This window comes from Psychrobacter sp. ANT_H59, from assembly GCF_008369225.1.
GTDB lineage: Bacteria > Pseudomonadota > Gammaproteobacteria > Pseudomonadales > Moraxellaceae > Psychrobacter > Psychrobacter cryohalolentis.
The window spans coordinates 403,698-461,368 of sequence record NZ_VOBE01000003.1; the positions used below are offsets into that span (position 1 = coordinate 403,698).

Annotated in this window: 42 protein-coding genes (2 of these 42 cut by a window edge); 13 read left to right on the top strand and 29 right to left on the bottom strand. The window is 43.0% G+C overall.

From position 1 onward, the window contains the following. Positions 1-1,863: the 5' portion of a valine--tRNA ligase gene (locus tag FQ083_RS07365; RefSeq protein WP_149409385.1), read on the bottom strand. It extends 1,107 nt beyond the left edge of the window; 1,863 of the gene's 2,970 nt are visible here — the first part of the coding sequence; it begins with the start codon at positions 1,861-1,863; its stop codon lies off the left edge, out of view. 341 nt (positions 1,864-2,204) lie between these two features. Between FQ083_RS07365 and FQ083_RS07370 the strand changes: the two genes are divergently transcribed. After that, a complete protein-coding gene (locus tag FQ083_RS07370) occupies positions 2,205-3,284 on the top strand; it encodes a formate/nitrite transporter family protein (RefSeq protein ID WP_149409386.1) in 1,080 nt (359 codons plus the stop codon). A 289-nt stretch (positions 3,285-3,573) separates the two neighbouring features. Here FQ083_RS07370 and FQ083_RS07375 read toward each other — a convergent pair whose 3' ends face one another. The 6 genes from FQ083_RS07375 to FQ083_RS07400 form a co-directional block, all read right to left on the bottom strand. Beyond that, the gene (locus tag FQ083_RS07375; protein WP_020444287.1) at positions 3,574-4,497 is read right to left on the bottom strand and encodes a bile acid:sodium symporter family protein; all 924 of its coding nucleotides are present in this window, start codon (positions 4,495-4,497) and stop codon (positions 3,574-3,576) included. 404 nt (positions 4,498-4,901) lie between these two features. Beyond that, on the bottom strand, positions 4,902-5,438 hold the full coding sequence (locus tag FQ083_RS07380) for a YbjQ family protein (protein WP_149409387.1): 537 nt from the start codon (positions 5,436-5,438) through the stop codon (positions 4,902-4,904). Between the two features lie 51 nt (positions 5,439-5,489). Further along, entirely contained in the window at positions 5,490-5,966 is a 477-nt protein-coding gene (locus FQ083_RS07385; protein WP_149409388.1) for a YbjQ family protein, read from the bottom strand. Between the two features lie 140 nt (positions 5,967-6,106). Then, positions 6,107-6,664, bottom strand: coding sequence for a UPF0149 family protein (locus tag FQ083_RS07390; RefSeq protein ID WP_020444290.1), 558 nt, complete (start codon positions 6,662-6,664; stop codon positions 6,107-6,109). A 337-nt stretch (positions 6,665-7,001) separates the two neighbouring features. Further along, the gene (locus FQ083_RS07395) at positions 7,002-7,238 is read right to left on the bottom strand and encodes a PA3496 family putative envelope integrity protein (protein ID WP_011281113.1); all 237 of its coding nucleotides are present in this window, start codon (positions 7,236-7,238) and stop codon (positions 7,002-7,004) included. 193 nt (positions 7,239-7,431) lie between these two features. Then, positions 7,432-8,934 (bottom strand): hypothetical protein, encoded by a 1,503-nt coding sequence (locus FQ083_RS07400; RefSeq protein WP_149409389.1) that lies wholly within the window; start codon positions 8,932-8,934, stop codon positions 7,432-7,434. Between the two features lie 451 nt (positions 8,935-9,385). On the opposite strand from FQ083_RS07400, the gene serB reads away from it, so the two are divergent. The 6 genes from serB to hemJ all read left to right on the top strand — a co-directional run bounded on the left by serB (position 9,386) and on the right by hemJ (position 15,094). Next, positions 9,386-10,588: a phosphoserine phosphatase SerB gene (gene serB, locus FQ083_RS07405; RefSeq protein ID WP_149409390.1), complete on the top strand. Its 1,203-nt coding sequence runs from the start codon at positions 9,386-9,388 to the stop codon at positions 10,586-10,588. 185 nt (positions 10,589-10,773) lie between these two features. Continuing rightward, on the top strand, positions 10,774-11,784 hold the full coding sequence (locus tag FQ083_RS07410) for a DUF368 domain-containing protein (RefSeq protein WP_020444293.1): 1,011 nt from the start codon (positions 10,774-10,776) through the stop codon (positions 11,782-11,784). Between the two features lie 371 nt (positions 11,785-12,155). Further along, positions 12,156-12,545, top strand: coding sequence for an AciT family ciprofloxacin tolerance protein (aciT, locus tag FQ083_RS07415; protein ID WP_020444294.1), 390 nt, complete (start codon positions 12,156-12,158; stop codon positions 12,543-12,545). A gap of 170 nt (positions 12,546-12,715) precedes the next feature. After that, positions 12,716-13,222, top strand: a complete 507-nt coding sequence (locus FQ083_RS07420; RefSeq protein WP_011514462.1) for a hypothetical protein — start codon at positions 12,716-12,718, stop codon at positions 13,220-13,222. Between the two features lie 209 nt (positions 13,223-13,431). Next, positions 13,432-14,562, top strand: a complete 1,131-nt coding sequence (bioB, locus tag FQ083_RS07425; RefSeq protein WP_149409391.1) for a biotin synthase BioB — start codon at positions 13,432-13,434, stop codon at positions 14,560-14,562. Between the two features lie 97 nt (positions 14,563-14,659). After that, positions 14,660-15,094, top strand: coding sequence for a protoporphyrinogen oxidase HemJ (hemJ, locus tag FQ083_RS07430; RefSeq protein WP_011514464.1), 435 nt, complete (start codon positions 14,660-14,662; stop codon positions 15,092-15,094). Positions 15,095-15,198: 104 nt separating this feature from the next. Here the strand turns inward: hemJ and FQ083_RS07435 are convergent, their stop codons facing one another. The 6 genes from FQ083_RS07435 to FQ083_RS12660 all read right to left on the bottom strand — a co-directional run bounded on the left by FQ083_RS07435 (position 15,199) and on the right by FQ083_RS12660 (position 22,027). Next, on the bottom strand, positions 15,199-16,023 hold the full coding sequence (locus FQ083_RS07435) for a hypothetical protein (protein ID WP_149409392.1): 825 nt from the start codon (positions 16,021-16,023) through the stop codon (positions 15,199-15,201). Positions 16,024-16,259: 236 nt separating this feature from the next. Then, positions 16,260-16,751 carry a hypothetical protein gene (locus FQ083_RS07440; protein ID WP_149409393.1) on the bottom strand — a complete coding sequence of 164 codons (492 nt, stop codon included), beginning with the start codon at positions 16,749-16,751 and terminating at the stop codon, positions 16,260-16,262. A gap of 75 nt (positions 16,752-16,826) precedes the next feature. After that, a complete protein-coding gene (gene rph, locus FQ083_RS07445) occupies positions 16,827-17,543 on the bottom strand; it encodes a ribonuclease PH (RefSeq protein WP_011514467.1) in 717 nt (238 codons plus the stop codon). Positions 17,544-17,779: 236 nt separating this feature from the next. After that, positions 17,780-19,564 (bottom strand): AMP-binding protein, encoded by a 1,785-nt coding sequence (locus FQ083_RS07450; protein WP_149409394.1) that lies wholly within the window; start codon positions 19,562-19,564, stop codon positions 17,780-17,782. A gap of 557 nt (positions 19,565-20,121) precedes the next feature. Then, positions 20,122-21,849 carry an AMP-binding protein gene (locus FQ083_RS07455; protein WP_133104795.1) on the bottom strand — a complete coding sequence of 576 codons (1,728 nt, stop codon included), beginning with the start codon at positions 21,847-21,849 and terminating at the stop codon, positions 20,122-20,124. 28 nt (positions 21,850-21,877) lie between these two features. Continuing rightward, positions 21,878-22,027, bottom strand: a complete 150-nt coding sequence (locus tag FQ083_RS12660) for a hypothetical protein (RefSeq protein WP_188004084.1) — start codon at positions 22,025-22,027, stop codon at positions 21,878-21,880. A 527-nt stretch (positions 22,028-22,554) separates the two neighbouring features. Between FQ083_RS12660 and parC the strand changes: the two genes are divergently transcribed. The 4 genes from parC to FQ083_RS07470 all read left to right on the top strand — a co-directional run bounded on the left by parC (position 22,555) and on the right by FQ083_RS07470 (position 28,196). Further along, positions 22,555-24,852 carry a DNA topoisomerase IV subunit A gene (gene parC / locus FQ083_RS07460; RefSeq protein WP_149409395.1) on the top strand — a complete coding sequence of 766 codons (2,298 nt, stop codon included), beginning with the start codon at positions 22,555-22,557 and terminating at the stop codon, positions 24,850-24,852. A 106-nt stretch (positions 24,853-24,958) separates the two neighbouring features. Continuing rightward, complete coding sequence (locus tag FQ083_RS12830; RefSeq protein ID WP_262880967.1) at positions 24,959-26,167, top strand: KAP family NTPase; 1,209 nt, start codon at positions 24,959-24,961, stop codon at positions 26,165-26,167. 87 nt (positions 26,168-26,254) lie between these two features. Further along, positions 26,255-27,166, top strand: a complete 912-nt coding sequence (locus FQ083_RS12835; RefSeq protein WP_262880968.1) for a hypothetical protein — start codon at positions 26,255-26,257, stop codon at positions 27,164-27,166. Positions 27,167-27,377: 211 nt separating this feature from the next. After that, on the top strand, positions 27,378-28,196 hold the full coding sequence (locus tag FQ083_RS07470) for a Cof-type HAD-IIB family hydrolase (RefSeq protein ID WP_149409396.1): 819 nt from the start codon (positions 27,378-27,380) through the stop codon (positions 28,194-28,196). A 93-nt stretch (positions 28,197-28,289) separates the two neighbouring features. Here FQ083_RS07470 and FQ083_RS07475 read toward each other — a convergent pair whose 3' ends face one another. Both FQ083_RS07475 and FQ083_RS07480 read right to left on the bottom strand, forming a co-directional pair. Then, entirely contained in the window at positions 28,290-28,553 is a 264-nt protein-coding gene (locus FQ083_RS07475; RefSeq protein ID WP_149409397.1) for a hypothetical protein, read from the bottom strand. Between the two features lie 54 nt (positions 28,554-28,607). Further along, complete coding sequence (locus FQ083_RS07480) at positions 28,608-29,399, bottom strand: 3-oxoacyl-ACP reductase (RefSeq protein WP_149409398.1); 792 nt, start codon at positions 29,397-29,399, stop codon at positions 28,608-28,610. A 265-nt stretch (positions 29,400-29,664) separates the two neighbouring features. Between FQ083_RS07480 and FQ083_RS07485 the strand changes: the two genes are divergently transcribed. Beyond that, a complete protein-coding gene (locus FQ083_RS07485; RefSeq protein WP_149409399.1) occupies positions 29,665-30,789 on the top strand; it encodes a PotD/PotF family extracellular solute-binding protein in 1,125 nt (374 codons plus the stop codon). Positions 30,790-30,880: 91 nt separating this feature from the next. Here the strand turns inward: FQ083_RS07485 and FQ083_RS07490 are convergent, their stop codons facing one another. The 11 genes from FQ083_RS07490 to pilM all read right to left on the bottom strand — a co-directional run bounded on the left by FQ083_RS07490 (position 30,881) and on the right by pilM (position 47,757). After that, on the bottom strand, positions 30,881-32,092 hold the full coding sequence (locus FQ083_RS07490; RefSeq protein WP_149409400.1) for an FUSC family protein: 1,212 nt from the start codon (positions 32,090-32,092) through the stop codon (positions 30,881-30,883). Between the two features lie 161 nt (positions 32,093-32,253). Continuing rightward, positions 32,254-33,675, bottom strand: a complete 1,422-nt coding sequence (locus FQ083_RS07495) for a glutamate synthase subunit beta (protein WP_011514477.1) — start codon at positions 33,673-33,675, stop codon at positions 32,254-32,256. 197 nt (positions 33,676-33,872) lie between these two features. Then, positions 33,873-38,336 (bottom strand): glutamate synthase large subunit, encoded by a 4,464-nt coding sequence (gltB, locus tag FQ083_RS07500; RefSeq protein ID WP_149409401.1) that lies wholly within the window; start codon positions 38,334-38,336, stop codon positions 33,873-33,875. A gap of 801 nt (positions 38,337-39,137) precedes the next feature. Then, positions 39,138-40,274, bottom strand: a complete 1,137-nt coding sequence (locus FQ083_RS07505) for a hypothetical protein (protein WP_149409402.1) — start codon at positions 40,272-40,274, stop codon at positions 39,138-39,140. A gap of 173 nt (positions 40,275-40,447) precedes the next feature. Further along, positions 40,448-41,557 (bottom strand): 3-dehydroquinate synthase, encoded by a 1,110-nt coding sequence (gene aroB / locus FQ083_RS07510; RefSeq protein WP_149409403.1) that lies wholly within the window; start codon positions 41,555-41,557, stop codon positions 40,448-40,450. 81 nt (positions 41,558-41,638) lie between these two features. Further along, complete coding sequence (gene aroK, locus FQ083_RS07515) at positions 41,639-42,199, bottom strand: shikimate kinase AroK (protein ID WP_011514481.1); 561 nt, start codon at positions 42,197-42,199, stop codon at positions 41,639-41,641. Positions 42,200-42,363: 164 nt separating this feature from the next. Beyond that, the gene (gene pilQ / locus FQ083_RS07520) at positions 42,364-44,742 is read right to left on the bottom strand and encodes a type IV pilus secretin PilQ (protein WP_133104808.1); all 2,379 of its coding nucleotides are present in this window, start codon (positions 44,740-44,742) and stop codon (positions 42,364-42,366) included. 27 nt (positions 44,743-44,769) lie between these two features. After that, on the bottom strand, positions 44,770-45,309 hold the full coding sequence (locus FQ083_RS07525) for a pilus assembly protein PilP (RefSeq protein WP_133104809.1): 540 nt from the start codon (positions 45,307-45,309) through the stop codon (positions 44,770-44,772). Then, positions 45,309-46,040 carry a type 4a pilus biogenesis protein PilO gene (locus FQ083_RS07530; protein WP_133104810.1) on the bottom strand — a complete coding sequence of 244 codons (732 nt, stop codon included), beginning with the start codon at positions 46,038-46,040 and terminating at the stop codon, positions 45,309-45,311. Before FQ083_RS07530 ends, FQ083_RS07525 begins: the two co-directional genes overlap by 1 nt. Next, complete coding sequence (locus FQ083_RS07535; protein WP_149409404.1) at positions 46,037-46,702, bottom strand: PilN domain-containing protein; 666 nt, start codon at positions 46,700-46,702, stop codon at positions 46,037-46,039. Before FQ083_RS07535 ends, FQ083_RS07530 begins: the two co-directional genes overlap by 4 nt. Then, a complete protein-coding gene (gene pilM, locus FQ083_RS07540; RefSeq protein WP_133104812.1) occupies positions 46,702-47,757 on the bottom strand; it encodes a type IV pilus assembly protein PilM in 1,056 nt (351 codons plus the stop codon). Before pilM ends, FQ083_RS07535 begins: the two co-directional genes overlap by 1 nt. A gap of 195 nt (positions 47,758-47,952) precedes the next feature. Between pilM and FQ083_RS07545 the strand changes: the two genes are divergently transcribed. Beyond that, positions 47,953-50,646 carry a penicillin-binding protein 1A gene (locus FQ083_RS07545; RefSeq protein WP_149409405.1) on the top strand — a complete coding sequence of 898 codons (2,694 nt, stop codon included), beginning with the start codon at positions 47,953-47,955 and terminating at the stop codon, positions 50,644-50,646. Between the two features lie 178 nt (positions 50,647-50,824). Here the strand turns inward: FQ083_RS07545 and FQ083_RS07550 are convergent, their stop codons facing one another. The 3 genes from FQ083_RS07550 to rpoB all read right to left on the bottom strand — a co-directional run. Continuing rightward, entirely contained in the window at positions 50,825-51,349 is a 525-nt protein-coding gene (locus tag FQ083_RS07550; protein WP_149409406.1) for a DUF6586 family protein, read from the bottom strand. A gap of 227 nt (positions 51,350-51,576) precedes the next feature. Next, on the bottom strand, positions 51,577-55,797 hold the full coding sequence (gene rpoC / locus FQ083_RS07555; protein WP_041753252.1) for a DNA-directed RNA polymerase subunit beta': 4,221 nt from the start codon (positions 55,795-55,797) through the stop codon (positions 51,577-51,579). Between the two features lie 151 nt (positions 55,798-55,948). Continuing rightward, a protein-coding gene (gene rpoB / locus FQ083_RS07560; RefSeq protein WP_011514490.1) for a DNA-directed RNA polymerase subunit beta crosses the window boundary here: on the bottom strand, positions 55,949-57,671 show its 3' portion. The gene runs 2,396 nt beyond the window's last position; only the last 1,723 of its 4,119 coding nucleotides appear in the window; the start codon falls outside the window, past its right edge; the stop codon is at positions 55,949-55,951.

Genomic DNA, 57,671 nt, shown 5'->3' on the forward strand with positions numbered 1-57,671 from the left:
CGCGTCTTTTGGATTCATCATATTGCTGGTGCGTTTTTCTACCAGCGCTTCTAGATCAATACCGTCGATTAGGTCAATCGGATCTAAGACGTTACCTTTCGATTTTGACATTTTTTGACCATTGCCATCACGTACCAGACCATGCACATAGACGGTCTTAAAAGGTACTTGCGGCGTGCCATCTTCGTTTTTCACAAAGTGCATGGTCATCATGATCATGCGGGCAACCCAAAAGAAGATAATGTCAAAACCTGTCACCAACACGCTGGTCGGGTGGAAGGTGTCCATCACGCGTGGATCGGCGTTAACGTCTGCCCAATCAAGCGTACTAAACGTCCATAGACCTGAGCTAAACCACGTATCGAGCACGTCATTATCTTGGCGCAATACGATATCGTCACTGAGACTGTACTTGCTACGCACTTCCGCTTCGTCACGGGCGACATAGATTTCACCCGTCGCATCGTCATACCATGCAGGGATACGATGACCCCACCACAACTGACGGCTGATGCACCAGTCTTGCAGATCAGTCATCCACGACATATACATGTTTTTGTACTGCGCAGGGACGAACTCGATGCTGCCGTCTTCTACCGCGTCAATCGCAGGCTTGGCCAATTCTTTGACTGCGACATACCACTGATCGGTCAACCATGGCTCAACGATCGTACCGCCACGCTCAGCACGCGGGGCTTTGAGTGCGTAGTCTTCGATATCTTCTAGCCAGCCCTGCTCGCCTGCTTGCTCGACAAGGAACTTACGCGCAGCAAAACGCTCAAGTCCTGCGTACTCGCTTGGCGTGGTCTCTAATTCTGGCTCACGTGTCTGCAAGTCAGGATAGACTTCCATCGATGCTAAGATATTGGCGCGCTCATCAAGGATGTTAATCAATGGCAAGCTATGACGACGACCCAATTCATAATCGTTAAAATCATGTGCTGGGGTGATTTTTACACAGCCCGTACCAAAGTCTTTTTCGACATAATCATCAGCGACGATAGGCACGACGCGACCAGTGATGGGCAGAGTAATGGTTTTACCGACCAAATGCGCATAACGCTCATCGCTAGGATTGACCGCAACAGCCGTATCACCAAGGAGCGTTTCAGGACGTGTGGTAGCTACCACAAGATAGTTTTTACCATCTTGAGTCAGCAGCTCTGTATCCGTGAAATGATAGCGGAAATGCCACAAGCTGCCTTTCTCGTCGTGGTTTTCTACTTCTAGGTCAGACAGCGCGGTTTGGAATTTAGGATCCCAGTTTACTAGACGCTTACCACGATAGATAAGGCCATCGTCAAATAGACGTACGAACACTTCTTTTACCGCGTTAGATAGACCATCATCCATGGTAAAGCGCTCACGTGACCAATCAACCGAGCTGCCCAAACGGCGAATTTGGCTAGTGATATTGCCGCCCGACTCTTCTTTCCATTCCCACACTTTATCGATGAAGTCTTCACGCGTCATATCACGGCGCTTGATACCTTGCGCTTCCAAGCGACGCTCAACGACCATTTGAGTCGCGATACCAGCATGATCCGTACCTGGCTGCCACAGTGTGTTGTCGCCATCCATACGGTGATAACGGGTGAGCGCATCCATGATTGCATTGTTAAAACCATGTCCCATGTGCAGCGAGCCAGTGACATTCGGCGGTGGTAGTGCGATAGAGAACGACTCGTCTTTGTCAAAAGTCGGCTTAAAATAGCCGCTTTCTTCCCAGCCTTTGTACATACCGGCTTCGACTTCCGCAGGATTATAGGCGCTTTCTAATTGGCTTAGCGCCGCTTGGATCGACTGGGTCAGGTTGGTTTTCGCATTGCTATCAATGCTGGTATCGGTATTAGGATTGCTCATAATAGGGTGATCTTATTGTTGATAATGAATGTGGTCAAAATGAGATAGCGCAAAACGCTATAAAAACAGGAAAAATAGTTGATAGTGTGATTTTAACGCAGATAGGCAGATTTTGTTAGATGCTAAGGTAATTTATCAGCCTTACAGCGCGTCATTACGCCCCTAACACCAGCAAATAGCAGAAAATACCAATAAACAACTCCAATCGGCTGAACTTCCCACAAAATAAATCCTAGTCGTGTTATAAAATACAGGTGATGCGAGAACTTATATAGTTATCGTATAGCATAATAAATGGCGTTTTATCCTAAAATGATAGCCTGATAAATAGCGAGCCAACTGTGTCCCAAGATACTGAGCACAACAATAACAGCCACTCTAAAGCTGACAAGATAGATGATCAGCGCTTGATTGATGAGAGCGCTAATCATCTATCTAGTACTAAAAATAAAGATATTAGCGATGCGGATACGCCAGACGATACTAATGCAAAAGAAAACTTGGAATACGAAGACTTCTCTGAGGATATTAGCAAAGAAGACCAAGAAACCATCAAAAAAGTTGCTAATGATGACAATTTAAGTCAAGCAAAAAGCTATGCCAGTATCTTAGTTGAGCAAGTGATGGATGCCAGAGAAACTTTTGAGCGCTCACTTGGCTCACTATTTACCAGTGCTTTTACCGCTGGCCTTGAGATTGGCATCAGCTTCTTTATGATTTTAGCGGCTTTTGCGCTATTGAGTGGCGTGCTACCGAGCCATTATGCGGTTGTACTCGCCTCCCTACTTTACCCGATTGGTTTTATCATCGTCGTCATCGGTCAGTCGCTATTATTTACCGAACAAACCTCACTCTTAAGCCTACCTGTGCTCAATAAAATCGAACCTCTCAATAAGCTGCTACGCCTGTGGGGCATTGTCATCGCTGGCAACGTCGTTGGTGGCTGTTTATTTGCGGCATTAATGATAGGTTTAGGTTTAAATATGCAGCTATTTAGCGTCAGCGACATTGATATTTACGCCGAGCATATCTTAGGGTTTAGATGGTGGGTAATATTTGGCAGTGCCATCTTGGCAGGTTGGATGATGGGCGTCACCGCGTGGCTTGTGACCTCAGCGCGCGATACCCTTAGCCGCATCGTCTTGGTGACGCTTATTACTGGCAGTATCGGCTTTTTGGGTTTGCATCATAGTATCGTGGGTAATATCGAAGTATTCTCAGCCTTGCTCTATGGCAATACTGTCAGCTTGGGCCGTTATTTGCTGTTTTTAGCCGTGGTGTTGGTCGGCAATACCGTCGGCGGCGTGGTGTTTGTCGCGATACTTAAAAACCGTACCTTCCTATTCGAATTAGCCAAAGTAAAGGAAGAAACAGCTAAGGATAAGTTAGAAGCACAAAACAATATCCGTGGACCTTACTAGAGATAATTAGTACGGTATTTTTAAATCGGGCGCGTAAATTCCACAACCGCTTTTAACTATAATAATTCCATTGAAAAACAGTACAAGGCTGCTGGGATAAGTTTTACGCCGCCTCTGGCGTGCAAAGCACACAGCAAGCAAGGAAAATTTACCACAGTAGCCCTTTATAACCTTTGTACTTATTTTATTTAGCACTGACTATATCGAAAGCGGTTATGCAGCTTTATAACTAAAAAATTATAATCGAGCAATTGTGAGTGCTTAATTATGATAAACCACACATTTCCGCTTACAGCATACGCGCTGCCAACACACTACTTTCTATCTCAGACTTTCTCAGCTTATTGTGCCGAGCGCTAAATATACGCACCAAAATGCCTGCCGTTAGGAACATTACCAAGGTATAAATAGCTGGCATCATCGACATATCGTAGTTAGATAATAGCGTTAATGCCATAAATATCGACAAGGTACTGTTTTGTAGACCGACTTCTAGCGTCACCGAAGTCCTTTGCGCTAAGTTAAGACCGAACCATTTGCTACTATAATAACCGAGCGCCATGGTTGAGACGTTTAATAATACCGATACAGGGCCGGTAGCGATAAAGGCATCGACAATGATATCGCGTTGTACATAACACAAAAACAGCACTAAAAACGTTAAAAATATCACCCCAAATCGAGACACATAGACTTGTGAGCGATCGGCGACTTTTGGTGCGTAGCGTTTAATCAGCATCCCAATGCTAATAGGTACAATCGTCAGTACCACTAAGGTAAGCACGGTTTTTACTACCGGCAATTCAAACTCACTACCGCTGCCCATAAAATAAATCAATGAAAAACTCAGTACAATGGGAATGGTAAATACCGTAATAACGCTGGCAATCGCTGTCATCGTCACCGACAGCGCCACATCGCCTTTAGCCAAATAGGTAAATAAGTTTGAGGTAGTGCCGCCCGGACACAGAACGAGGAGCATAACTCCGACGGCGTATTCTGGGCGTAATGGCATGATATTAGCTAGGGCAAAGCCAATAATTGGCAACAGTATCAGCTGATTGGTCAAGCCAATACCAACGGCTTTTGGGTATTTTAATACCCGTTTAAAATCATTGGTAATAAGGGTCAAACCCATACCCATCATGATTAAAAACAAGCAAATAGGAATAACAACGCTATTTACTAAGGTGACTAGAGCCAGACTTTCCATAACTACATCCCTGTAGATAAGACCTATTGCTAGGTCAATTTATAATGATTCAATGATGCCTGATTAGCAATCCTTGCTAATACGCTTGTCACTACCTGCTAATGCTTATAGATAACGGACATCACCCGTTTTAAACCATTCTTTTATAGCATATCTCATAGCATGCTATTGCTAACTATCAACAATAATTAAGAATTGATAAGGGGAGTATATAGGGCAAAAGCTAGGTTTAGCTGTTTTATTCAACAACTCGCCAGTCAAATGCAGAATATAGAGATTGAGTAGGAATAAAAGGGATTGTAATGAGATTAAATGAGAGTGTTTAACGTGAGCTTTTGGATAATTTGGATTTTAATAATTGGCGTTAAATACTTTTAGTTAAATAGCTATGACGGTATAAGAAGTTATATTTTGGAAGTATTGATTGAGATTTTGGCAGGAGTATTGCTGAAAGCGTTATTGGGCGCTTTAGTAGAATTTTCAGTACTAAGCACTGCCGTACCGTAAGCGATCGCTTCGACCATACTACCCAATTGATTGATATTACTGACTTCAAGACGCAAACCATAAATATGATTGTAGCCTTTTGCCTGTGCTTGAGTGCGCATACGTACTAGAGCTTCACGGCGGGCACGATCAAGCAAGGTCTCATAGGTGGTGAGATTTTTGCCAAAGAAACTCAGCACTTTGGCAATGACCATTTTAAAATAATCCTGCGCAATAACGACGCTACCAAGCACCAACTCACCCTCAGACTGCGACACTAGTTTTGGTACATAAAAACGCTCATTTGAGACAATAATATGACTCAACTCAGCTTCGGCAATCGTCAATCTTGCCAAATGCTGACGCTCATGACGCGCACCAAAAAACCAGCCAACTATAAATAATACCAGCAGCGGCGCATAGTTCATCAACATTTGGCTGAACGATTGATTCATGGAACGTCTCTTATCATCAAAAAGGCTACCTGTCAGTACTTGAGCGTAGTCTTATTCACCAAAAGGATTAAAGCGCGGTAAATCATCAGGTGACTTTACTGTTGAAGGCTGAGCAACTGACGCCACAGGCTCTTCATATTGAGAATGATGAGTTGATGACTGATTCGGCGGTTGATTCGTTGATTGATAGACAGGCTGTTGTGGCATCCGTACGGCTTTGACCGCTGTACCGTAAACAAATAGCTCAGAGGCACCTTGTGCAATACTAGAGGTCGAGAAACGCAGTCCAACCACTGCATCAGCGCCCAACGCCTCAGCTTTGACGATCATACGATCAATCGCCTCTTGACGCGATTCTTCTAACAGCTCCGTATAGGCAGTGAGCTCACCGCCTACGATGTTTTTTAGACCCGCAAATAAATCTTTACCAACATGCTTTGAGCGCACGGTACTGCCGTATACCACATCCAAGCGCTCAGTAATCTGATAGTTGGGCAAGTGCTCAAGATTGGAGAGTTGGACAGTCATAGTACAGCCTTATTGGTAACTTACAGAATTAGTGACTTACAGAATGATAAAAAACATATCGCCCGTTCAAGATAAAAGCGCGATACTTTAAAACGCATTAAAAAGCACATTGCTCAAATAATTTATATTGAGCAAACTCTTTAGTCGTTAGTATGGAACAACAAAAACAGCTCAGTTAAGTTGCCTTCGATGCTGTTTACCATTTGTACCATTTTATCTTGATCTTTACGCATCTCAGCAAGCTCAGGATCTTCATCATCGATACCACTCAGCACAATCATCGGCAAGGTCAAAACAGCCACATCTTCTGCAGTCTCTTCGTTTTCCATCCAATCACTGGCTTCATCACCATACATTGCATCCACAAAGCCAATCGACCAAGCAACGATATCTGAATCATCAGAAAAATCGACCGCCACTTCTTCATTACCCGCATCTTCACCAAATGGTAGCTCAATAGGCGTCTCGTTTTTTAGCTCAGCGATGATCGACTCGCGCCAGCGCTGAATACCATCAATCACGTTTGCTGGAATCTCGCTCACATTATCTTCAAACAGTGCTTCTAACCAATTAGGCAGTGGACGCCCAATAACCGTCGCAGTCAAAAAACCATGAGTAGCAACACTATCAAGTACAAATGCGCTTTCTTCGTTGTCTAAATAATCGAGTAGTTCATCGAAACTAAGTTGGTTGGTCATGGTGTCGTTGTCCTTAAAAGATGGATTGCGCCATGCGCAATAAATAAGAGTTATATAAAATAACGAGAGGTATAAAGATGACGATTATCTTGAATAAGTCAATCTACCCAAAGATTTTTTAAATCAATTATTGCTAAAGTACAGCTGTGAGAAATAGCTGGTTAAATAGGTGCCGTTTACTATTGATACTATTAAAATCAGAACCCAACCAGCTTAACACAGCACACTTAGGATAATTAGTTAACGATGGTTAGCTAATAGCCATAAGAGTGCAAATCAACACTTAAAAATTATTCGCAAAATATTTGCGTGATAACCTCATTATAGCGATGACGAATTAAAGTTCGTCATCATCCCAATCATCGCCATCTTCATCAAAATTATCGATATCGTCTAGATCATCTTTTAGCTCTTTAGCCAAACGTTTTTCTTCTAGTAGATTATCAATTAGACGACGCTTCTCAAGGCTACTTAAGCGTGTACGTACACTCGTCTCTGCTTCTTCAACCATCTTTGCATCATCATCATCAACGAAATCATCATCAAAATCGTCATCAATATCAGCATCACTCATGACCAACTCCTATCTTTTTTGGCAAAATTACTGAAAAGTTATCAATATATATATGCCTTATAAAGTCTCTATTAAGCCTTGTCAATGCTTTTTATTACTATGACGCATTTACAAGTCAACAACAAGACACTATTGGTCATTATCGCGCAGGCAATTGTAGACAATTTCTGCAAGTTAAATAGAATATCTAATCCTACTCTTCTGAGTCATCGATCATCAATACCGCATTACGCACATCGGCCAAACGCTGAATCATCGCATCATTGCCACCATCGAATATTGCACACTCACGCTCATAAACTGTCGTTGGACGCATGACGCTTTGTACTTGTACATGATGACTGATTTGTTTAAGACCACCATTTGGCAATAAAATCAGCATCTGCTCTTTTTTGCCGACGCTATCTAGCAGATGCGTCATGGCATCGACTTGGGCATTGTCACTCACACCAGCTTTGGCTGGCAGCGCAAATCGTGACAGCTCAATATGCTTATCATGAATAATTTTATTCAGCATCAAGTATAGCTTGGCTAGCATCACGCCTGCCAATGCAACTTTTGCATGGCTATTCTCTGCTTTAAGCATCACATAAGCACCACTTTCATCAAATTGTGGTTCATTGAGTGCGCTTACACCCAACAACAATGGCTGTTTCAGTAACTCAGTCACCGCTTGGTTTAGTAGCTGCGTACAGAGTGCCAAATACGGCAGACGTTGAGACGGTGCCAAGCGCTCAAGCATATTAAACTCATCATGAAAGACAATCTGGACGCTGACACTATCAAATGCTCTGGTGGCAGACAATCGAGAGACATGATTGTTAGCATGCTGGCTACTGTCTTCTGCTTTATAAGCAGTATGATCATTGACATCACTGTCTGTCATATTACTGGCAGCATACGCAGTTGTACCGTTAGTATTATCAACGAGCGTCGAATCTTGATTCTGCTGGGTTCTGACATACTGATTGACAGCACTATGAATATCTAATTTACGCGTATTAGGTTGCTGGTTATACGCTGTACTGGCAGCTGCTTGAGCAGCATTGACTAAACGATCACTTTGGCTAGTACCTGTCTCACTACTATCACCATCAGCAGCAGACATTGATTGACGACGTTCTCGCTCACGAGCATAACCACGCTGATCGAGCTGCGTATACTGCTCACGATGCAAGTCTTGAACATCGCGGCTGATGGCGTTGATTTGCTCTCTGGTTGGACGAGCGATATAGCTGTAAATCAGCCACAGCAATAAATGCAGCACCATCGAACCAATCACAAATGGCCATTGCATGGCGATGATTTCACCCTTGCTAATATCCTTTAGAGTCAATGCCACACTACCGATGACCGCATCGCCTTTGGTTGCAATTTGGCTAATGGTATCACCCTGCTGCATCGGCGCATTGCCGACAGGCACCAAGATATCGCCATTATTGTCTTTAATCAGGATACGGGTTACGTCTTGTTCGCTGGTATAGCGATTGGCAATAACGCTTAAGCTGACGCGGTCTTTATTTTCTAAGGACAGGCGCGCTTCGTCAATGAGCTGAGCAACCATTTGCTCGCCTTTTTGCGCACGACTGTTGCTCAGCTGTTGATCGGTACTGATGACCAATAATAGGGTTTGCAAACAAAAACTAACCAGAAGAATGATGGCAAACAACCCTTGCCGCGGCGCTAAATAGGTCATGATATGGGAAACTTTTTTGGATAAATGGAGTTAAAAAACGAGGCTATTGCTCATTCGCTCATTTTTGCAAGAGTATGCAGCTATATTTGTTCAATTCAATACCGCATTGTTTAAATAATCTTTTTTTAAGAGACTGATTATTTAACGCTGCCATCTTACAGTAGTTATGTTGTGCAATTATGTGTGGCGCAAGCATTTAAGCAGTATTTACGACTCGCTTACCCACTCATTGACATCTACTATATCACCATAGTAAGGGTTATGGCGTTAGCGAGTATCATAATTTTTTTGTAATGAGTCATTTCAATTTTACTGAGATTTTTTTGCAACAGTCGCCGTTTTATTTGCCGTTTTATTCGCCACTGATACTTTGCGTCTCATCTATAGTCGCTGCTTACTAAAGCTGTTATTATTCCTAATCTTATATCAGCATACAAGGGACAATTGAGCGATGCCAAACAATACCTCTTACTCGTTACCAAAAGACAGCAAAGCATGGCAACAGGCGGTTGATTCCGTGGCCTCGTTATTACCAGAGGGTACCAATTTACAGGATTTTGATGCACTACAATCCTTGCCTATTTTTGCTTTGATTGTGGTATTGCCGACGCATGTATCTTCACTTGATATCCACCAGTATGTACAATCATGGGTTGATGAGCAGCCAAATTGGCATCTGGTCACGGTTGCAGAAGATGCTGATGCCAATTTTGTAGATGTTGAAATTGCTGATGTAGATACGGCGCAACCTTTTGCCAAACGCTCATTTATCGATGTGCAAGTGTTCCGTTATCTATTGGTGCCAGTGACTGATACCCTGATGCATCCTGCCAAAAAAACTGCCGCCGCACATATCATTGATGACCAATTGACCACGCGTTTGCGTCGCGACTTGACTGAAGCTTATAACAACGCTCAAAACGCCGTCGTAAGCGATCATTTGGATGTCGTCGATTGTCATATCTTATCGGTCGGTCATATGCTGCGCACTCATAAGCTTGCCTGCTTTGATATGGACTCTACGTTGATTGAACAAGAAGTCATCGTTGAGCTGGCAAAAACGGCAGGTATTGGCGAGCAAGTAGAAGCCATCACTGAAGCCGCCATGCGGGGCGAGATGGATTTTGATGAATCTTTTGCGCAGCGCGTGGCGTTATTACAAGGTATTCCAACCAGCGTGCTTGATGAAATTTGCAGTCGCTTAACATTATCAACAGGTGCCTTGGCCACCATTAGCGCTCTAAAAGCTTTGGGCTATCATACGGTCCTTGTATCCGGTGGCTTTACGTACTTCGCTCGCTATATCGCCGAGCAATTGGGTATTGATGAAGTACACGCCAACTCATTGGATATCGAAGAAGGTGAAGTCACCGGTCATATACAGTTGCCTATCGTTAATGGGGCTAAAAAAGCGGCTATCGTCGCCCATACGGCTGAGCGCCTAGGTATTACGATGTCTCAAGTGGTTTGTGTCGGTGACGGCGCGAATGACTTACCGATGATGGCACTGGCCGATTTGGGCGTGGCTTTTAATGCAAAACCTATCGTACAAGCGCGCGCCGATGCCGCTGTGAATGTCACAGGGCTTGAAGGGGTGCTCTATGCGCTAGGCTATCCTGCATTTTTACGCAGCAGTGAACGCAGCAAAGTTTAGCTAATTATAAAATATATCGAACCAAAAGCTGGGCTGATACATTTTAATTGGTCCAGCTTTTATGGTTTATTCTCTGCTTTACAGTGTTTTTTGGCGCTACTATACTGCCATACGCGATTGTCATTTCATATTGCCACTTTTATCTTATCCAGTAACTTTATCTTGTCCAATAAAAAGGATTGTCCATGACGGCATCACAATCACCACGGCCAGATGCCCAGTCATCTTCCACCCAGTTAGATAACCAACCTGCGGCTGACGAAAGCAGCCCGATTTATAAAAATAGCCCCAAGGAATTACTGGGTGTCTATGTGCGAGGGTTGGCAATGGGCGCGGCTGACATTGTACCGGGCGTCTCTGGCGGTACGATTGCATTGATTGCAGGTATTTATGAGCGCTTAATTAACGCTTTGAGCAGTGTGGGTCCCAATCTTTGGCAGGTCTTTCGCCAAGAGGGTGGTATCAAAGGTTTAATCGCAGTATGGCGACAAGTCGATGCCACTTTTTTATTGTTTTTGTTGATGGGTATTGCCACCAGCCTTGCAACGCTTGCCGGTGTTATTAAGCATTTATTAGACAATCAGCCTTTAATGATTTGGTCTTTCTTTTTTGGTTTGGTCATTGCAACTGTTTTTCTGTTATTAAGTGAGATTAAGCGCTGGAATATCGGACGGGCGCTCTTGTTCCTGCTTGGAGTAGCCAGCGCCGTTATCATTAGCAGCTTGCCTCTGATGAATACGACGCCAAGTTTGCCGTATTTGTTTGTTGCCGGTGCTATCGCTATTTGCGCGATGATATTACCAGGCATCTCAGGATCTTTTATTTTATTGTTGATGGGTGCTTATGACACGGTACTCGAAGCGGTTCATACTTTAAACTTTGCTATTATCTTTACATTGGTGGCTGGTATGGCAACGGGATTATTGCTCTTTACCCGTATGCTTAAATGGTTATTGTCCCGTTATTATCAAGCTACTTTAGCGCTACTTATCGGCTTTATCGCAGGCTCGTTAGTCAAAGTCTGGCCTTGGAAAACAGATGCCCTAGGGACATTAAATAGTGAAGCCATCCATAACGTCATGCCATGGCATTACCCTACTGGCGCAGAGTGGTTAACGACCTTGAGCTTGATGCTATTAGGTGCCATTCTAGTGACTGCCTTATCGCTTTGGGGTCGCCGTAGCCCTCGCCCTTAATACCTGTATACTCTTGCTATAGTCGATTCAATTTAAAAAGAATACAGTACTGCTGGGATAAATTTTGCGAAGCCTCTGGAGTGCAAAGCGCACAGCAAGCGAGAGAAATTTATACCAGCATAATGCTATTCTTAACATAACTCTTCTATATTTAACCCACTATATTAAATCTTACCATCAAAAAAAGCGCCCAGACTAAGGCGTTTTTTTGTTCTCTAAAACTGTAAGATTTACCATTTATTTTGCTAAATACTTTTAAAAAATCAAACGTCAGCTGTTGTCGCAAAGTCGCCTTCAGAGGCTTTAGCTTTCTGCTACAAACTTCCATAATAGCCTTGTTAGAATTCACCTTATGAAGAGCGAGATGAACAATGTTATTAACAATATTTTCTACATTTGGTAGCGAGGCGTTGAGTACAAGTGCCATATTGGGCTATGGTTTATTTTTAATCGCAGTTGTTGCTATTGCTGTGTCATCACAGCGCTGGTTGCTTTGGTATTTGTTTGGCGGCATGGGATACTGGTTAGCCGTAGAAATGATTCATAGTTTAGTGACACATTGGTTCTTATGGTCAGAATGGCACAATTATGTAATTGCTATGGGTATCAGTTGGCTGCCTTTGGGCGCATGGGTCTTATATCGAGCGTTACGTTATGAGGATGTCAGTCGCAGCATGATACAAGAGCGTGAGCTGCAAGCAGCGCGCTATATAGAGCATACACCCGTCTATGACGACGACTATCAGCCACGCTTTCATTAAACCCTGCGCTATCATATTGCTGTCATCGAATGTTACAAGATACTTAAGGCTCTCTACGTAACTCCTAAAGAATTGACACCTAGCAATCGTTTATAATCTACTTATATATTTGTCACAAAAATTTTTATAAAGTACGCATTATTTGCGTCTCATTTTTTAGGAGTTTGTCTATGTTTACTGTACCGGTTTTGGATATTAAGTCTGATCCATTAGATGTTTTATTAGCCGTGATTGGTTATCGTTTGTCTATGCTAGCTGATAGCGATAATGAAGATGTTAAAAAAATACTTGCAGATCGTAAGGTTATCATTGAGCTTGCTAGCACTGAAGCAGATGTGGCACGTTATTATAGCTTTGATAATGGTGAATTTAGCCAACATAGTGGTCATGCTAAAGAAGCTGACCTGACTATCAATTTTAAAGACTCTATGACAGGCGTTAAGCTTTTAACTAAAGGCAGCCTTCCTGCCTTTATGACTGCCGTACAAGAAGGCAACTTAAGCATCGAAGGCGATTACAGCCTAATGATGTGGTTCAATAAACTTGCTAAGCATATCGTGCCAGCCATTCCAGAAGAATGTAAACCTTATATCCAAAAAGCCAAGCCATATGCTTATAAAGCTCAAAAACTTGCCAACCATTGGGTCGGCGTTGCTAAGCACAAGTTGGGTAAATAATCGAATAATCAGAAGCGATAGATAGATAGCTGTTACTGATAGCTGAATGACTGCTTCGCTAGTTTCTGATTTTCTAAAAAGGTTGCGCTATACTATAGCGCAACCTTTTTTATTGTAGATAGTACTACTAAAAAATTAAAACAGATGAGCGACATCCGATGTTTATCTTCTATGACCATGCCTAATATCTTTATAAAAGGATTTATATTATGTCAGCACTGCTTAATATCACAGAGCCAAATAACAACGCTAATAGCAATGACAACGATTTTTTAGCATCACTAACGACCGATGCCACACAAGCCACTGCCAGCAAATGCAGTCGCGAGCAAATTGCCCAATTGTTCGATTTGCCATTGATGGATTTATTATTACAAGCGCAAACCATACATCGTCAGAACTTCAATGCCAATGAAGTACAAATCAGCACCTTGTTGTCTATCAAGACTGGCAACTGCCCTGAAGATTGCGGCTACTGCTCACAATCCGGTCATCACCGCGATAAAACCAAGCTGGTCGCTGAGAAGCGCATAGAGGTGGACAAGGTGATTGCCGCTGCCAAACGCGCAAAAGCTACTGGCTCATCACGATTTTGCATGGGCGCAGCATGGAAGCACCCTAGTGCCAAAGACATGCCTTATGTGGTCGAGCTGGTCAAAGAAGTCAAAGCCTTAGGGCTTGAGACCTGTATGACTCTAGGTATGCTAGATACTGATCAGGCCGCGCAACTGGCAGACGCAGGACTGGATTACTACAATCATAATTTGGATACGTCTAGAAGCTACTATGAGCAAGTAGTTAGTACGCGCAGCTACGATGAGCGTCTAGATACCATCACCAACGTACGCAACTCAGGTATCAACGTCTGTAGCGGCAATATCGTCGGTATGGGTGAGAGCCGTGATGACCGCATTGACTGGGTGCATGAGCTACTAAAAATGCCTAAAGCACCAGAGTCTATTCCAGTCAACTTATTGGTGCCGATTCAGGGCACGCCAATCGGTGATAAGGTCTTGGCAGAAGGTCAATTGTCAGTTCTTGAGTGGATTCGTACCATTGCTGTGACACGTATTTGCTGTCCAAGTAGCTATGTACGTTTATCTGCTGGTCGCGAAAGCTTATCTGACGCTGAGCAAGCATTAGCATTTATGGCAGGTGCCAACTCATTCTTTTATGGTGACAAACTGCTGACCACGGGTAACGCCAGTCAATCAGGCGATGATAGACTCATGCGCGAGCTTGGCTTAACCAAGCAATTTGCCGCTCCTCGCGCACCAAAGCAAGTGCCCGTCATGGATGCTATGAGCGGTCATCAATCACAAGTAGTTTTGGCTAGTTAGGGCTGAGTAGTTTTGGCTTAACGCTACCATTATCAGATAATCTGCGCTAAGCTTGCTCGCGTTTATCATTGCTTAAAATAACCAAAGAGACTTCAGCATGGCAGATTATTTTAATTGGATTAAAGCGGCACACATTATATCCGTGGTGTGCTGGTTTGCAGCGATTTTCTACTTGCCGCGCCTATTTGTCTATCATGCAATGAGCGATGACAAGATCAGTCAAGAGCGCTTTACTATCATGGAGCGCAAGCTCTATCGCGGCATCATGACGCCAGCTATGATAGCGACTTGGGCTTTTGGGTTATGGATGGTGTTTTTGGGTTGGGACGTCTATAAAACCCAAGGCTGGCTACACGTAAAGATATTCTTAGTTATTCTATTGTCCGCTTATCATGGTGCCTGTGGTTTTTATCGTAAAAAGCTGGTCGATAACCCGCAATATAAGTCGCATGTATTTTGGCGCTGGTTTAATGAAGTACCCGTATTTGCTTTAGTCATTATTGTGATTCTAGTGGTGGTTAAACCGTTCTAAAATTGGCTCTAGTATAGGCAATGCTTAATAAAAAAGCGTCCCTCACTTCATCAAGTGAGGGACGCTTTTTTATGTTTGAATAAACTATATTAAGAAGGTCTGTATTAAACGTTCGGGCGCATAATTTGATAGACATTGCTCAAATCATAAACACGATAGCGCGCAGGCTCGCGGCGGCTCTCGCCAGCATAGCTTAATATCAGCGCTTGCTTTGCTTGCTCATCAACCCAGCCAACAAACAATCCGCTGTGCTCGACACCGTTATAACCATGATTGATATAGTAGAGCCAGTCACCAACTTCGATTTCACCACTATTGGCATAAGGACCTTGACCATAGGTACCTTTATGGATGGTATCGCGCGTCACCCCGGCTCGTTTGAACACCGCATTCAGATAATCCCAGCAGCCGCCTTGAATAATCGTACGCTCGTTCAGCGCCATTTTACGGGCAGTGCTGATGACTTCACGGGCAGCCAGACTACTTTGCGTTTCGGCATTGCTGAGTAACGGTAGATACTCGCTATCGACATTATCATAGTTGCCTGATAAAAATGCGGGTAGAACTGACGATACTTGGCGTTGTACTTCAGGATAACGATAATTAGGTTGGTTGCTGCTAACATAAGCATTTTGGTTAGAGTAGGTTTTATTAGCATAGCTACTATTAGAATAACTTGGTTGCGTATTACTTGTATTCGAACGATAACTATTAGAAGTACCAGCACGTTGGATAGTGGATCGCGTACTGATTTTAGCAGCAGGGACAGCGGGGTACGATGGTGTATAGCGGGCGCTATAATCAGTTAGAGAAGATTTTTGAGCAATCAAGCTGCTCATACTATCGGCGTGAACTTGACCGACTGCACCCAGAGTAAGTAATAATGCACTGCACGACGTTGTGATTGACCAAATGGGCAAACGCGACATGACTAGCTCCTTGTCAATATAGTATCAATAACCATAGTAGCGATAACCGTATTCATTATAAGTATGATGAGATTTTTCAATCTTACTTATAAACCATTTGGACAGGATTCTGCAAGCCTTATCACGCTTAAATAAACGATAAAAGGTATAAACATAAGGATAAGCGGTAAATAAATGATATAAGATGAGCGGGTTAAAAAACTTTAACATTAAAAAAACCTTTAATAATAAAGGTCTTAATCGCTGCTCATTTTGATATTAACATGACGTTTGGTCAGTGTTTGACCTTGTAGAATGGCTTTGGTAGCAGTGGCTTCTTGGATATTATCAAAACCACTAATACAATATTTACGTTTAGAATCGCCATCAGTAATCTCTAATTGCTCGCCTACTAGACTTATCGTATCGCTGTCAGTTAGCTGAATAGGCATACGCTTGCCTTGGTTGTCATGTACCAGCTCACCGGCACGCACCCATAAGATGCCGCTACTAATATTACCTGCTGTCGCTTTTTTATGCTGTTGGCGCTGCCGATTAAAAAAGAAGCTACCGATAATCAGCAGTGCAAGCGCACCAATTGACCATCGTACCGGCAACAGACTCATTGCCAGCGCGACGCATACTGCACCTACCAATAACGCCGCACCAAACCAAAACAGCCCATTGTCTAATGCTTGGGGCTGTCCTTGTAAGGTAATTTTGGCGCCGTCATCAGTCAGCTTAAGCATGCACGTTTACCTATAAAAAAGCAGTGAAAGTATTATAAAAATATGAATAGTAAGCCGTATTGCGGTCTTATATGACTACCAACCTAAGGCAGTTTTTTGCATAGCAATCAGCTCAGCGATGCCTTTTTCGGCTAGAATAAGCATGTCATCAGCTTGAGCACGAGTAAATGGCTTTTCTTCCGCCGTCCCTTGTAGCTCAATGAACTCGCCTTTTTGGGTCATCACCACGTTCAAATCCGTATCACAGCTGGCATCTTCTTCGTAGTTTAAATCCAAGTACGCTTTACCATCTTTCATACCAACAGAAACGGCAGCAACCAAACCAATCAATGGATCCGCTTTTAGTTTCTTAGTTTTTTGGATGCTCTCTAAGGCATCGATAAGGGCAATCGCGGCACCGGTCACACTAGCAGTACGAGTACCACCATCCGCTTGCAAGACATCACAATCTAGGTAAATGGTATTTTCACCAAGCTTACTCAAATCGATCATGGCACGTAAACTACGACCTATTAAACGCTGAATTTCTTGAGTACGACCTGATTGCTTACCGCGAGCCGCTTCACGTTGATTACGAGTATTGGTCGCGCGTGGTAACATGCCATATTCAGCCGTGATCCAGCCTTTGCCTTTACCTTTGAGCCAACGCGGTACGCCAGACTCTACACTTGCGGTGCACAGTACTTTGGTGTCGCCAAAGCTGACCAATACTGACCCTTCAGCATGCTTAGTGTAATGGCGCTCAAAGCTGATTGAGCGAAGTTGATTAAGCTCACGGTTGTCAATACGCATAAAATTCCCTAGTACGAAGTTGTAAAAGCAGTGTTATAGAATAAAAGGTTTAGATTTAAATTTATGGTTATGTGGTTAGCCAATCAGTATTTCCAGCAAATTTATATATTAAAATAAATGACAGCTGAATGCTCTAGCAGGGCTAAATGTTAGGTTATCCTAACGTGACAACGGTGCAATAGCAAGATTCACACAAGCTATCGCACCGCTGTCTTGATTAAAAATAGCTGTAAAAGTTATTCTAGACCTTCCATCTTACGCAATTCTTTACGCAGGATTTTGCCCACGTTTGATTTTGGTAATTCATCAACGAATTGAATATGACGCGGACGCTTATAGCCGGTCAGTTGTTTTTTGCCAAAATCAAGCAGCTCTTGCTCGGTCACATTACCTTTTTTGACCACATACAGCTTTGGGTCTTCGCCGCGATCATCATTTGGAATCCCGATCGCGCCGCACTCTACTATCCCTGGATGCTCGCTCATGGCTTCTTCGATTTCATTTGGATAGACATTAAAACCAGAAACCAAAATCATGTCTTTTTTGCGGTCAACAATTTTGATAAAGCCTTTTTCGTCCATAATGCCGATATCGCCTGTTTTAAGATGACCACTGGCAGTAAAGCTTTCAGCCGTTTCTTCAGGGCGGTTTTGATAGCCAATCATGACTTGTGGACCTTTGACACAGATTTCACCACGCTCACCGATAGCCACCATGTTTTCATCATCGTCAATCAAAATGACATCGGTACTAGGGGCAGGGATACCAATCTTCCCAGTAAATTCAGCAATGGTCATTGGGTTAAAGGCAACTACTGGTGAGGTTTCAGACAAGCCATAGCCTTCAACGATAGGCAGACCAGTGATTTTATGCCACTCTTTTGCCACACTTGGTAGTACCGACATACCGCCACCGATAGAGGCTTTTAAACTAGAGAAATCCAGATCTGCAAAACTTTCTTTATGTACCAAGCCATTAAACAAAGTATTTACTGCAGGGATAAAGGCCGGTTTGTATTTGCCCATCTCTTTAATCAAACCATCAAGATCACGCGGGTTTGGAATCAGCAAACCAGCACAACCTTGGTACATGCTATACATCCCGCAAACCATAAACGAGAACACATGGTATAGCGGTAGCGCGGTCAAAAGCACATCAGTAGCGTCTATATCCTCTTCAAAAGCGCTGTCCATGAGCGCGCTAATCTGTAGCATATTGGCGATTAAGTTGCCATGAGACAGCATCGCACCCTTAGCTACCCCAGTTGTACCACCGGTATATTGCAATAATGCCACATCGCTTAAGTTCAAATCAGGACGCTGATATTTGCTAGCTGATACGGCACTTAATGCCTGCTTAAAGCTCGTGCTCTCTGGCAAACGATACGCGGGAATCATTTTTTTGACATGGCGGGCGACCAGATTGACCACGGGTCCTTTGATCGTGCCTAACATATCGCCAATTTTACAGACGATCACATGCTTCACTTGACCCTTATCTTGCGCATCTTGATAAGTTTTTGCAAAGTTTTCGACGATGAACAATGCTTTGGTGCCACTGTCATGCAGCTGATGCGATAACTCGCGGCTGGTATACAATGGATTGACATTGACCAGTACCATACCTGCGCGAATGATACCCAAAGCCACTACAGGATACTGCAAGATATTGGGCATCATGACACCGACTTTATCACCCTTTACGAGCCCTAATGACTGTAAATAACTGGCAATTTGACGACTGTATAAATCCAATTGCTTAAAGGTAATAGAAGCACCCATGCAGATATAGGCAGTTTTCTGTCCATAACGGCTGAAATTACGCTCGAACACATCAAGTAAAGAGGTACTGTCATCTGGCATCTCAATGGTAGGATTAATGCCATAGCGCTCATAAGCACTTAACCATGGACTGTCACTCGCTATCGTCGGCATAGTAGGAAACGTGTTCGTTCCAGCCTTTGATTGAGTATTGTTCGCAGCTTTATGGTCTGTCATCTCTTTATTGATATTATCAGTCATAATTTTCCTTAAATGTGGCCGTTAAAATATAGAATATGTCTAATTAAATCACCGTGGTCGTTAGTCACTCATTTGCAAAATCAAAAACTTGTGAATAAGAAGTCTTTTCGCTCATAAGCAAACAGATCTTATCATTCACAAATCTTTTAAATCAAAATTATCACCTTCACCCTCAACTCTATTATTTACTATAAAACCGTTAAAGCTAACACGGCTACAGTGCTTTATAGTGATCATTCTGTGAAAGCTCTGGGCTAAAAAATCCACACTTTTATCGTTAAGTGCAAAAAATATCGATACGGACTATATCAGCTTTATGGAGAATTCTCTATGAATACCACCAAATCATAATAGGAAAACAAAAAAATGATAAGGCCCTATATAAGCGACCTTATCATCATTGATAACCATCTTTTACAACAATATATCATAGCTATTTTTACTGGCTGTTTCTACTAACTGCCACATCAACTACTAAGCGGTTTTCATCCCTGCTTCTTACTAACAGATAAAGATGAAAGCAGATAAAAAGCGCTTTGAACTTGATGGTAAATATTCTAACCGTGGTTCTTTTCTTCAAGTACGCGTAGATCTTTATGTAAAATCTTACCGACGTTCGATTTTGGCAACTCATCGATGAACTCAACGTAACGCGGACGCTTATAACCGGTTAGGTTTTCTTTGCTATAGGCAAGCACTTCTTCTTTCGTCAAGCTGTCATCACTACGCACCACATAAATCTTCGGTACTTCGCCACTCTTTTCGTCTTCGACACCGATGACACCACATTCCAAAATCTTTGGATGGGCGGACATCACATCTTCTACTTCGTTTGGATACACGTTAAAGCCTGATACCAAAATCATGTTTTTCTTACGATCAACAATTTTAAAATAGCCTTCTTCATCCATCACACCGATATCACCGGTACGGAAATAACCGTCAGACGTCATGACTTCAGCCGTAGCATCATCACGTTTCCAGTAGCCTTTCATCACTTGCGGACCACGAACACAAATCTCACCGCGCTCACCAAGGGCTACTTCATTGCCTTCTTCATCCAAGATAGCCATGTCAGTCGCTGGCATCGGCAGACCGATATTGCCTGAGAATTCACCATTACCCTGTGGGTTTGCAGACGCAACCGGAGAAGTCTCTGACAGACCATAACCTTGTACAATCACGTTACCAGTAATTTTTTGCCATTTCTCAGCAGTATCTTTTAGAACCGCCATGCCACCGCCCATAGACATCTCAAGCTTGCTATGATCTAAGGCTTTAAATACCTCACTGTTCGCCAATGCATTAAACAGGGTATTAACTGCTGGGAAAAACGCAGGTGGGTAATCTTTATAAGCCTTGATCAAGCTTGCACCATCACGTGGATTCGGCACCAGTAGACCGATACAGCCGCGATATAAGCCGAACATGCCACAAACGGTAAATGAGAAGATATGATACAGCGGCAATGCCGTCATGATAACGGGTTGCTCAGCCATACCGTCAAATTTATCGAAAGCGTCACCAAGATAGGTATCACACTGAATCAGGTTGGCAACTAAGTTGCCATGGGTAAGCATCGCGCCTTTGGCCACACCTGTGGTACCACCGGTATATTGCAGAACAGCAATATCATCAAGGCAGATATTATCTGGACGTTTATAATTTTTCGCCGGAAAGCGATTCAGTGCCGTTTTAAAGTTGGTGCTGCTTTTAAGATTATAATCAGGTACCAGTTTTTTCACATGGCGCACGACCATATTGACAATAAAGCCTTTCAACGGGCTCATCAAGTCGCCCATCGAGGTTACAACGACATGGTCAACCAAGTCTTTACCAATCTCTTCATAGGTTTTGGCAAAGTTCTCTAAAATAAATAATGCTTTGGTATCAGAGTCTGTTAGCTGATGCTCAAGCTCTTTTGAGGTATAAAGCGGATTGACGTTGACCAAGGTCATACCCGCACGCAGCACACCCAATACTGCAACTGGTAGCTGCAAAATATTTGGCATCATAACGCCGACTTTATCGCCTTTTTTCAGCCCCAGTGACTGCAAGTAGGCAGCAATTTGTTTACTATAGCGATCTAAATCTTCGTAGGAAAGCTTGACGTCCATACACACAAACGCTGTTTTACCAGCATGTTTAACAAAATTCCGTTCAAATATATCGATTAAAGAAGTATTAGCGGCTGGCATATCAATATCATATTGAATACCAAGCTTTTCATAAGTTTTTACCCATACTTTATCGTTACGACGGATCTGGTTACCTTGATTTTCCATAATCTTACTTCTCCTAATAAATAATGCGCTACTGTAAACCCATAATTATCACAATGTGATAAACGTACAAAAACTCGGTGCGCAAGCTCACCACAGTGATGGCAAGCAAGGCTGGCGGTGCAAAGATATTGTGATGAGTCAACAATTTAGCGGTAAATAGCCCTTTATTGTTTAACATACACACTTTATACAAACTACTCAATACAAAAAAATGCTACTTGAGTTCGTAAAGTAACTTGACGGTCAATATTTACATTTATATCAGTGAGTTAATTAGGATTCCGAGGAATTAACCCACTTTTTGTTGATAAGTATTTATCGTCTATTCGTAGATAGAATCCATTAAAATCTGGAAGTGACATTGAGCAAAACGATAAGCGCTTAGCCTGTACACTGCTTGCCTGCATCGATTTTATGATTATGAGCATTGTTAAGGCTATAGGGATGAAAACGTTAATGTGATAAGTAAGAGAATAAAAACAGTAACATGAACGACACTCATCTTATATTCTAAAAACTATCGACCAAAACGTTATAGGATCATCATGCTTAATAAGACCATTAGCTTAAGCACGTCATGCACTGTCGTTTATACTGAGTAGTGGCTTTTTAATTGCACCAATATCCTTTAGGATAGCACTATCCTATTTGCACGATTGCACCGATTTTTTATACCTATTAAAACTGATAAGTGAACCCTATTTTATGTCCGATGTTATCGATCACACGCTTGACCCAATCCTTGCAAATGAACCAATGGATACGCGCTCAGTGGCAGAGTTCGCTGAGCAAGCCTATCTTAATTATGCCATGTACGTCATCATGGATCGGGCGCTGCCAAATATTGCTGATGGTCTAAAGCCTGTCCAGCGCCGTATTGTTTATGCCATGAGCGAGCTTGGGCTAAAATCGACAGCGAAGGCGAAAAAATCTGCGCGTACAGTCGGTGACGTGTTGGGTAAATATCATCCGCATGGCGACAGCGCTTGTTATGAAGCGATGGTACTGATGGCACAGCCGTTTAGCTATCGCTATCCACTCATCACTGGTCAAGGTAACTGGGGTAGCCCAGATGATCCGAAATCATTTGCGGCCATGCGTTATACCGAAGCCAAAATGTCTGCTTATGCCAATACCTTGCTCGCGGAACTTGGTCAAGGTACGGTTGATTGGCAAGATAACTTCGATGGTACGATGTTGGAGCCAACCACCCTGCCTGCCCGCCTGCCCAATATTTTATTAAATGGTACAACGGGTATCGCCGTCGGTATGGCAACGGATATTCCGCCGCATAACCTGAATGAGGTGGTACGCGCAGCGATTCGTCTGCTCAAAAACCCTGAGCTATCGGTTAAGCAATTAACTCAATCGATACCAGCGCCTGATTTGCCAACCCCAGCTGAGATCATCACCAGCAAAAAAGACTTGCAAGCGATATACGAGACTGGACGTGGCAGCTATAAAATGCGGGCGACCTTCCATATTGATCCGAAAGAGAAAAATCTTGTCATCATCAATGCCCTTCCTTACCAAGTCTCAGGCAATAAAATTCAAGAGCAAATCGCCAAGCTGATGACCGATAAGAAGCTGCCTTGGATTGTTGATATTCATGATGAGTCAGACCACGAAAACGCTTGCCGTATCGTGCTTGAGCTAAAATCTACCCGCGTCGACGTGCAGAGAGTAATGAGCCATCTGTTTGCCAGTACCGACCTTGAAAGCAATTACCGCGTCAATATGAATATGATTGGCTTAAATGGTAAGCCGCAGGTTAAAAACCTTAAAGAAATCCTTGAAGAATGGCTCATCTGTCGCCGCACAGTGGTCACGCGCCGCTTGCAATATCGCCTTGATAAAATTGATAAACGCTTGCACATCCTTGCAGGTTTGCTGATTGCGTATCTGAATATCGATGAAGTTATTCGCATCATTCGTGAAGAAGACGACCCAAAATTATCATTAATGCAAGATTATGACCTGACTGAAATCCAAGCCAATGCTATCTTGGATATTCGTCTGCGTCAGTTGGCAAAGTTAGAGGAGATTGAGCTACGCCGCGAGCAAGATGAGCTGGCGGCTGAACGCGCTATCATTCAAGAATACTTGGACAATCCAGATAGCCTGACCAATTTGATGATTGATGAGCTAACTGCTGATATGAAAGAACACGGCAACGAGCGCGTATCGCAATTGGCAGAACGCGAAGAAGCGCAAGCGCTCAAAGAATCTGACCTCGTACCAAGCGAGCCTGTCACCGCTATCCTATCGAAAGCGGGCTGGATACGCGCGGCTAAAGGTCATGACGTCGATGCTGCTGGCATGGCTTATCGCTCAGGTGACAGCTATCAAGCGCACGTCCGCGCTAAATCTAATGAAAAGATCTACGTGCTCGATAGTACCGGACGCAGTTATAGTATCGACGCCCACAACCTTGCCTCAGCACGTGGTCAAGGTGATCCGCTGACCAGCGTCTTAAAACCGCCAGCAGGTGCAACTTTTGAGCAATTGCTAACCGGTGATAATGACCAGCGTATCCTCCTTGCCAGCTCGCAAGGTTACGGCTTTATCAATACTATCGGCAACCTCGATAGCAATCAAAAAGCAGGTAAAAACATCATTAATCTAGCGGCTGATAGTAAGCTGTTACCTGTTGCGCGTATTGACATCAATACAGACGCTAGTAGCGACGATAGCGAAGGCGTAAAAGCCATACCTGATCATCTCGCAGTGGTGACTAATGCAGGCTATTTATTAATCTTCGCCCTCAATGATTTGCCTGAACAGGCGCGTGGTAAGGGTAACAAAATGATTACCCTAAAAGGTGATGAAGAGGTACTTATCATCACGCCACTCAGTAAACAGGACAGCTTAATCATCACCGCTGGCAAGCGTCATGTGACCCTCAAGCCAATGGACTTAGCTAACTATACGGGAACGCGTGGTAATCGTGGTGGTCAGCTGCCAAGAGGCTTCCAGAATGTGACGAGTGTTGAGGTTGGGTAGTAAATCTTAAGTTTGATTAAGTAGCATGGGTAGAGCTATACCGAAACCCACCTTTTAAAATATAAATACCTATATTGATCAAAAACTCAGTTTATTAAGGATTGGAATGACAACTGAAAACTATTCGTCCGATGCCCCAGTTTCTACTGAAGATGAAGATATATTCTCTCGTTGGAAGTTTTCTGAACGAGTAGCACAAGTAATTGCTAATCGTCGTGATCCAAGTAGTATCGTAATTGGTCTTTATGGCAAATGGGGCGATGGTAAAACCTCAGTTCTTAACTTTATTGAACAATCTCTTAATGCAAACGATGATGTTATATGTATTAAATTTAATCCTTGGCGATTTGGTACAGAAGACCAGCTTTTAATGGGTTTCTTCAATCAAATAGCTGAAGCCTTAGATGATAAACTGGAAACAACAGGAGATACGCTTAAAGACATTGGTAAGAAAGTAATTTCACCTTTGGCTTCTTTAGCTGGAATTGGAGGAGTCGGTGAAATTGCAACCTCTTTCATTTCAATGCCTGACATAAACACTTTTAAAACTAGAACTGAACAACTTCTAGAAAAATCTCAGAAGCGTGTATTAATATTGATTGATGATGTAGATAGGTTGGATAAGACGGAAATTTATGCCCTGTTTCGTCTAGTAAAATTGACAGCAGATTTTAAGTACACCTCTTATGTTCTCGCATTTGATAAAGATATTGTCGCCTCATCTTTACAAGATAGATATTCGACCTCTCAAGGCAATTCAGGCGAAGCATTTCTAGAAAAAATTATTCAAGTGCCATTGCACTTACCATATATAGATAAACAAACTTTAAGAAGTTTCTGTTTTCAAGGGGTAGATACAGCTCTTGAGTTAGCCAACATTCAACTAACTGATGAGCAAGCTCAAGAGTTTGCTCGCAATTTTGTCTCTGCATTTGATAGCTGTATCACTACACCAAGAAAAGCAAAACTTTATGGCAATATTCTTACGTTTTCTTTGCCTATTTTAAAAGGTGAAGTCAACCCTGTTGACCTGATGTTAATTGAAGGGATTAGAGCTTTTTATCCTAAGTTATACGAATCCATCAGAGATAATGAGAAACTATTTGTCGGAACGTTCTCTACAAGTAGTGGTTCATTTCATGACGCAGACAAAGAACTTATTAAAACACTAATTGACAATGCACTGAGTACAACTGCGTCAAGTAATAAAGAAGACTTAGAAGAACTGTTAAAGAATATTTTTCCTAAATTACAAGCTGTATATGGAAGAATGCATTACTCAGGAGACTCTCATAAAATTTGGAATTATAACTAAAAAATATGTTCGAAAAACTACTTTTCAAGATACTTTGGTTACTCAGTATCACCTAGTGATGTATCTGACATAGCAGTTACACAAGTATTGCAAGATATAAATGACTGGAATGAGCCTTATAGTTATCAAACTAACCCACTAAGAGATTTTATAACATCTGAAAACACTGAAAAGGTAATACAAAAGCTACGTAGTCAAATTGATTGGAGTAGTGGGAATTACCAGCCTCTTATTTTATCTATAGCGCAAGTTGGTGATATTATTCCTGATACGAGAACCTTTCTTTCATTTAATCCTCTTGTCCAATCTGTAGTATTAATTGCAGATATGATAATTAATACTGGTAAAAATAAGCAGATAAACATTGCGAAACTTACACTTGACAATGCTCCAACACTTGAATATCAAATTGAATTATTTAGGTGGCTATATCACAGTGAGAACGAGAATCCTAAACCTGACTGTTTTAGTTCAGAGGAGAGAAAAGAGTTAGGTGAATATCTAGGAAACAAAGTGTTTTCTGAGATTGAGAATATTGACATCACTTCTGAAAAACCTGATTTGGTATCACGTATTTTTTGGATATTAAGTGAGTATGCAGATAAAAACCGCTTGAATGGTTATGTAAAGTTATTAGTTAGCTCAGATCCAGCAACTGTTTATAGAATCCTTAACGATTACGTTCCTACTTTTACGAGTCTTACGAATGGAACTACAGGTAAAGAAGGTTTTGATGAAGCTACTTATAAAAGCTTATCCAAAATTATTGATATTTCAATTCTATTTGAATCAATTGAACAGAGCCATCCTGACTTAATAGTTAATCTAAATGAATATCCAACATTGAAAAGTCGTGATGAAGACAGAGAGTTGATTATTCCTCAACAGTTTATTTGGTTGTATAGAAAAGATTTTAGTAGAAATATTTTCTATACAATTCTTGAGTTAGATAATTTTAATAGGCCTTACATCAAGAATGTAGAAAAGTTTAGAATATAGTTGATGACTATTATGATGCTTAATATACATTCTGCGCACCAACAGTATTAGTGCCTAATAAAATATATCCTATCATTCAACTTTTAATTTGAACTATTCTTTTAAATTAGGATCTGCCAATGAGCAAAAAAACCAGCCTTATTCCGCATTAACTATTTGCTGATCCCTATAACTAATAAGAAAACTGCTACTTCAATAAACAAGGACTTTCATGCAAAAACTAACTCAAAATAAAGACAACCCTACCCCCACCCCCAAAATTATATTTTTTGATATCGACGACACCTTAAGCCGTAACGGTGTTATCGCCGCGCACAATCAAGCAACGCTGGAAGCGCTTGCCCAAACTGATATTAAACTGGTGATTTCCACCGGACGTTCCAAAGCCATATTGCCTGCTGATATATTAGCCTTGCTTGAGGCTGATGTATTAGATGCCATTATCTGTATGAATGGACAATATAGTTTTAATAAAGATGGCATGATTAGTCATTATCCATTAACCGATACGCAGACCAACAAGATTGTAATGCTATGCCAAAAAAGTGAACTCATTCACAAATTTGATTCGGCAACGCATATTGCATGGTCACATGAAAACGCGCGCCTGCGTGAATACAATGCGATAACGCCTAATTCTATCCTTGATCCAGATTATCATAAGGCAAATACGGTTTATCAATGCTCGGTATTCTTTAACACTCAAGAAGAGAAAATGCAGGAAATTGACTTTGCCCAAGATGATTTGAAACTGGTGCATTGGCATCATATTGGCGCAGATATATTACCAATCGAGGCATCTAAAGCACGCGGTATCATCGATTTATGTCTGCATTACGATATTGATGCAAAGGATTGTATGGCATTTGGTGATGGGCTAAATGATTTAGAGATGTTTGATTTGGTCGGCTATGCGGTGGCAATGGGCGATGCGAAACCTGAACTGATCGCGCGTGCGGATTTTGTCACTGGGACAATTGAAGAATATGGAATACAAGCTGTACTCGATCATTTGCATATAGCATCGTGACAGTGTGGGCTTGAATAGGGTTATTTATGAGTTTAGTCAAGCAGATGAATGGTCTGCAAATAGGCAGACCATTCTTCTGATCTATCACTACATTTAACTGCGTTTAAATACTAATCCATAAAGCCAACTACCTATTTTATAAAGTGCGACAGCGATCAAAACAAAGATCAATGCAGCGATTAAATAAGCCAAAAAAGTGGGTAAATTGGTCAACCAGCCAATAGTGAATGCCACGCCAAGATAAGCTTCCCATGGCCAGCTTAACAAGGACGTGTTCATACCATCATTGAAAAAAGCGATGATGGCGCACAGTCCTATAATAGCAGTAATAATGCCAGCGATTTTACGGTTCGTCATCTCGTCTCTCTTGTACAATTAAATCAATTTAGTAACCGAAAAATAATTCTACTATTAAGGCATCGTTAAACCGCCATCAACGGCGATAGATTGACCAGTAATAGCTGAGCTCAAGTCAGATGCCATCAATAGTACTGAATTTGCAAAGTCGGCAACTGAGGTCGCTTGGCGTAGTGGTGTAGTGGTGGCGATATAATCAAACACATCTTCAGTGGTTAATTTACTAGCGTCAGTCGTTTTTAATAGTCCACCTGCTAGTAAGTTCACACGAATACCATGTTGCCCAAGCTCCGCTGCTAGATTACGTGTCAGACCAATCAATGCAGATTTTGCAGTGGTATAGTCATAATAAGTGACCACCGGATTGTAAACCAAGTTGGTTGAAATATTGATAATCTTACCCATCTGCTGAGTTTTCATTTGCGGTAATACCGCTTGTACTGTATTGACGGCACCTTGGACAATGCCGTCAATTTGCTGAGAAAAATGTGCCCATTTCACAGTCTCGATACTGGTGTAATCAGCACTCGGGTTAAACTGATAGCTCGGCAAGGCATTGTTGACCAATATATCAATACATCCGAAACGTTCTATAACTTCTGCTGCCATTGCTTGCATTTGTGCTAAATCAGTTACATCCCCTTGATAAGTAAAAGCACGCCCGCCTTCTGCTTCGATATCAGCAACCACTTTTTCAGCCGCCTCTTTACTATGCAAATAATTCACGCAAACGCTCGCGCCTGCCGCTGCCATCTGAATGGCGATTTGAGCACCGAGACCACGACTGGCGCCTGTGACGATAGCAACTTTATCAGTAAGAAGTGTCGGAATAACGGTTTGAGCCATGATGTTGTATCCTTTATTATTATGTTATGGTTAGAGTATGACTATACTTAAAGAGCTCTGGCTAAAGGCCAAGTCACGCTTATCATAGCACGATTGATTGCTATCATTTCATGAGCAGTACTCCTAGCATTGGCTAGTGCTGAACGCAGTTAAATCACTGCCCTGTAAATTTCGACTTACCATGATCATAACCGTATAATGAATTAATTTTATGACGAATCATGCGCCCGCTTTTCACCTTTTGCCCTAATTTAGGAGAGACATTTTGTCCCATTTATCTTCATCCAATTGGTCTACTCGCGCCTCTATCAAAATACTGCCGAAAGCATTGCTCTGTGCCGCCATCGGGCTCTCTATTAGCAGCTGTAGCAAATCTGATAACGCGCCTATCGATAGTTCGGCTACCAGCGATGTCACGTTGAACCTTTATAACTGGTCAGAGTATATGCCACAAGAAATACTTGACGGCTTTACTGAAGAAACCGGCATCAAAGTCAATTACACCACCTTTGACTCTAATGAAGCCATGTATGCCAAGCTAAAACTGCTTGATGATTCTAGCCAATACGATTTGGCGATTCCATCGACGTATTATGTCGAAAAAATGGCAAAAGAAGGTCTGCTACAAGAGCTTGATAAGTCTAAATTGAGCAATTTTAAAAACCTTGACACTTCTTTTACCAATACCAAAGTTGACCCAGAAAACAAATACTCGATTCCTTATATGTGGGGCAGCACCGGTCTTGCTATCAATGGCGAGACGGTTGATCCAGCCACGGTCAATAGTTGGAATGACTTATGGCGTCCTGAGTATAAGGGTCAAGTGATGCTGATGAATGATATGCGCGAAGTGTTTGGCATGGCGCTATTAACCCTAGGCTACTCTGGCAATAGTAGAAATCCTGACGAAATTAAAGCCGCGTATGAGAAGCTCACCACTTTGATGCCGAATGTAAAAACCTTTAACTCAGATGCTTCACGTATGCCATATATGGAAGGTGAAACCAGCGTCGGTATGACGTGGAATGGTGAAGCTATCATTGCTAATAGTGAAGGTCTCACCAGTTTGGTGTATAAATACCCAACCGAAGGTGCGATATTATGGATGGACAATTTTGTCATTCCTAAAAACGCCACGCAAGTTGATGCAGCCCACAAGTTTATAGACTATCTGCTACGTCCTGAGAACTCCAAAATTGTTAGTGAAGAGATAGGTTATGCGTCGCCTAATATTGCGGCACGTGAAATGATGCCAGATGACGTCAAAAATAATCCAACCATATATCCTAGTAAAGACGTATTGGCAAAAGCTGAATTCCAAGAAGATGTTGGTGATGAAGCATTGCAGGTGTATCAACAGTATTGGGATAAGCTAAAAACTGGTCGTTAATCATTGTTTATTAATGGCCGATTTTTGATAGCCGTTTTTAATAATTATGATTGTAAAAAAACGCTGACTTTATAGAGTCAGCGTTTTTTATTTATAAATGCAAATCTGTTTCACCGCCATGCTCCTCTATACGTCGTTGTTCACGGCGCTGGTAGCGCAGACCAGAAGCCGCAAACCACTGCGGCTTAGTCTCTTGTAATAAGTCACTGAGCTGCTGTAATTGCACTTGTAAAGTTTGTGTCAACCAAAAGTAGCCCTGCCATTCAAAGCCTAAATTTTCTACGCTTGGATATTCTGATAAGGTAATACGCGTAATGGGACGAAACACCTCATCACTTGGGCTACGCAACACTGCTGCCATATGTTGCATCACTTGGGTTAATTCATGCTGATAATGTATGAGCAGGATATGATTATCCTCATCGATCTCGATACTGGCTAAGCGCGGTGCTGCCGTTAGCAGCAGATCAATCGTACCAATAATATTTCGGTGGGTACGTTGAATACTCTCAATTGTCTCTTTATCGATACCAGACTCGCTCGTTGTTGCTGCTAAATGGGGGCGTACCGCTAAGAGTCTTTTATTGATCTGCTGTAGCTCTATCACTAAGGCTTTGTTAACAGGTACGGCAAAGACTGTTGGATTGACGTACTGAACAGCACCATCAATCAATTCTTCAGCAGTATCGATATGATTGCCTACTCTAGCATAAAGATTACTACAAGCATCGAGGTTACTAGCCAGTAAGAATCGCCACATCAATGTGGACTTCAATGGCAAAATCAATGTCGCTGCAACGGCAAGGCCCGTACCAAGTAAAATATTGAGGGCACGGTAGATACCATCTTGGCCGATAGTGCTTTGACCCAAATCTGAGACAATCATCAACATGGTTATACCAGTCAATAACCCTGTGTAGCCAAGATTCCTAATCGCCAGATAGCCAATAATACCACTCATCAGTCCGATGATGACATAATCTACCCACAACCATGTCCCTACGCCTTGACTAAACCATACAATACCGAGCGCAGCACCAATACCCAATAAAGTACCAAGTACTCGTTCTTTAGCCTTAGTATAAATTGCACCTTGATACTGTAGCAATCCTAGAATAATAAAAACAGTGATAGTCGTCCATTCTCCATGTGGAAAATTGGTGACTTTATTGACTAATAAAGCGAGTATAACTGCCATGCCCAAACGTATAGCATGCAGCACATCAGCATGCTGATAGCGAGCGTATGGCTCTATCACAGGAGCAGTAAATCGTTGTAAAAAAGTCGGCTTCACGCAGCACATCTCTTATCATTAATGAGAATGAGAATTAGAATTAAAAAAAGCATAAAAATAACGCCTTTTACCTATTAAAAGATAAAAGACGTTAAGTGTCAAAACAAGCTCGCACATCACCAGAAAAAGGCAAAGTTAAGTGAGCATTTGGGTGTCAATCAGGCTAATTACTAAACTTCTAAATAATCTAAAATCCCTTCAGCGGCTTCACGACCTTCCCAAATGGCAGTGACCACCAAATCAGAGCCACGCACCATATCGCCGCCGGCAAAGATCTTAGGGTTATTGGTTTGGAACTTAAAGGTTTGTTTTTCCGCTGCCAATACTCGACCAGATTTGTCCATAGAAATCTGCTGCGCGTCAAACCAATCCGCAGGGCTTGGACGGAAACCAAATGCCATAATCACTGCATCACAAGGTATAATCTCTTCTGAGTTGGCAATTGGCTCAGGATACTGACGACCGTTTTCGTCTGGTGCGCCTAGATGCGTCGTTACTACTTTTACCGCATTAACCTTACCGTTTAAGCCAATTATTTCAGTCGGTTGACGGTTAAATAAGAACTCAACCCCCTCTTCGCGTGCATTGACCACTTCACGACGTGAGCCTGGCATATTTTCCTCATCACGGCGATAAGCACAGAATACTTGCTCAGCACCTTGACGAATACTGGTACGATTACAGTCCATCGCGGTATCGCCACCACCCAACACCACAACTTTCTTGCCTTTTAGGTCGATATACTCGCCTGAGTCTTTTTCCCAATCATTACAGCGATTGACGTTGGCAATCAGGTAATCTAGAGCGTCATACACACCCTCCAACTCTTCACCAGCAAAGCCACCACGCATATAGGTATAAGTACCCATACCCATAAATACAGCATCATACTCACCGAGCAGCTCATCAATACTGACATCGGTACCAATTTCTGTCTCAAGGCGGAATTCCATGCCCATGCCTTCAAAGATGACACGTCGATTACGCATGACGTCTTTTTCCATTTTGAACTCTGGAATACCGAAAGTTAACAAACCACCAATTTCTGGGCGTTTATCAAAGATAACGGGTTTGACGCCATTTCTAACCAAGATATCTGCGCAGCCAAGACCTGCAGGTCCTGCTCCAATGATGGCAACCTTCTTGTCTGTCCAAATTACTTTAGACATATCAGGACGCCAGCCGAGGGCAAAAGCAGTGTCATTGATATACTTCTCGACATTGCCAATCGTCACGGCACCAAAGCCGTCATTGAGTGTGCAAGAGCCTTCACATAAGCGGTCTTGCGGGCACACACGTCCACAGACTTCAGGCAAAGTATTGGTTTGATGACACAATTCTGCAGCTTGGAAAATTTGACCCTCAGCGGCTAGTTTTAACCAATTAGGAATGTAATTATGTACAGGGCATTTCCACTCACAATACGGATTGCCACATTCTAAACAGCGATGCGATTGCTGAGCGACTGATTCACTTTCAAACGGCTGATAAATTTCAACAAACTCTGTTGAACGCGTGGCGATGTCTTTTTTGATCGGCTCAAGCCTTGGCACATCTAAAAACTGAAAACTATTTTCTAAGCGTTTTGCCATGGTATTATCTCTTTTATATAGGGGTCTTTTATAGTGGCTAACGACAGTCGATATAGGCAGCCTCAATGAGGCAAATTTACTTATATAGGCTGTCATTTACCTGCTCAAAACATCTATAAATTCATCTTTAGAATAACGTCGTGCACCTCTAATATCTATATATTATGGTACACAACGCTATCAATAAATCAGATCAATTATTGCGGATCAGCGGTCGTGGTTTTAAGCAAAGTTGCAACGTTTGCTGCTTTTGGCTTAACCAAGTAGAACTTACGCGCATAATGCTCGAAGTCCGCTAATATGGTCTGCCCCCATGCGCTACCCGTTTTATCGACATGCCTTTCGATGACCTGCTGTAAGTAGATACGATGGCTTTCCATCTGCTCGCTTGAGATACGATTTAAATCAATCAACTCATGGTTGCAGCGATCAAAGAAATCACCTTCCAGATCGAGTACATAAGCAAATCCACCTGTCATGCCTGCGCCAAAGTTAAGACCAGTACGTCCAAGTATGGTGATGATACCGCCCGTCATATACTCGCAGCAATGGTCGCCTGTGCCTTCGATAACAGCATGAGCACCTGAGTTACGAACGCCAAAACGCTCCCCTGCCGTACCAGCAGCATATAGCTTGCCACCTGTTGCACCATACAAGCAGGTATTACCTACAATAGCAGTATCTTGCGTCACAAAGCTTGAGTCTTTTGGTGGATAAATCACAATCTCACCGCCTGCCATGCCTTTACCAACATAATCATTGGCATCGCCTTCAAGTTCAATATGCAAGCCACCAGCATTCCAAACACCTAGACTTTGTCCTGCTGTTCCGGTCAAGTGCAGCTTAATGGGTTTGTCACTCATGCCAAGATTACCCCATAACTCTGCAATCTCGCCTGAGATACGCGCCCCAATCGAGCGATCACAGTTACCAACGTAATAACTATAGTCGCCACCATTGCCTTGACGAATATTCAGCAGCATATCACTAATCATCTGCTCAGCAAGCAAGCCTTTATCAAATGGCTCATTGCGCTCAACTTGACAAGTCTGCGCTTTGCCGCTACTGGCAGGATGACTAAATAATAGAGGCGATAAATCAAGATGCTGTTGCTTAGCAGTATTGCCTTCTAATATATCAAGCAAGTCAGTACGTCCAACCAACTCTTCCATCGTGCGCACGCCAAGCTTTGCAAGCCATTCGCGGGTTTCGGTTGCGACAAATTTAAAGAAGTTAATCAGCATTTCAGCTTCACCGATGAAGTGATCATCGCGTAGCTGGGCTTTTTGAGTGGCAACGCCCGTTGGACAGTTATTTAAATGGCAAATACGTAGGTATTTGCAACCGACCGCTATCATCGGCGTGGTGCCAAAACCAAAGCTCTCAGCACCAAGAATGGCGGCTTTGACCACATCAAGTCCTGTCTTTAGACCGCCGTCGGTTTGGATACGAACTTTATGACGCAAGCCATTAACGCGTAATGATTGATGAGTTTCAGCAAGACCTAACTCCCAAGGCGAGCCAGCATGATGGATAGACGACAGTGGTGATGCTGCCGTACCGCCGTCATAACCTGAGATAGTAATCAAGTCAGCATAGGCTTTTGCCACACCTGTTGCAATCGTGCCAACACCCGGTCGCGAAACCAACTTAACTGACACCAAAGCATCTGGATTGACTTGCTTAAGATCAAAAATAAGCTGCGCCAAATCTTCAATCGAGTAAATATCATGATGCGGCGGCGGTGAAATCAACGTCACTCCAGGCACAGAGTAGCGTAAGCGGGCGATTAAAGCATTAACCTTACCACCTGGCAGCTGACCACCTTCACCAGGTTTTGCCCCTTGAGCAACCTTAATCTGCATGACTTCTGCTGAACGCAAATAGGCGGGCGTTACCCCAAAACGACCAGAGGCAACTTGTTTAATTTTTGAGTTACGCAGTGTTCCGTAACGTACAGGGTCTTCACCGCCCTCACCTGAGTTTGAGCGACCACCAATGGTATTCATGGCGATAGCAATGGCTTCGTGCGCTTCTGGCGACAGCGCGCCTAGCGACATACCAGCAGAGTCAAAACGCGACAAAATGGCTGAGATATCTTCAACCTCATCAACGTCAAGTGGATTGTCCGTTTTAAGCTGTAGTAAATCACGTAAAGTAGCGACCGGACGGCTATTGACAATTTCTGCATATTGACGGTAATTGTCATAATTACCAGTTCGTACCGCCAAATGTAGGCTATTAATCACCTCAGGATTAAATGCATGATACTCTTTATTAAAGACAAATTTTAATAAGCCGCCTTGATCAAGTGGGGCACGACGCTTAAAGGCATTTGCCGCAAGCTGCGCTTGATCTGCTGCCAAATCAGCAAAGGTTGCGCCTTTGATACGACTTTGCACGCCTTTAAAGCACAGATTAACCACTTCTTCAGAAAGACCTACCGCTTCAAATAACTGCGCACCGCGATACGATACAATGGTAGAGATACCCATTTTTGATAAAATCTTTAGCAGACCTTTATCTAAGCCTTTACGGAAATTTACCCGTGCCTGAATCGGATCACCAAGCAGCTCGCCAGTCGCAACCAAATCATCAATCACGTCATAAGCTAGATAAGGATAAACGCAGGTCGCACCAAAACCAATTAATACCGCGACTTGATGTGAATCACGTGCCAGACCGGTTTCAATAATTAAATTGGCATCGGTACGTATACCTTGTGCAATCAGATAATGATGCACCGCCCCTGTAACCATTATGGCGTTGGCAGGGACTTTATCTACCGCAATGTCTTTATCAGATAAGACAATCAAGGTATGACCAGCACGAATGCTACTGGCGACTTGCTCGCAGATAGAGATAATGGCAGCGGAAATTTCTAATGTACGGTCATAATTTAAGTCGATACGTGCCATCTTAAAAGCAGGATCATTCACAGTTTCAAGTTGCTGCATCTTACTTGCTGACAGCACCGGTGATGACAAGATAAGGCGATGGGCGTCACGTGCCGATGGTGCAAACACATTGGTTTCAGCACCAAGACAGGTCTGTAATGACATGACGATAGATTCACGTAGCGGATCAATCGGTGGATTAGTGACCTGTGCAAACTGCTGACGGAAGAAATCACCGACATGGCGGATCTGCTGTGATAGTACTGCCATTGGCGTATCATCACCCATCGAACCGACTGGTTCTTGGGCATTTTCGGCATTAGGACGGATGATTTCTGTGCGTTCTTCATTGGTGATGTGATACATTTTTTGCAATGCTTTTAGCGGCTCACCGCGACATGCCTGCGCTGCTAACTCTTCTTCTAAGCGCTCATCATCACGGATACGAGTTGCCTCGTCACGTAACCATTTACGATACGGATGCGCCTTTTTAAGCAAGGTCGCAATGGCTTTGGTATCCATTATTTGACCGGTTTGAGTATCAATGACCAGCATCTGACCGGGTCCAACACGACCTTTAGCGAGCACGTCTTTTGGCTTATAATCCCAAACCCCCACTTCTGAGGCGACCGTAATATAACCATTCTTCGTCGTTACCCAACGTGATGGACGCAGACCGTTCCGATCCAGCATACAGACGGCATAGCGACCATCTTGAATCACGAGACCTGCAGGACCGTCCCATGCTTCCATATGCTGCGAGTAAAACTCATAAAATGCCCGCAAGTCCATATCCATGCTATCGACATTCTGCCAAGCAGGTGGCACAAGTATTGACATCGAATGAAACAAGCTCATACCGCCTGACATCAGAACTTCTAGCATATTGTCTAAGCTAGATGAGTCTGAGCCACTACTATTAACTAAAGGCGTTAACTCATTCAAATTGGGTAATTTATCTGATTTTAATTTTGGCGTACGCGCCTCAGACCAGCTGCGGTTGCCGGAGATGGTATTTAGCTCACCATTATGCGCCAGATAGCGGAAAGGCTGGGCTAGTGGCCAGCGCGGTAGCGTATTGGTTGAAAAGCGCTGATGGAATACCACAATATGCGACGCCAAACGCGCATCTTGCAAATCTAAGAAGAAAGCTGGCAAGTCTGATGGCATCACCAAACCTTTATAAATAATAGTCTGACAGCTCAATGAGCAGACATAAAACAGCTCATCATCAACCAAGCGTTGCTCAGATTTTTTACGCGCCACAAACAGCTTGCGATTAAAATCATCTGCCGCTAAACCATCCGGCGCATTGACAAATACTTGCTTAAAATCTGGTAATGTCTGACGCCCAATTTCACCGACAATGCTTAAATCAAGTGGTACATCGCGCCAGCCGGCTACTTCTAAGCCTTGTGCGGTAATCTCTTCATTTAATACTTGTAGGCTATGCTGAGCCGTTGCCGTATCTGGATTGACGAATACCATACCAACCGCGAAGTTATCCGTTATCTCAAACTGTTGCTCTGCTGCAATGTCTCTAAAAAAGGCAACGGGCGTCGCTAATAATAAACCACAACCATCACCGGTTTTGCCATCAGCTGCCACGCCGCCACGATGGGTCATACAACTTAGGCTGTGAATGGCTGTTTTTACCAAGTCATGACTGGCCTGACCCTCAATATGAGCAATCAAACCAAAACCGCAATTGTCAGAAAAGTCATCTGGCGAGGCCAAATGCGTATGGGAGGAAATCATTGACATAGCTGGTCCTTTTAAGTAAGCGGAAGTTTATGCAACCAATGTGATGCACAAACCGTTTTCCGCAAGCAGAACGGGCTGGATTATATTTACATATCCGGATTAACAAAGCGCGAGCAGAAAAATTATTGCCAGTGCGCTGGGTATGATAAGAACAACTATCAAAGCACCCTGTATGCTAGCAACATTTGAGCCATCAATTTAACGCGGACTGATAGGATAACTTGGTAAAAGTATTCAATATCAATCGTCGCAAATCAAAATATTAAGCACTTCAACGTGACTACTTGTCGATCTTATGTCGGCTATAGGTTTCAATATGAATCTTATAATCTCCAATGATCAAACTAGTAAATAGCTGAAAAAACGCAGTTTATCCATCAAATGTGAATATAAGACGCCTATATTCAAGCGCCTTAACAATCCTAATAAGGATGATAGTAAGAGAAGTTGCGCCACTTGCGATATGCTGATCGTAGCGGATAACTAGTAACCAGCTAACAAGTAGCAGCGCTTGAGATATGATGTTTTCTGTTATTCATTTATCCTAGATCTAATAAAATCTTATTAAATTAGAAGCTAACAAATGACCATTTACGATAACTATACAGAGCGTCACCCATCCTTATATTAGTGAATGATTGACAAAAAATCTAGTCTTTTCTGCCGATTCATCCGTCAGATTTTGTAAGTGTTTATATTGTTATTGGTTATATAAGATATCATAACCCATAAATAAATGATTCATAAAAAAAGCCCACTGTATTTTTTAGTGGGCTTTTTGACGTATGTGCTTACTTAAAATTAGTCTTTCTTTTCTTCGATGAGCTCTTTTATACTGTCGTTTTTGGCTTTTGGCGCTGCCGCATTGTTAGAGCTATTATTGGCATTTTTATTCGCCGAGCTTGCATTTGAATTTTTATTATCCAAATTTGTACTGTTGGAATTGGCAGTGTTATTCGGCGCCTTAGGCGTGGCAACCACTGGTGGTTTTTTCGCTGAATTAGTATCAGCACCAGATACAACAGGCTTTTTGCTTTCTTGCTCAGGCTTACGGTTATTATCAGTACTTTTAGGGGCTGAGGTAGTAGGAGATTGCTCTTCTATACCGAAAATACGCTCCTCATTAACTGTCAAGGTATCAGAAGTATCAACGGACTGACGAATGCTTTCAGTCGCACTGCTATTGGTCGATTCTTGAGGAGTACGGTTGGTCGCATTGCTTGCGGCTTGCTCACTGTTATTTACCGTAGGTGTTTTTTGACGTAGCGGCACTTCACGCTTGGCTGGTCTCAGATTGACGGCACGGGTGCGTTTTGTACTCAAATCTTTTACAGGATCAGGGCGCTCATAATTATCAATGATGCTGACGTAGCGATTGATCTCTTCAGGCAATACTCGCACATTGGCAGGCAGCTTAAAATCTATCAGCTTAGCCGCACCAACTGCTTCTTGTGGACTGCCCATCAAGCCATAGGTCAGCATATAACGGACTTGCTCGTTTTCATCAAGGTAGCGGAAATATGTAAATTTTCTACGGTCTTCACGTCCTTCTAGATAACTGACAATCACCTCATTTTCAGCGACATTCATGACCTGTACTGTCCACTTGCCTTTGTTGGCAAGCAGATAACGCTTATCTTTAAACTCATCAGGATAGCTGCGCAAATCACGAACCGTTTCATCAAAACTTATTGGTTGTACGTCAGTATCAAGCTCATGCAGCGATTCAATTTTCAATGGCTGCTCAAGCTCCGCACTCAGTGTTTTCGGCGCTGCTATGGGCGCGTTTTCTATCTTGGCGCCCATCGCTGGCGTTTGGCTAAACATCCATACCAAAGCGGTGGTCACACCCAACATCAGAGTCGCTATCAGCCAAATCAGCGCTTGACGGCGATAGGATTGACTCGCGGTGCGAGTCGTCGAGCGAGATGCTGCCATGGAGGTGTCCTTGGTAAAGATATGCTTAGGATAGGGTCATAAAAATTATACAGATAAAACCAAGCGCTCTATACTCACTTCAAAATAAAAGAGAATCGCTTTTAGTACCGTGCTATTTCTATATTGAAAAATTAACTGCTCATAGCCATTTATAATATATGTTCTTTTATAGCTTACGGTGCATGCATGGCTAGCACATCGGTGAGCAGATGCGGGTCAAAATCATTGGTTAATACTGCTTCACCCAATGATTTTAACAAAATAAGGCGGATTTGTCCGTGTTTCACTTTTTTATCATGCCCCATTAAGTCCAAAGCGGTCTGAACTTCAATAGGCGGCGGCGTGAGCGGTAAATTGGCTAATGACAATATGCGCTTAACACGAGCAACCTCATCGCTCGTTAACCAGCCGATTTTTTGCGACAGCTCAGCCGCTTGTACCATGCCCGCAGCGACTGCCTCACCATGTAGCCAACTACCATAACCTTCATGAGTTTCAATCACATGACCAAACGTATGACCAAAATTTAATAAAGCGCGTATACCTGATTCTCTTTCATCTTGGGCGACAACATCAGCTTTGTACTGGCAACAGCGCTTGACCGCTTCACCCAGTACCGCTAGATCTAAAGCCATCATTGCAGGCAGATTGTGCTCAAGCCAAGTCAAGAACTCGGCATCCATAATCAGCGCATATTTAATAACTTCAGCAAGCCCTGCTGACAGCTCGCGCGCTGGCAGGGTTTTGAGCGTGCTCATATCTACCAATACCATTTGCGGCTGCCAGAATGCGCCAATCATGTTTTTGCCTTGCGGATGATTGATACCGGTTTTACCGCCGACACTTGAATCGACTTGAGACAGCAAGGTGGTTGGTATCTGAATAAAATTGGCGCCGCGCATAAAGCTTGCCGCTGCAAATCCCGTCATATCACCAATGACACCACCACCAAGCGCAATCAGAGTCACATCACGATTAAAATGTGCTGCCATCAGCACATCATAAATCTGATTGATATTCGACTGGTTCTTATATTGTTCACCATCTGGCAGCACGCACACCTGCACGGTAAACTGCGCTTCAAGTTCCTCTTGTAAAGCCTTTAAATATAAAGGCGCAACCGTTTCATTGGTGACGATAAGGACTTGACGACCTGTAATATAAGGGGCAACTTGGCTAGCCATACTGCTATTTTCTGCTATTGCGTTTTCAGTAATGACGATTGGATAGTCATGACTTTGCGTATGTACTGTCAAGTCAGCATGAAACAGTGGCGTTGCCATGAAAATCTCCTTAATTCTTACGAGTAAAATTTAACTAAATAGGTATTCGATAATATTGGTCATACTAGTCATTTTTTGACATCAGTCTTTTTCAGGCTCTGAATCGACAGACGTAGAGATACAAAATGAGTTAAGCTGCTGTAATAATTGATTGACCATGTGCCGTGGATACGTATGTCCTGTTGGCATAATGATATGCGCTACTTCCCTGTACAATGGATCACGCGCGCTATATAAACCTTGCAGTATTTTTCTGGGGTTTGGCTGCTGTAATAAAGGACGCGATTTGTCTTTCGCAGTACGAGCCATTTGTACATCGACAGGCGCGTTGAGATAAATAACGATACCGCGCTGCTTTAAATACTCACGATTTTCAGCTGCCATCACAGCACCGCCGCCAGTCGCTAAAACAATTTGCGGTTGCTGTGTTAGCTCATCGATTGCACGCGTTTCCCGTTCTCGAAAGCCCGCTTCACCTTCTTTGGCAAATATCCAAGCGATATCGGCACCGGTCTGCGATTCGATATACCAATCGCTGTCTACAAACGAGCGCCCGAGCTGCTTTGCCAGTAATCTGCCGATTGTGGTCTTCCCTGCTCCCATCGGCCCTACCAAAAATACCGACGGTAATTCCTCAACCATAGTACTCACTCAGCTAAATTAGGTATGATACAACGTCATTGATATTCTGGCTAGTAATGAGCTGTGATTATTGTTAGTAAAATCCTTGCCAGCCTAAAAATCAACCATTAAAAAAGCAAGCACTAAGGCTTGCTTTTTATGACTCAAAACCAACTAAAATCCGACTAATCTAAGCGACTAATACCATCATTGATCAGTTTCGGCGTGATAAATATCAGCAGCTCTTCTTTGGTATTGCTGCGCACGTCTTTACGGAAGGCACGACCGATATAAGGCAAATCACCTAAGAAAGGTACTTTATCGACGCCATTATTAGTACGGTTTTTAAAGACGCCGCCCAATACAATGGTTTGACCATCTTCAACAATAACGTTAGTAGAAATCGAGTCTTCAGCGATGGCAACCTGATTATTAATAATGGTCGGTGTGCCATTGGTGATTAGCAGCTGCAAACCAATCTTACCATCTGGAGTAATATTTGGCGTGGCTTCCAAACTTAAAGCAGCTTCTTTAAAGCTAGTAGTAGTCGCACCACTTGCTGATGCTTCTTGATAAGGAATCTGCGTACCAGAAGATACTTTTGCCGTTTGCTTATCAGAGGTCAAAATCTTTGGCGTAGAAATCACTTCACCGCGGTTGTCTGCTTGCATGGCTGACAACTCAAGATCGAGCATAAAATCAGAAATACCTAGCAGACCAAAGGCAATACGACCTGCTGGATTATCAACGCCTAAATCAACGTTTAGATTGTCAGGACGAGTAATATCGTATTTAGGATAAGAGACGGTCTGACCATTAATAGTCGTGGTCTGCACATCAAAATCTTTTAAGTCCCATAAAGTTTGGTTACTGCCACCGACCAACAAGTTCCGGTTATTGGCAGCGCCATTTGACAAGATACCCCAACGCACTCCAATCTCTTTACTAAAGCTATCAGTCGCACTAACGATACGCGCTTCAATCATGACCTGACGGACAGGAATGTCGATTTTACCAATCAGCTTATGGATATTTTCAATGCTGGCTGCCACATCTTTAACAATCAAAGTATTGGTACGCTCATCGACTGTTACCGTCCCACGATTAGAGAGCAAGCTATTGCTATCTTTAGTATTAGCATTGGCGCTGCCAGTATTACTACCGCCAGAGGCGCCACCACTACCTTGAGAGATCAGGGTTAGGACATCTGCCGCTTTTGCGTAGCTTAGACGGATATATTCAGTACGTAACGGTGCATAAGACTCAACCGCTTGCTGGGCTTCAAGCTCACGTGCTTCTTGTTCAGCAAGCTCAGTTGAAGGCGCAACCAAAATTACGTTACCGTTTTCACGTTTGCCCAAATTTTTACTTTTAAGAATGATATCAAGTGCTTGATCCCAAGGTACGTTGATAAGGCGCAAGGTAATATTACCGGCGACCGAATCACTAGCAACGATATTCATCTCTGTAAACTGCGCTAAGATATCTAGGACACTACGAATCTCAACATCTTGAAACTCCATAGATAGCGCTGCACCGGTATAGACTTTTTCTTCAAGCGTCGGCTCACGTAGCAGCTCAGGTCGTCTGATACCAATATTTAGCTGACTGCCTGATTGATAGGCTTGATATTCAAAATCGTCTTTCATATTGATGGTAATAACACCATTTTGACCTTGGTTTTTAGTATCAATACTGTCTACCAAACCACCATTAACATTCAATCGGCGTAGCAGATTTCTAGGTACGGTACTGCCTGTCAAACGCACAACCAGCTTATTACCTTGACGCTGAACGTCTACAGGAATCGCTTCATTGGCAAGTGAGATACTAACGTTACCACCGCCATCATTCCCTGCTGAAAAATTCACAGCGCTTAGCCCATCATAGCTATACTGCTTGCTGACTTGTGCAGAGGCAAGTTGTGGGCTTAATAAAGGGTTGACACGTACGACCATGGTGTCAGCAGGTACTTGGTTTTTTGTGACTGTGGTTCTAATAGGCGCGACAGCAACGCTACTGGTTTCAACAATGGGCGTAACCACAGCCGTGGTAGTAATAGCCGAATTGCCATTTAGGACATCTTGTACAGGGTCGTTGGTAATGACTTTCGTGACCACCGGAGCAATCACTGGACGATTAGGGTCCGTAATCGTCAGCAATAATTCATTGCCATCAATCGCGGTGGTATAGTTGCCCGTCTTTTTTAGCCCAACGATAAGACGGGTGGTATTGTCACTATTTAAGGTGGTGACCTCATTGACCATACCGATATTATATTCTTTAAAGCGACTAGCAAGACCGTTTTGCACCTGTTCAAAATCCAGCACCAAACGGCTAGGATTGTCGAGCTGATAAGCGGCTGGTAATACTGGCGCACCTGAAAACCCTAAACGCATTTGCGTTACGGCTGGCGCAGTCTGCACCACAGAGACATTGTTGATGCGCTGCTCGGCATGGGCAATGCTACTTACAGCTACCATACTCATTGCCAATGCAGAGATGGCAAAAGTAGAAGATACGCGGTTGCTCATCGTCATTACCTTGTTATTGCGTACTGTCATTATTTATTCCTCAAAAAATCTGCCGACTTAGCTTATAGGGGACACCAGTGACTGGGGTTTTTCAACAAACCCAGCACGGCTGTCTGGCACAATTTCAATCAAGTTAATCTGAGTCGGTGTGATTTCAACAATACGACCGTCATTCAATCCAAGATAATTACCCACTCTAACACTAGCAACTGAGCCATCAGGACGCTGTACTAAAGCATACTGTTGACCTTCAGGCGAGATAACCACACCGCGAAAAATCAGTTGTGTCAGCTCGTACTGTTCAAGCGGTTCTTTGACTCGGGTTATATCAGGGCGTACCCCATCAATAAAGGTGGTCGGACCTTGTACGTTCACTAAACTCGGTGGCAAAAATGGACTACGCTGCGCACTGGCGCTATAGACAAAATCTTCTACCAGCTCGGCCTGAGGAGGAGGCTCAATCGGCTGCGCAGGCTGGTTACGGATATCAGCCATTGCCTGTTCTGCTAAACCGATACGATCCGTACAACCCGTTAGAGATAAAACAGTAGCGCTTAACAGCAATAACCTTAACTTAGGCAGTTTGTAGCTAGTCATTAGTTGCCTCCTGCAGCAGCATCGGTGGGTACAGCTTCAGCCGCCGCTGCATCACCTTCAGGGACCGCTTCTTTGGAGCGATAGGTTTTGGTTTGCAATACCAAATTTAGCTCGGGTAAAACATCCAAGGTTGGCTGCGGATTACTGACTTCGAAGTCGTGCATGGTGATAATCCTTGGTAAAGCTGCCAAACCACTAATAAAACTACCAAATTGATGGTAGTCACCCAACGCTGCAATACGAATAGGCTGCTCAATAAAGAATTCATTTTCAATTTCAGGCTCAACAGATATGTCCTGAAAACGTATGTTACTGCCCACGCCCGTCATATTGATACCCTCAACCAATTCTGATACACGGGTATCTTTTGGTAGCTGGTCAAGCAAAGTATTAAACTCCGCTTCCATTTGAATCACTTGAGCTTGATAAGCTTGTAGATGGCGCGCGCGCGATTCTTTTTCACGGTAGCTATCGAGCAAGGTTTGTTGTTGGCTTTCTGCTGCTGTAATTTCATCGATTTTACTGCTGATTGGTAATGCCCATGACAAAGCAGCAATCAAAGCAATAATAAAACCAATGACGGTGACTTTAACAGGGAGCGGCCAACTACCATAGTTTTCAGAATCCAATGACTCAAAACTGCGGCGAAACTCATTTAAATCAAACTGTTTTCTTTGTCTTATCACCGTCTTTTTGATTTTAATGCGGGTTTTTTTACGGGTCAGTTTCATAACTCACCTCCAGGTACAATAGCGCCATCAGCACCTTCTACAGGAACGGCCGTTTCAGACTGTACTTTAGTCGTGATTACAAACTGCACATAGCTGTCTTCAGGATAAATAGGACGCGGCTGTTCACCTGGCGTAGTGACCGTATCTTCCAAAACGGGGGCTGCTTGATAAGCGGTGATGTTTTGCTGAATATTACTTACGGCTGAATCGCCCATCCACTTACTGCTATCAAGATTACGGATCAAGCTTGATACCACGTTTGGATTGTCAGCAAGACCTGTTAATGTTAATACATCCCCTTCACGTTTTAGATTATTCAAATAAAGCGCTGGCGGAATGGCTTTAGCAAGATCATCCCATAGACGTACAGGTACAGGACGTCGACCTTGCAAGTCTTGAATAACTTGCATACGTGAGATGATATCTTCACGGCGCTGCTCTAAGCTATCAATCTCGACCAACGCTTTATCCAAGCGAGCGTTTTCTTGTTCAATCAGTGCATTGGCATCTAATTGTTCAGCAAGTTCGTTATTAAAATAACTCCACGTCGCAAATGCTGCAAGCAGAGACAACAGTGTCACTGCCACCACTAAGGTGATAAACTCTTTATTGCGGCGGGCACGCTCATCTTCTCGCCAGGGCAGTAGGTTAATACGAGCCATTAGTCAAAGCTCCTTAACGCCAGACCGCAAGCGGCCATTAAGCTGGGTGCATCAATCGCCAGTTGCTCATGATCGATATGCGGCGCAATAGTCATATTAATGAACGGATTTGCAATACTCACAGGCACGCCCAATCGCTGCTGCGCCATACCAGCAAGACCCGCAATAGAGCTACTGCCACCAGCAAGGACCACATGATCGATACTACTATATTGACTTGAGGAGAAATAAAACTGTAAAGAGCGAGTGATTTGTTGGATGGTATTTTCTATAAATGGTGTTAAGACATCAGTATAGTAATCATCAGGTAGAGCACGCTCGCGCTTACTAATAGAAGCTTCTTCAGCAGACAAGCCATAGCGGTTTTGGATGGCTTCTGTCAGCTGACTGCCTCCAAATAACTGCTCACGACTATAGATAAACTCGCCATTTTTGGCGACATATAATGTTGTTTGATTGTGTCCGATATCAACCAGCGCCACCAAATCTGGCAAGTTTGGCAGACTGTCTGCCATCAAGCCAAAAGCACGCTCAATGGCATGCGACTCAATATCCATTATCTTGGTTTGCAGACCACCAAAGGTTAAGGCATCAACTCTTTGGTCAACGTTTTCTGAACGAGAGGCGGCAAGCAGTACTTGTACCATGTCATCATTGATAAGAGAGGGACCCAATACTTCAAAGTCCAAATTGACGTCTTCTAACGGATAAGGTATGTATTGGTCAGCATCCAAACGAATTTGAGCTTCACGCTCAACGTCACTTAGCACCATATCCATATCGATGATTTTAGTAATCACCGCTGACCCTGAGACTGCTGTGGCTGCACTACTACCCGCCGCTTGGCAACGCCTTGCCAAGCCTGCTATAGTATTGCCTACCACTTCCGTGTCTACAATGAGTTTGTCGATGACTACGCCTTCAGGTAATATTTCAGTACCATAAGATCTTAGGTGAAAAACGCCTTGTTGGCGCTGTATGTCAACCAACTTCACTGAGGTGGTACAAATATCCACGCCAATCAAATGTCGACTCTTAGAAGTAAATAGCCTCACAAACTCTATACCTTATATTAAGTGTACAATCTGATAGTTATTTGTAATAATTTAGTACAATACTTTACTTAACAGATAGATTCAAGCATTTAAATGTCCTGTAGAGGCTAACTTACACATTTATTATTACTTGGCTATTTTGTTCAAGGTATAATGTTTTTTATCTGTTGCAAACCTTAATCGATAAGTCTGACTATGACCAAAAAAAATGCCACCGTTCGTCTCATTCACTTTTTGGTGGGGCTTTTCATTGCCTGTCTAGCGTTGGCGGTTGTATTAGCGCTTGCCGTTCCTATCGGCTTCTATGGTATGGCGATGTATTTATCGCCAACGTTGCCAAGCACGCAAGAGATTAAAACAGCAACTTTAGAGATGCCATTACAAATATATAGTAGTGATGACAAATTGATTGGGCAATATGGCAACCGTTTATCATTGCCTATTACCTTTGAAGAGATACCGGAAGACTTGACCCATGCTTTTTTAGCAGCAGAAGATTCTTCATTTTTTCAGCACAGCGGTATTAGTATTAAAGGATTAGGGCGCGCGGTCACCGAAGTGGTGACGGATGATGAAAGCCAAACAGGTGGCTCGACCATCACCATGCAGGTCGCCAAAAACTATTTTCTAAGCTCAGATCGCACGTTAAATCGCAAACTAACGGAATTGTTTTTAGCCCGTAAGATTGAAGACGAGCTGAGTAAAAACGACATTCTTACCCTTTATGTCAATAAAATTTACTTAGGTGAAGGCGCTTACGGTATTCGTGCGGCTGCCAAAAAATATTATAGTAAATCGTTAGAAAATCTCACCATTGCTGAGATGGCAATGCTTGCAGGTTTGCCGAAAGCGCCCTCTAAATACAATCCTGTTGCCAATCCAAGCCGTGCGCTCACGCGCCGTAACTGGATTATTGGTCGCATGCATGAATTGGGTTACATCGACAAAACCCAATATGACGAAGCCATTAATGCGCCCATCGGTATTAAGCTTTATCAAGAAAAGTTGGATGTTAATATGCCGTATTTGGCCGAAATGACGCGCGCAGCTTTGGTTGATCGTTATGGTGAGCAAGTTATGCATGGCGGCTGGCGTGTACGTTTGACGGTTGATAGTCAAGCGCAAATAGATGCAGAAAAGGCAATTTTATCTGGCTTGGTTGCTTACGAGCATCGCCATGGCTGGCGCGGCGCCGAAGCAAATGATGAACCGCTAAAGAATTTCAGTCGCTATAGCAATATGTCGCCTGCCAAAGTGACTAAAGTGAATACCAGTAGTTTTGAGGCGACCATGCTTTCAGGAGAAAGCGTGACCGTTAATTGGTCTGGTATGCGCTGGGCACGTAAATATATCTCTGCTGATCGCATTGGTTATTTTCCAAGCAATGCCAGCCAAATAGTGAGTAAGAACGATATTATCCGCCTGATACCGACTGCTAGTGGTGGCTGGCAGCTTGGTCAAATACCTGAGATACAAGGTAGTTTGGTTTCTATGAATCCTGATACCGGTGGCGTTCGTGCCTTGGTCGGTGGCTTTGATTTTAACCATAGTAAATTTAACCGTGCTCTGCAGGGCTGGCGTCAACCGGGTTCTACCATTAAACCCCTTGTCTATACAGCAGCATTAGAAAAAGGCTATCGTCCAGATAGTATAGTTTCGGATCGCCCGCTGCAAGTAGGTGACTGGAAACCAAAAAACTCTGATGGTCGCTTCTTAGGTGATATTACGTTAAGCCGCGGACTTTATTTATCACGTAATCTAGTATCTATTCGCTTGCTGCAAGCAATTGGCATCTCTGACGCTCGCAACTTATTAGATGAATTTGGTCTTGATAAAGAGAAGCTGCCAACTACTTTGTCCTTAGCGTTGGGTACAGGTCAAGCAACCCCATTACAAATGGCAACCGCTTACGCCACCTTTGCCAATGGCGGGCATCGCATTCAACCTTATTTTATTGAACAAATTTATAACTATAATAATAAGCTTTTGTTTCAAGCCAATCCTCAGCAAGCTTGTGCCCTATGTTTCAATGAGCAGCTTGACGATGTCAATAAAAAACTAACTGAAGAATATGATGCAAAAATAGAGGAAAGTAAAAAATTAGCTGAAGACAATAAAACAGGCGACGCTAAAGAATCGCCGGCAAGTAAAGATACAGAAACTGATATAGAGGCTGACAAGAGTAAAACCCCTACTAAAGACAGTAACAAGATTGATTTTAGCATTTACGATGCCAGTCCAGAATCAGATCGCCTAAAAGCACCTGTTGTACAGTACGTACGCGCTGAACAAGCTCCGCGTATTTTAAAGCCTAAAGTCGCTTATGAGATGGCAGATATCTTACGTGATGTAATACAGCGTGGTACAGCGTTTAAAGCAAGATCTCTGGGACGTGATGATATTGGCGGCAAGACAGGAACCACCAATGAAGCGAAAGATGCTTGGTTTGCAGGCTTCCATCCTACCAATGCAACCGTCGTCTGGATGGGATTTGACCAACCATCAACCATGGGTCGTCGCGAATATGGTGGTGTGGCAGCCCTACCCGTTTGGATGGATTTTATGAAAGCCCAACTTAAAGACACGCCTAGCCAATGGGTCTCTATTAATAACCGTGCCAAGTCCAAGAAACAAAAGCAAAACATTATAGAGATGATGGATGAAGGGGTCACTGAACTTGATGGCGAAGATACTGATACAGGCAAATCGGAAAAACCAGTAAAGACGTCTATTCAGAAACGCCAGCCACCTGCTCCAAAACCTGTTGAAACGCCGGCAGTTACGACCGCTATTAAACCTGCTAATAATGGTATTACTAATAGCCCAGCGCAGAAACCAAAACCGTTAGTAGTCAAGCCTGTAGAACGTATGCCAGCGATGCCTGAGTAATAGTCTGCTTTCTATATTGATACATTTAAAAAGGCTGGTTCAGTAAACACTGAGCCAGCCTTTTTTATAGGGCATATTTCAATTGCATTTAATATTGTGCCTTACTTAGCTTAAAGGTAGCAGCGAATCATTAAGCACTCATAACGAAGCTTTGAAAATATAATCTAAGCCATAAGAACTAAAATTCCACCATACCAGCACGTAGCTGCTCAATCAGCTCCAAAAACTGTTGGCGCCATTCACGTATGGTCGCATCATCTGGCAACCATTGATTGGAAAGTGTCACTACATTGATAATCAAATCAGGCACTTGTTTTTTGTCATCAGCCGCCTTATCCACTGAATGCTCAGATATCACGGCATATAGACAACGCTGATAGGCATGTTCTATATCAGCCAGAAATCCTTGCTGCTGTAACTGCTTTAGACGCTGCACTTCAGGTGATACTTGCGTACGCTCAATCAGTGCTTCTTCGATATCTAGCAACGTCGGCGTCGTCAACGTTATATTATAAAAGTGACCAAGCTCTTGTAAAAAGGCTAAAAACGTACCGTATAGATGAAAAATAGCGGTCTCACAATGTGCTTGATATAACTGCTTGTCAGTTGTGTCTGCAGCGGCTTGACAGGCAAGGCGGCAAAAATATAGCTTTTGATTGGTACGGTCAGCTTGATATTTGGCAACGCGAGTTTTATCTGCCATGCACTTATCCTTTTTAGTGAGTACTGCTAAAAATAATCGGAAATTACGAATACTTATGAATACTAGAGCCAAAATCTCTGACTATTTAAGTAATGGGGTTATGCAGTGTACTATTTTATCTTATCATTTCCCAAGAAAAAACTTGTTGTGATGGAATTTTAAAGCAAAAAAAGCCAGCAACTTAGGCTGGCTTTTTTATTTATTCAAATAACTAAACGCTATCTAGTTTAATGATTACCTTGATTCAATTCTTGAGCAAAGGCTTCATCAAAGCTTGCAAAGTCTGTCGCATCAGTCGTTGCTGACATATCAAACGCCGCATTTAAGTCTTTATCTTGCAGTTTTTGCTCTGCTTTTTCTTTACGAGCTTTATGATAAGCAAGACCAGTACCAGCTGGAATCAAGCGACCAACGACTACGTTTTCTTTCAGACCACGTAACTCATCCACTTTACCAGTGACCGCAGCAGCCGTTAGGACACGAGTCGTTTCCTGGAACGATGCGGCTGAGATAAAGCTTTCGGTTGCCAAACTTGCTTTGGTAATACCAAGTAATTGACGTTCAAACTGAACTGGAAATTTGTCTTCCGCTTCTAGCTTGGCATTCAATGCTTTGATATCAGCATATTCTACTTGATCACCTTTAAAGTGGTTTGAATCACCGCCATCAGTAATCTCAACTTTACGCAACATCTGACGAATGATAACTTCGATGTGCTTATCGTTGATTTTTACGCCCTGCAGACGATAAACGTCTTGTACTTCGTTAACGATATAGTCAGCAAGCGCGGTTTGTCCTTTCAGACGTAAGATATCATGCGGATTCTGTGGACCATCAGCAATAACCTCACCACGAGCTACCGTCTCGTTTTCGAAGACGTTAATCTGACGCCATTTCGGGATCAGCTCTTCATGAATCTCGCCATCTTCATTAGTAATAATGAAGCGATTTTTACCTTTGGTTTCTTTACCAAAGCTAACAACACCCGTCATTTCAGCCATGATAGCGTGATCTTTTGGACGACGTGCTTCGAATAAATCAGCTACACGTGGCAGACCACCGGTAATATCTTTAGTACCTGAAGACGCTTGTGGTACACGACCTAGAATCGAACCGGCTGCAACTTTTTCACCGTCGCTAACGCGAATGATGGTTTCAGCAGGTAAGAAGTAAACGACTTCTTTACCTTCGTCTGTGTTCAAGATAATCGCAGGACGTAAGTCTTTTGCTGAGCTTGAACGATCTCGAGTAGCTAGAATCTCAAACGAGCTCATACCAGTCGCATCATCAACTTTTACAGTAGCCGTTAAGCCATCAGTAATCTCACTGAAACGTGCGGTACCCGCGAATTCTGTAATAATAGGATGCGTGTGCGGATCCCACTTAGCGATAGTTTGACCGCCTTCAACTTGGTCTTCATTTTTTACAAGCACGCTTGAACCATAAGGTACTTTATAGCGCTCACGCTCACGACCAAGCTCATCGGTCAAGGCGATTTCAGCTGAACGCGATACGATAACCAAATGACCATCGGTATGCTGTACAGTCTTCATGTTTTCAAAATGCGCTTGACCAGCACTACGAACTGAAATGCTGTTGTCCACAGAAGCAGAACTTGCCGCTCCACCAACGTGGAAAGTACGCATGGTCAACTGAGTACCAGGCTCACCGATAGACTGCGCCGCCATAACACCAACAGACTCGCCGATATTCACTTTATGACCACGAGCAAGGTCACGACCATAGCACTGTGAACAAACGCCATGTTCGATATTACAAGTAATCACTGAACGTACCCAGATATCATCGATTGCATTGTTATCTAGTACTTTAACCCAATGCTCATCGATCAACGTACCCGCTGGAATCAAGATTTTTTCAGCATTATCGTTATAAGTGACATCACGTGCCGTTACACGACCTAGTACTAGCTCGCCCAACTTCTCAATGATTTCACCACCTTGGATATGTGGCTTCATGAGCAAACCTTGCTCAGTACCACAGTCATCACTGGTAATAACCAAATCTTGGGCTACATCAACCAAACGACGCGTCAAGTAACCTGAGTTAGCTGTTTTCAATGCCGTATCCGCAAGACCTTTACGCGCACCATGCGTTGAGATAAAGTACTGAAGTACGGTCAAACCTTCACGGAAATTCGCTTTAATTGGTGTTTCAATGATTGAGCCATCTGGCTTAGCCATCAAACCACGCATACCAGCAAGCTGACGAATCTGGGCGGCACTACCACGAGCACCAGAATCTGACATGATAAAGATAGAGTTAAATGACTTCTGCTCTTCTTCTTCACCTTTAGCGTTGATAATTTTATCAGTCGCTAAGTTGTCCATCATCGCTTTAGCGACTTTGTCATTGGTACGTGACCAAATATCGACCACTTTATTATAACGCTCACCAGCCGTTACAAAGCCTTGCTCAAATTGGTCTTCAATTTCACGCACTTCAGCTTCAGCGACTTCGATGATTTGCTTTTTCAGTGGTGGAATAACCATGTCATCGATACCGATAGACACACCAGATAGTGTCGCTTGTGCAAAACCAAGATACATCAATTGGTCAGCAAACATAACACTTTCTTTTACGCCCACTTTACGGTAGCAAGAGTTGATCAGTTTAGAGATATTCTTCTTAGTCATCTCTTCATTACATTCGTCAAACGACATACCAACAGGCATGATGTTCCAGATTAACAAGCGACCAGCAACGGTATCTTTGATACTCGTCTCTTTAGTACGATTGCCATCATCATCAATATGCGTTTCAGTGACACGAACTTTAATCTTGGCGTTAACATGTAAATCGTTTGAACCAATCGCACGCAATGCTTCATTAACGGTAGCAAAAATCATGCCCTCGCCTTTGGCATTTACTGACGAGCGGCTGATGTAATACAATCCCAATACAACATCCTGTGATGGTACGATGATTGGCTCACCGTTCGCAGGAGACAAGATGTTGTTGGTCGACATCATCAGCGCACGAGATTCAAGCTGAGCTTCTAGTGTCAATGGCACGTGAACGGCCATTTGGTCACCATCAAAATCGGCGTTGAATGCGGTACAAACTAGAGGATGGAGCTGAATCGCTTTACCTTCAATTAGTACTGGTTCGAACGCTTGTAGACCCAAACGGTGAAGCGTTGGTGCACGGTTAAGAAGTACTGGATGCTCACGGATAACCATGGCCAGCATATCCCAAACTTGTGGCTCTTCACGCTCTACCATCTTTTTGGCAGCTTTAATCGTCGTCGCCAAACCATGAGACAATAGTTTGTTGTAAGTAAATGGCTTGAACAATTCAAGTGCCATTTTCTTTGGTAGACCACACTGATGTAGACGTAGGGTTGGACCAACAACGATCACCGAACGACCAGAATAATCAACACGTTTACCTAGTAAGTTTTGACGGAAACGACCTTGCTTACCTTTGATCATATCGGCCAAAGATTTCAATGGACGCTTATTACTACCAGTAATAGCTCGACCGCGGCGACCGTTATCAAGCAAGGCATCTACTGATTCTTGCAACATACGTTTTTCGTTACGTACGATGATATCAGGAGCACTTAACTCAAGCAGGCGCTTTAAACGGTTATTACGGTTAATAACGCGGCGATATAAATCGTTCAAATCTGATGTTGCAAAACGACCGCCTTCTAGTGGTACTAGCGGACGCAAATCTGGTGGTAGTACTGGCAAGATATTCATTACCATCCACTCAGGCTTGTTATTAGAATCACGGAATGCTTCTAATAATTTAAGACGCTTAGACATCTTTTTAAGCTTGGTTTCAGAACCCGTTTGCGGAATCGCTTCACGCAGCTCATCAATCTCTAAATCTAAGTCGATATCTTTTAAAAGGTCTTGAACCGCTTCAGCACCCATTTTGGCAGTGAATTCATCGCCAAATTCTTCAAGGGCTTTATAATAATCTTCGTCATCAAGCAGCTGATACTTCTCTAAAGAGGTCAGACCTGGCTCAGTCACGATGTAGCTTTCAAAATACAAAACGCGTTCGATATCACGGAGTGTCATATCTAGCAATAGACCGATACGGCTTGGCAATGATTTTAAGAACCAAATATGCGCAACAGGGCTCGCTAAATCGATATGACCCATGCGGTCACGACGAACTTTAGCGGTCGTGACTTCAACGCCACATTTTTCACAGATAACGCCTTGGAACTTACGACGCTTATATTTACCACATAAACATTCAAAATCTTTTACTGGACCAAAAATTTTGGCACAAAAAAGACCATCACGTTCAGGTTTGAACGTACGATAGTTAATGGTTTCAGGTTTTTTTACTTCACCATGCGACCATGACTTAATAACGTCAGGCGATGCCAAGGTAATTTGGATGCTATCAAACTCATGGTTACCATTGCTGGTAGGGCTTTGCATGATATCGAGTAAATCTTTCAAGTTGCTTCTCCGTTATCTTTATAATCATCTGACAGCGTATTATGAGCGCGGCCACGATGAATGAAGGCAATGAATAGGGTTGAGACAAATTACTAAAAGCAGCAGCAATGAGCATACTGCCTTTAGTTGATAACTAAGTTAAACAACGGATTTAGTTGCTTTGTTTTAACTCAATATTGATACCCAGTGATTTGATTTCTTTGGTCAATACGTTAAACGATTCAGGCATACCTGGATCCATATATTGCTCACCATCGACGATGTTTTTGTACATACGCGTACGGCCTTCAACGTCATCCGACTTCACAGTCAGCATCTCTTGTAGCGTATATGTCGCGCCGTAAGCCTCTAGTGCCCAGACTTCCATCTCACCGAAGCGCTGACCACCAAACTGAGCTTTACCGCCCAATGGCTGCTGCGTCACTAGTGAGTAAGAACCAGTTGAACGTGCATGCATCTTGTCGTCAACCAAATGGTTAAGTTTAAGCATATACATGTAGCCAACAGTCACTTTGCGGTCAAACTTCTGACCAGTACGACCATCATACAACGTCTGTTGACCATCGCGATCCATACCAGCAAGCTCTAACAGATCCTTAACTTGGCTTTCTCTTGCGCCGTCAAATACTGCTGTGCCCATTGGTACACCAGCGCGCAAGTTATCTGCTAGCGCCATGATGTCATCATCACTCAGGCTATCAAGATCCACTTGCTCACCGCCGACTTGGTTATAGATTTTATCTAAGAAATCACGTAAATCTTTGATCGCTGCTTGCGATTTGAGCATACCATCGATCTTCTCGCCCAAGCCTTTTGCCGCCATACCCAAATGCGTTTCTAGAACCTGACCGATGTTCATACGAGATGGTACACCAAGCGGGTTCAAGACGATGTCAACGGTATTACCATTTTCATCATAAGGCATATCTTCGACTGGCATAATGCGTGATACCACACCTTTGTTACCATGACGACCAGCCATTTTATCACCAGGCTGAATACGACGCTTAACCGCTAGATATACCTTAACGATTTTTTGTACGCCATGTTGTAAGTCATCACCAGCGGTTAATTTGCGTTTTTTCTCAGCAAACTTCACATCGATATCTTTTTGCTTATCAACCAAATACTCAGCGATTTGCGTTAGACGCTCAGAGATTTCTTCTTCAACAGGCTGAATATCAAGCAAAGTCTCAAGGCTCATATCTTTCATATCAGCCAATGCCATCACTGTACCGGCTTTTAGACCAGAACCACCGCTGACTTTTTGACCATCTAATAGATTACCAATACGACCACGAGCGGCTTCTTCAAAGATACGTAGCTCTTCTTTTAAATCTTTGCGATAGCTATCAAGCTGCGATTTTTCAATCGCTCTTGCACGTGCATCTTTTTCAACGCCGTCACGAGTAAAGACTTGAACGTCAATAACCGTGCCTTTGCTTGATGTTGGTACACGTAGCGACGTATCTTTAACATCAGCCGCTTTTTCACCAAAGATAGCCCGGAGCAATTTCTCTTCTGGCGTTAGTTGTGTTTCACCTTTTGGCGTCACTTTACCAACTAAGATATCACCAGCATCAACTTCAGCACCGATATAAACGATACCAGCTTCATCGAGACTTGATAGAGCTGCTTCGCCAACGTTTGGAATATCCGCAGTAATCTCTTCGGTTCCAAGCTTGGTATCACGTGCCACACAAGTCAATTCTTGGATATGAATAGTAGTGAAACGATCTTCTTTAACTACTTTTTCAGACAGCAAGATTGAATCTTCAAAGTTGTAACCATTCCACGGCATAAATGCGATGCGGATGTTCTGACCCAATGCCAACTCACCAAGATCCGTCGACGGACCATCGGCCAAGATATCA

Bases quoted from the DNA above. Each gene is read 5' to 3' on its own strand.
- FQ083_RS12830 (WP_262880967.1), top strand. From the start codon at position 24,959: ATGACAACTGAAAACTATTCGTCCGATGCCCCAGTTTCTACTGAAGAT.
- FQ083_RS12660 (WP_188004084.1), bottom strand. From the start codon at position 22,027: ATGTTAAACAATAAAGGGCTATTTACCGCTAAATTGTTGACTCATCAC.
- FQ083_RS07505 (WP_149409402.1), bottom strand. From the start codon at position 40,274: ATGGCAGCATCTCGCTCGACGACTCGCACCGCGAGTCAATCCTATCGC.
- FQ083_RS07470 (WP_149409396.1), top strand. From the start codon at position 27,378: ATGCAAAAACTAACTCAAAATAAAGACAACCCTACCCCCACCCCCAAA.
- aroB (WP_149409403.1), bottom strand. From the start codon at position 41,557: ATGGCAACGCCACTGTTTCATGCTGACTTGACAGTACATACGCAAAGT.
- hemJ (WP_011514464.1), top strand. From the start codon at position 14,660: ATGGCAGATTATTTTAATTGGATTAAAGCGGCACACATTATATCCGTG.
- FQ083_RS07525 (WP_133104809.1), bottom strand. From the start codon at position 45,309: ATGACTAGCTACAAACTGCCTAAGTTAAGGTTATTGCTGTTAAGCGCT.
- gltB (WP_149409401.1), bottom strand. From the start codon at position 38,336: ATGTCAATGATTTCCTCCCATACGCATTTGGCCTCGCCAGATGACTTT.
- aciT (WP_020444294.1), top strand. From the start codon at position 12,156: ATGTTATTAACAATATTTTCTACATTTGGTAGCGAGGCGTTGAGTACA.
- FQ083_RS07530 (WP_133104810.1), bottom strand. From the start codon at position 46,040: ATGAAACTGACCCGTAAAAAAACCCGCATTAAAATCAAAAAGACGGTG.
- FQ083_RS07535 (WP_149409404.1), bottom strand. From the start codon at position 46,702: ATGGCTCGTATTAACCTACTGCCCTGGCGAGAAGATGAGCGTGCCCGC.
- parC (WP_149409395.1), top strand. From the start codon at position 22,555: ATGTCCGATGTTATCGATCACACGCTTGACCCAATCCTTGCAAATGAA.
- FQ083_RS07435 (WP_149409392.1), bottom strand. From the start codon at position 16,023: ATGTCGCGTTTGCCCATTTGGTCAATCACAACGTCGTGCAGTGCATTA.
- FQ083_RS07450 (WP_149409394.1), bottom strand. From the start codon at position 19,564: ATGACTGATAATATCAATAAAGAGATGACAGACCATAAAGCTGCGAAC.
- FQ083_RS07390 (WP_020444290.1), bottom strand. From the start codon at position 6,664: ATGACCAACCAACTTAGTTTCGATGAACTACTCGATTATTTAGACAAC.
- FQ083_RS07410 (WP_020444293.1), top strand. From the start codon at position 10,774: ATGACGGCATCACAATCACCACGGCCAGATGCCCAGTCATCTTCCACC.
- FQ083_RS07375 (WP_020444287.1), bottom strand. From the start codon at position 4,497: ATGGAAAGTCTGGCTCTAGTCACCTTAGTAAATAGCGTTGTTATTCCT.
- serB (WP_149409390.1), top strand. From the start codon at position 9,386: ATGCCAAACAATACCTCTTACTCGTTACCAAAAGACAGCAAAGCATGG.
- FQ083_RS07385 (WP_149409388.1), bottom strand. From the start codon at position 5,966: ATGACTGTCCAACTCTCCAATCTTGAGCACTTGCCCAACTATCAGATT.
- FQ083_RS07545 (WP_149409405.1), top strand. From the start codon at position 47,953: ATGACCAAAAAAAATGCCACCGTTCGTCTCATTCACTTTTTGGTGGGG.
- FQ083_RS07440 (WP_149409393.1), bottom strand. From the start codon at position 16,751: ATGCTTAAGCTGACTGATGACGGCGCCAAAATTACCTTACAAGGACAG.
- FQ083_RS07400 (WP_149409389.1), bottom strand. From the start codon at position 8,934: ATGACCTATTTAGCGCCGCGGCAAGGGTTGTTTGCCATCATTCTTCTG.
- pilQ (WP_133104808.1), bottom strand. From the start codon at position 44,742: ATGACAGTACGCAATAACAAGGTAATGACGATGAGCAACCGCGTATCT.
- FQ083_RS07395 (WP_011281113.1), bottom strand. From the start codon at position 7,238: ATGAGTGATGCTGATATTGATGACGATTTTGATGATGATTTCGTTGAT.
- FQ083_RS07420 (WP_011514462.1), top strand. From the start codon at position 12,716: ATGTTTACTGTACCGGTTTTGGATATTAAGTCTGATCCATTAGATGTT.
- FQ083_RS07475 (WP_149409397.1), bottom strand. From the start codon at position 28,553: ATGACGAACCGTAAAATCGCTGGCATTATTACTGCTATTATAGGACTG.
- rph (WP_011514467.1), bottom strand. From the start codon at position 17,543: ATGCGTATTGACAACCGTGAGCTTAATCAACTTCGCTCAATCAGCTTT.
- bioB (WP_149409391.1), top strand. From the start codon at position 13,432: ATGTCAGCACTGCTTAATATCACAGAGCCAAATAACAACGCTAATAGC.
- FQ083_RS07380 (WP_149409387.1), bottom strand. From the start codon at position 5,438: ATGAATCAATCGTTCAGCCAAATGTTGATGAACTATGCGCCGCTGCTG.
- FQ083_RS07455 (WP_133104795.1), bottom strand. From the start codon at position 21,849: ATGGAAAATCAAGGTAACCAGATCCGTCGTAACGATAAAGTATGGGTA.
- aroK (WP_011514481.1), bottom strand. From the start codon at position 42,199: ATGGTTGAGGAATTACCGTCGGTATTTTTGGTAGGGCCGATGGGAGCA.
- FQ083_RS07490 (WP_149409400.1), bottom strand. From the start codon at position 32,092: ATGTGCTGCGTGAAGCCGACTTTTTTACAACGATTTACTGCTCCTGTG.
- FQ083_RS07495 (WP_011514477.1), bottom strand. From the start codon at position 33,675: ATGGCAAAACGCTTAGAAAATAGTTTTCAGTTTTTAGATGTGCCAAGG.
- FQ083_RS07550 (WP_149409406.1), bottom strand. From the start codon at position 51,349: ATGGCAGATAAAACTCGCGTTGCCAAATATCAAGCTGACCGTACCAAT.
- FQ083_RS07480 (WP_149409398.1), bottom strand. From the start codon at position 29,399: ATGGCTCAAACCGTTATTCCGACACTTCTTACTGATAAAGTTGCTATC.